This window comes from Flavobacterium dankookense (genome assembly GCF_004362665.1).
GTDB classification, from domain to species: domain Bacteria; phylum Bacteroidota; class Bacteroidia; order Flavobacteriales; family Flavobacteriaceae; genus Flavobacterium; species Flavobacterium dankookense.
Window position 1 is genome coordinate 1 of the sequence record NZ_SNXR01000018.1, and the last position, 57,671, is coordinate 57,671.

Genomic DNA, 57,671 nt, shown 5'->3' on the forward strand with positions numbered 1-57,671 from the left:
ATTCTATATCGCTATTCTTTCGTTTAGCGGGTGCAAAAGTAAGCATTTCTTTTTACCAAACAAGCTTTTTTGAAAATATTTTTTAAAATTATTTTTAATAATCTCCTGTCAGTAAAAATATCAATGAACTCCCTATTGCGGGGTGCAAATATAAAAACTATTTATCCCCTAATCCAAATATTTTTTAACCTTTTTTTTGCCTTTTTCTTAAGTGGTTGATATACCATCAAATATATGCGCGATTTCTCCCAAACAGTAATAAAGAAACTCCATTAGCCCCGATGGAAATGTAAATCCTTTTTGTTTTTATTAACTAAAGACCTCTTTCTGGCATTCATTACCAAAAAAAAAAAAAAAAGATTGAAGTGGACAGCGGGAATGTTGTCAAATAATAATACCTAATGTTTCGCTCTTTATTTTACTATATTATTGGACGCATGTATTGTGAGTGTTTTGCTAATCTCCTATATTTGCAATCCATAAAAATTAAGGAATGATAAAGATTACTCTACCTGACGGTTCGGTTAAGGAGCTCGTAAATGGTTCGACTCCAATGGATGTTGCAAAAAGCATCAGTGAAGGATTAGCAAGAAACGTGATTTCGGCTGCTTTTAATAGTACAACTATAGAAACTTCGACGGAATTGACGACCGACGGTTCACTCATATTATATACATGGAATGATAAAGAGGGTAAAAAAGCTTTTTGGCATTCTACCTCTCACGTTATGGCTCAAGTTTTGGAAGAAAAATACAATGGTATTAAATTGACTCTTGGACCTGCAATTGATAATGGGTTTTATTATGATGTGGATTTTGGAGACAATAAAATAACTGATGCTGACTTTAAAGCTATCGAAGATAGAGTTTTGGAAATTTCTAGAGAGAAACATGAATTTAAGATGCGTGCTGTTTCAAAAGCAGAAGCATTAGCTACTTATAAAGATAACGAATACAAGACTGAATTAATATCAAATTTAGAAGATGGTACAATTACGTTTTGTGATCATGCTAACTTCTTTGACTTGTGTCGTGGTGGACATATACCTAATACAGGTATTATTAAAGCAATGAAAATCATGAGCGTTGCTGGTGCTTATTGGCGTGGTGACGAGAAAAACAAACAATTGACTCGTGTTTATGGAATTTCCTTTCCTAAACAAAAGGATTTGACTGATTATCTTGAACTATTAGAAGAAGCCAAACGAAGAGATCATAGAAAACTTGGAAAAGAATTAGATTTATTTGCTTTTTCACAAAAAGTTGGTCAAGGTTTGCCTTTATGGTTACCAAAAGGTGCTGCATTGCGCGACAGATTGGAGCAATTTTTGAAAAAAGCTCAAAAGAAAGCAGGTTACGAGCAAGTTGTTACACCACATATTGGACAGAAAGAACTTTATGTAACATCTGGACATTATGCAAAGTATGGTGCTGATAGTTTCCAGCCAATAACAACTCCAGCTGAAGGTGAAGAGTTTTTGTTGAAGCCGATGAATTGCCCGCATCACTGCGAAATTTACAACACAAAACCTTGGTCTTACAAAGATTTACCAAAACGTTATGCTGAATTTGGAACTGTTTACAGATACGAACAATCGGGAGAATTACACGGTTTAACTCGTGTTCGTGGATTTACTCAAGATGATGCTCATATTTTTTGTACGCCAGATCAATTAGACAGCGAATTCAAAAAAGTAATCGACCTTGTATTGTATGTATTCGGTTCGTTAGGATTTGAAAACTTTACCGCTCAAATTTCATTACGTGATCAAGAAAATAGAGATAAATATATAGGTAGCGACGAAAATTGGGAAAAAGCAGAAAATGCTATTATCAATGCTGCAGCGGATAAAGGCTTAAATACTGTTGTTGAATATGGTGAAGCTGCTTTTTATGGTCCGAAATTAGACTTTATGGTAAAAGATGCTTTGGGTAGAAGTTGGCAACTTGGAACAATTCAAGTGGATTACAACTTACCTGAACGTTTTGAATTGACTTATAAAGGTGCAGATGATAAGTTACACCGACCAGTTATGATTCATAGAGCACCTTTTGGCTCAATGGAAAGATTTATTGCAATTTTATTAGAACACACAGCAGGAAATTTCCCGCTTTGGTTAATGCCAGAGCAAGCTATAATCTTGTCTTTGAGTGAGAAATATGAAAATTATGCGAAAAAAGTTTTAGAATTGCTAGAAAATCACGAAATTCGCGCCCTAATTGACAACCGCAACGAGACAATTGGAAGAAAAATTCGTGAGGCAGAAGTGCAAAAAATGCCATTTATGCTTATAGTTGGTGAGGAAGAAGAAAAAAATGGAACTATTTCTGTTCGTCGTCACGGTCAAGAAGGAAAAGGAAATATAACGGTAACAATTGAAGAATTTGTAAAAATTGTTAACGAAGAAATTTCCAAAACATTGAAAACATTTGAAGTTTAACTAAAATAATTAAGCCATAGCAATTAGAAACAACAGAGGTTACCAACCTCGAGTAGAAAAAACAGCAGCCCACAGAATAAACAATTTAATTCGTGGAGTAAATGAAGTACGTCTGGTAGGAGAAAATATAGAACCTGGTGTTTTTAAATTTTCCGAAGCCTTACGATTAGCCGAAGAGCAAGAAGTAGATTTAGTTGAGATTTCTCCAAATGCTGATCCACCGGTATGTAAGCTTATGGATTATGGAAAATTTATCTATCAACAAAAGAAACGCGATAAAGAATTAAAAGCAAAATCTACGCAAATCACTGTGAAAGAGATTCGTTTTGGTCCTCAAACTGATGAGCATGACTATGAATTTAAAAGAAAAAACGCTGAAAAATTCTTGAAAGAAGGTTCTAAGTTAAAAGCTTTTGTCTTTTTTAAAGGTCGTTCAATTATATATAAAGAACAAGGACAAATCTTATTATTGCGTTTAGCTCAAGATTTGGAAGAATATGGGAAAGTTGAAGCAATGCCTGTGTTAGAAGGAAAGAGAATGATTATGTTCATTGCTCCTAAGAAAAAAAGTAAGTAAGTTAAATTTAAATAAATTTGGGAATTATGCCTAAAATGAAAACAAAATCCAGTGCTAAGAAGCGATTCAAAGTAACTGGCTCTGGAAAAATCAAGAGAAAACACGCTTTTAAAAGTCACATTTTGACAAAAAAATCTAAAAAGCGTAAATTAGCTTTAACACATTCTGCTTTGGTTCACAAAACAGATGAAAAAAGCATTAAACAACAATTAAGAATTATCTAATAGCCAAAAGCTTTTAGAATTCTTTAGGTTAAAAAATTATTTAATAACCTTGGAGTATGGCTGTAAGTTTCCTTGATTAAATTCGGAACGCCTGCTACAAAAACACAAGAAAATTATGCCAAGATCAGTAAATTCAGTTGCTAAAAGAGCAAGAAGAAAAAAGATAATGAAGCAAGCCAAAGGTTTCTTTGGTCGTCGTAAAAACGTTTGGACAGTTGCTAAAAACGCAGTTGAAAAAGCAATGGTTTATGCTTACAGAGATAGAAAGCAAAACAAGAGAAACTTCCGTTCATTATGGATTCAACGTATTAACGCTGGAGCTAGACTAGAAGGAATGAGTTACTCTCAATTCATCGGATTAGTTAAGAAAAACGGTATCGAATTGAACCGTAAAGTATTAGCTGATTTAGCTATGAATCATCCAGAAGCTTTTAAAGCTGTTGTGAAAAAAGTAAAATAAAACGTTTGTACAACCTTATTTAACTTACTTATAATAAAAAATCCTATCAATTTGATAGGATTTTTTTATTGTTTACTTTTAACCAAAACTATTGCAAACTAGCTAAACTTTGTTCTATAGTAGTAATTTTTGCAAGAGCATCAGCTTCTTTCTTACGCTCGTTATCTATAACTTGACCTGGCGCTCCAGAAACAAACTTTTCATTTGCTAATTTAACTTGAACACTTTTTAAGAATCCTTTTGTATATTTTAACTCTTCTGTGAGTTTAGCAATTTCTGCAGCCACATCGATTGTTCCTGAAACTGGAATAAAATATTCATTCGATTTTACACGATAAGTCAATGCTCCATCGATTTTATCGGTGCTATATTCTAAAGAAGTAATATTGCCTAATTTCATAATTACACTATCAAAATAAGTTGAAACGTTTTCGTTATTTACCACTTTTAAATCTATCGCCTCTTTCATGGCGATATTCTTTTCTTTTCGAATGGTACGAACACCAGCAATAACTTCGGCTGCAAAATCAAAATCAGCAATTAATTTTTCATCAAATGATTTCAAAACTGGATATTCCGCAATAATCAAGGCTTGTTCTGGAGTTCTTTCCGTGATATGTTGCCAAATTTCCTCCGTCAAGAACGGCATAAAAGGATGCAATAATTTCAAATTAGCTTCCAGCATTTCGATAGCTTTGTCAAATGTAGCGCGGTCAATTGGTTGTTGATATGCAGGTTTTATCATTTCTAAAAACCACGAACAGAAATCGTCCCAAACCAATTTATAAATTCCCATCAATGCATCAGACAAACGATATTTTTCGAAATTCTCTTCAATTTCAACTAAGGTTTTCTGCAATTTTGCTTCATACCATTCAATAGCAACCATTGAGCTTTCAGGCTGAGGAATATCGGCAACTTCCCAACCTTTAATCAATCGAAAAGCATTCCATATTTTATTTGCAAAAGCTTTACCGTTATTGCATAATTCTTCGTCAAACATAATATCGTTTCCTGCAGAAGCACTCAATAACAATCCAACACGAACTCCATCAGCACCGAATTTTTCAATTAATTCTAATGGCTCAGGCGAGTTTCCTAACGATTTAGACATCTTACGACGTTGTTTATCGCGAACCAAACCTGTTAAATATACATTAGTAAAAGGTTTTTCACCAGTATACTCATATCCAGCAATAATCATTCGAGCAACCCAAAAGAATAAAATATCTGGTCCAGTTACTAAATCATTCGTTGGATAATAGTATTTGAAATCTTCGTTTTCTGGTTCAAGAATTCCTCCAAAAACGGCTATTGGCCATAACCAAGAGGAAAACCAAGTGTCAAGTGCATCTGCATCTTGTTTTAAGTGTTCAGTAGTCAGATTTGAGTTGGCAGTTTTTACTTTTGCAAGTTCAAGTGCATCAACAATATTTTCAGCAACAACAAAATCTTCTTTTCCATCACCATAATAATAGGCAGGAATTTGTTGTCCCCACCAAAGTTGGCGCGAAATATTCCAATCACGGATATTTTCTAACCAATGACGATACGTATTATTAAAACGACTTGGATATAATTTAATTTCTTCGGTTTCTAAAACAGCTTTTATGGCTGGTTTTACCAATTCTTCCATGCTTAAAAACCATTGATCAGAAAGTCTTGGTTCGATTACGGCTTTGGTTCTTTCGGAAGTTCCAACTTTATTAAGATGTGTTTCTGTTTTTGATAAAGCACCGATGGTTTCTAATTCTTTTGCAATTTCTTCACGAACTACAAAACGGTCTTTTCCTTGATAATGCAATCCGTAAGTATTCAACGTAGCATCTTCATTGAAAATATCGATGATTTCTAGGTTATACTTCTCTCCTAGCGTTTTATCGTTCATGTCGTGAGCTGGCGTAACTTTTAAACAACCCGTTCCAAATTCTACATCTACATATTCGTCTTCAATAATTGGGATAACTCTGTTGCAAACAGGAACGATAGCTTTCTTTCCTTTTAAATGAGAAAAACGCTCGTCGTTTGGATTGATACAAATTGCGGTATCACCAAAAATAGTTTCTGGACGCGTTGTAGCTACGGTCAAGAAATCTTCAGAACCTTCTATTTTGTAATTGATGAAATATAGTTTTCCTTGTCTTTCTTCAAAGATTACTTCTTCGTCTGATAATGTTGTTTTTGCTTCTGGATCCCAATTTACCATTCGGTAGCCACGATAAATTTGTCCTTTGTTGTATAAATCTACGAATGATTTTATAACCGAAGCTGACATGTCTGCGTCCATCGTGAACTTGGTTCTATCCCAATCGCATGAACATCCTAACTGTTTTAGTTGTTCAAGGATTGTTCCTCCATATTTATCGGTCCAATCGTAGGCGTGTTTTAGAAATTCGTCGCGGGTTAAATCGCTTTTGTTAATTCCTTCGCTTTTTAGTTTGGCTACCACTTTGGCTTCGGTTGCAATGGATGCATGATCGGTTCCTGGAACCCAACAGGCGTTGAAACCTTTTAAACGTGCACGACGAATTAAAACATCTTGAATGGTGTTGTTCAACATATGTCCCATGTGAAGAACTCCAGTTACGTTTGGCGGTGGAATGGTTATGGTATATGGTTTTCTATGGTCGGGTTTTGAATGAAAATAGTTATTTTTCATCCAGTAGTCGTACCATTTTTTTTCTACTTCTTTGGCATTGAATTGTGCTGGTATCATATTTTTATTTTATATCTGGATTAGATATTTGATTTTTAATTTTACTTCAGATTACAAATACGCAATTCGTTTATCTTTTAGCCCCGATTGAAGTGGAAATCCTCGAAGAGATTGAAACGGAAAGCGGGAAAATGGATTACAAAAGTTCCCGAACGATACGCTCCAAAAAAAACATGGTATGCTTTTTGTAATTTGATTTGCAAAAGTAGTTAATATGTACTTTAGAAAAAATTAAGAATTAAATTTTTGTGTATTAATTTAAACGAAGTATTTTTACAGAAACCAAATATTAAAATTTTTAACCTATGAAAAAATATTTACTCTTAGCTTTTGTTGTCTTTGGTAGTGCAGTTTTTGCACAAAGTGGTGCTAAAATTGAGTTCAAAGATAAAGACAATACTATTGATTATGGTACTGTTAATAAGGAAGATGACAATGGTTTGCGTGTTTTTGAGTTTACTAATACTGGTGATGCGCCGTTAATTATTACTGACGTAAAAAGCAGTTGTGGTTGTACTGTGCCGAGTAAACCTACTGAACCTATTCAACCAGGAAAAACGGGTAAAATTGAAGTGAAATACAATATGAATCCTGGTCCGATTAGAAAAACGATTACGGTTGAATCTAACGCTGTCAATTATGATGAAGGTCGTGTTGCATTGAAAATTAAAGGTGAAGTGATTGTGAAACCAGTTGTCAATTTATTAGAAAAGAAGAATACCAGTCCGATGCTGATGCAATAAAAAATGAAAGCTCCGAAAATTTTCGGAGCTTTTTTTATAGAATATTTTTAAGTGGAAACCTAATTTTTAGATTTTTACCATTTCGCTCTACTTCAAAAATTATCGTTCTACCATCTTCTTCTTTGAGAAGTTTGTTTATTCTTTCAATACTTAAATTATGAGCGTGAGTTCCGTTAATTCGGATAATTTTATCTCCTTTTTTGAGACCAGCTTTTTCTGCTTCTGATTCTATCCTAACATTAAAAATCTTGAAAATTGGTTTTAAACTAAATTTAATTTTAAAATTTGGTTCATAACTTGTGTCCTTGTCTGTGTAAATTTTAATTCCAGAGCTTCTTTCTTGAACCGTTTCTGTTCCCCATTCTAATCCAGCGTGTTCAATATCAATTCCACTCATGTTGAAACTGAAAGGTTCATTTATTTTATGATTTGGTTGAGTGTAAATTACTTGTTCTTTATAATCAAAAAAAACATTAAATCTTGATATGACTTCACCTCCTATTGAACCCAATCTGTCAGGAACAAAACTGACACTTTTTAAAGATGTAGAATCGGGAAAAGTAACTATTGGGTTTTCAAATGTTTTGTTTCCAAATTTGAAGTTTTGAATTCTACCTCTTTTTCCATATACATTACCACTAAAACCTCTACCTAAATAATCATCTATGTTTTTGGTTGGTGGAGCAATTTTCTTTTGATTATTAGAAAACAACCAAACTGCATCACTGTTGCCTGTATCTATGAGCAATTTTGATTTAATTGTATTTTCATTATTCTTTATTTCAGTGACTAAGTAAGGTTTATTAAGTTCCATAGAAATACTGTCTTTGTGAAATTTTTTATTTAATTTCTTACATAATTTGACACTCTTTTCACGATAAATTATTACTTTTTTATGTTGATAATCGATTTCAACTAAATGATTTTTAAAGAAATGATAACCTAAAATTCCATTAACAGGTATTCCAATTTGAGCAGAAAAATTAAATTCTTGATCTAAAATTATGTATAATTCATGTTTAGTGTCCACAAAACCGTTAAGTTCAATTCTATTGTTTGAAGATTTATATCCATCAACAGATTCATTACTTCCAAGACCTCTCAATTTTATTGTTTCAACATTGTGAAGTTGCAAATCTTGAGTTTCATCTATACTAAGGATAACGGTTTGTTCAACTCCTGTGTCTAATAAAAAAGTTAATTCTTCACCATTTAGAGTTAATGGAACAAAAACAAGATTATTAATAAGTGTAAAAGGAATTACTATTTTCTTTTTATTGTTTTCAAATTTAAACTCTGATTGACCATAAGTTATCGCAGTTGAGAATAAAATAAAATATAGGAATGATTTAAACATTGATAATGATTTTAGCTAATTTAAGAAAAATAAAAATATCTTATCTATTTAACATTTTTTAAATTGAAGTTAATTATTGTTTAGCAAAAAAAAATATCGCAATTTTGTAAATTATAAAATAATAATCATGCCGAAAATTTCTCAAAAAGGGCAACAAATGCCTGAATCTCCAATAAGAAAATTAGTTCCTTATGCAGAAATAGCAAAGAAAAAAGGACATAAAGTTTATCATCTAAATATTGGTCAGCCAGATATTAAAACTCCAGAGGTTGCTTTGAATGCAATAAAAAACAATGATATTAAAATTTTAGAATATAGCCACTCAGCTGGTTTTGAGAGTTATAGAACAAAACTTTCAGCTTATTACAAAACTCACGGTTTACCAATTGAAGTTGCTGATATCATAATTACAACTGGTGGTTCAGAAGCATTGCTTTTTGCTATGGGAAGTACAATGGATACTGATGATGAAATCATTATTCCAGAACCATTTTATGCAAATTACAATGGCTTTTCTACAGCTTCAGGAGTTAAAGTTGTTCCTGTGATTTCTACAATTGATGAAGGATTTGCATTACCGCCAATTTCGGCATTTGAAAAATTGATTACTCCAAAAACAAAAGCAATTCTTATTTGTAATCCAGGAAATCCAACAGGATATTTATATTCAAAAGAAGAAATTTATCAATTGGCAGAAATAGTAAAAAAACATGATTTATTCTTAATTGCTGATGAAGTTTATCGAGAATTTATTTATGATGGCGATAAGCATTTCTCTGTTATGAATGTTCCTGGAATTGAAGAAAATGCTATTATGATTGATTCTGTTTCCAAAAGATATAGTATGTGTGGAGCAAGAATTGGATGTATTGTTTCAAAAAATAAAGAGGTAATGTCAACAGCAATGAAATTTGCTCAAGCAAGATTAAGTCCACCAACTTATGCGCAAATTGCCAGTGAAGCAGCATTAGATACTCCTCAAAGTTATTTTGACGATGTTATCAATGAATATAAAGAAAGGCGTGACACGCTTATTTCAGAGTTAAATAAAATTGAAGGTGTAAAAGTTGCTACCCCGAAAGGTGCTTTTTATTGCATAGCAAAACTTCCTGTAAAGAGTGCTGATGATTTTGCAAAATGGCTTCTTGAAACCTATGATAATAATGGAGAAACAGTTATGGTTGCTCCAGCTGCAGGTTTTTATTCAACTCCAAATGTTGGACTTGATGAAATTAGAATTGCTTATGTATTGAAAAAAGAAGATTTAATTCGTTCTGTTGCAATTTTGAAAGACGCATTAATCAAATATAAGGAAAAATAAAAAGTAAATAATATAAATAAAAAATGGGGTTAGAAAACCCCATTTTTTATTTATTAAAACAATTACTTTATTTAAAACCAACCACTTGTTCTTCATTAGCTAATACATCTTCAATATATTTTTTGAATTCTGGATATTCAGAAATACTAACATTATCCCAAGATACTTTTACCACTCGAGTTATTTTTAATGAGTTTGGTTTTACTAACTCAAATGAAATTGTATAATTGTGATTTTTGTATTGATACGTCTTGTTTTCCGGAACTTCTGTAAATTTTTTATCTTCTGGAATGTTTAATATAATTGTGGTGTTATAATCTAGATTGTTTTCATACGAAGCGTAATCTATGTCGTAGTTTCTAGTTTCTTGCGCAATTACATCTCTGGTGTAAACCTTATCAATAAAAGGAATATCGATTATTTTTAAACTTCCTACGCTTTTAATTTTTTCACTAATCTGCAATTGAGTTTCAAATTCAATAGAATCATCAAAAGTTTCATTTTTAATCAACTTAGCCGATAATAATTTTACTCCTTTTTTGAGTTTTGTGTTGTATTGTTCTTCTAAATCTTTTTTGCGAACATCTTCTGTTGTTGAACTTGAAAACAATTCATTGTAATAGGATTTGTTGGCACCAACTATTTTTCGATTGTTTACAAAATTAATTTCTTTATCCGTAACTGTTACTGTGCTTGTAGTATGTAATGAATTTACAGTAGCATTTTCAGGTGAAATTTCAATAATTGATGCTTTTTCGTTTTCAGTTTTATCAAAAGAAATCACTAAAGCATTTGCTTTATACAATGACATCGGCATTGATTTGAATGGTAAAAATTTATCGGTTAATTCTAGAAAAAATGCTTTGCCGTTAATAAAAGTTCTAACGATACAATGATTAAAATCTTTTGATGGCAACGACATCATGTGTGAACTATTTTCGTTGGTTGAAACTAGAACCAAATTTGATTTTAATCCTGCTAATTGAGAAAAAGCAACGAATAAAGTCGAAACATCTTTACAATCGCCCAATTTTGTTGTAATCGTTTTTGATGGTTTTTGTGGTACATAACCACTTTGCCTAAAATCTTGCGAGCTATATTTTATGTTTTCTTCAATATAGGAATAGATTTTTTTTGCAATTACTTCTTCAGATAAACCAGTTACACCATTTGGAAAAATTTGATCAAAAGTGTTTTTTGTGATTTTATCTAAAGTCAATGTTTTTTTAACCAAATCGGCATACCAGTTCGAAATTTCTTTCCATGATTTTATGGAACTAACATTGATTGTATTCGTTAAATCGGAAAAGTTTTTTGAATACGGTTCTAATAATGGCATCGCTGGAACATTAGTTCGTTTCCAAATAGTACAAGTTTTATTGTTTATTTTCTTTACAACTGGAGTAATATTTCCATTAAATATTTTAGTTGAATAACTAACATCTTCAGGATTTATAATCGCAAAAATGGCTTCAACTGTTGGATACGTGCTGTTAAAATAGCAATCTAAATTAAAGTCTTTATAAAATCGTCCTGTTGAATTACTATACGATTCATACTCAATATAGATAACATCACCAATAGCTAGATTTGAAAAAACCAATGTTCCTGAGCCTTCTTCCGCAGGAACAATACTTCCGTCTGGTTTTACAATTTCAGATTTTTGAAGTGTTAATGAATATGTATTCAAACTGTACTCTTTCATTTGCTCAATACCATTTTCATCAATAATTTCATAAACAAGAACCACTTTTGACTTTCTTCCACCTTCTGGAAGTATGTTGACAATGTATTGATCAATCAAGGTAACAACGCCATAATCACTTTTAAGTTTAGAATTTCTTCTTTCTTTGATTACTTTGTATTTATCTTTAATATCGATTTCTTCAATTTCATCTGGTGTTTTTGTAATATCATACAATTGTTTCCTCAACTGATTATTTTCAGAATTATGCGTTAAAGATTTGCGAATATATTTCTCCGCTTCTTTAACATTATTCATGTAATTATATACTTTTCCTTTTTGTTCTAAAAGTTGAAAAGAATAAGGATACAAGCCTAATGAATTATCAATTTCAACTAACGCATCAGGATACTTTTTCTCTTCAATTAACATGTTGATATAATCCGACGCAACACCTTTAAAATAAGGATAATTAGTTTTTCGTTCAATAAATAATTTCTTTACATCTTCTTTTCTATCTGCAGCTTGATAATAACCCACAAGTTGTGATAAAGCATTGAAATTGTCTTTTTTATTAACCAAATCTTCCAACATTTTTATTGCTTTCTCTTTATTTTTTTCAAGAGAATCATATAAAGGAGCAAATGTTGTAATATAAAATTCACTGTTGCTCGAAGTTCCAATGATTTCTTCTGCATTTTTCATCATTGCTTCAATGTTCGCATTTCTAGCATTGATTAAAAAATCATACAAATAACCTAAAACAGGAGTTGTCAATTTTTTTGCTTTATCTCTATACTTTTCTAGCTCAGCAATACTAGCGGTTTTTAACCAATCTGAATCTTGTGCTTTGGTTGCTATCGTGTAAAAATAATCCGCATCTTGAAGTTCTAAATTCTTAATAATCTCTTTCACTTTTGCATAATCTTCTTTGTAGGCATAATATTCCGTAAGCCGCGTTTTAACAATTGAACTATTTGGATACTTAACATCAAGTTCTTCCATAACATCAAATGCCCATTCAAGTTTTTTGTTGTGCATATAAGCATCATAAAGCATGAATTTATACAATAAGTTGGTTGGATTTTCTTTTACTTTTTGAACTAAATAGTTTTCAAAATCTGGATTTAACTCCTCAACTTCCAACGATTGAAGGCTAGATTTTAAGTAATCTTTATAAGTGTTATGATAAACTAAACTTTCAATTTTTTTGTTTTGAGTATCTGTTATCGAAAAGAAAAAATAATTATTACCAACTGAAATTGAGGATTTAACCACTACTCTATTCATTCCTTTTGGTAATTTAAGTTTAAGTTTAAATGCATTTAAGTCAGATAATTTATTTAAGCTATTAACATAAACTTCGGTATCATTAACAAATATTTTAAGCGAAGCACTCATTCCAAAATTAAAAACCACATCTTGCTCTGTTGGGTTTTCAACAAAAACTTGAGCATACATTATTCCGTTACCATATTCATCTTCATTCGAAAAAGTATGATAACCTTCATTTTGCATCACTTTTGGATTATACCAACCAATTTTTCCATTGCTATTAGCATCAAATAATTTATCGTTTTTAGGATAAATCTCTGGTTCATATTCGATGTCAATTCCACTGTCGTTTAGGTTTTCAAACGCACCACACAACTGCCAGTTCATCACCGAATTTAGTTGTTTGATGTAATTATTATAACCTTCATAGTTTTTACGATTTCTATCGGCTGTTGCTTTGTAATAAATAACAACAGGATCGTTTTTATACAAATCCGATTGTGCTAATGCGTCAATTTTTTTATACGTATTGTCATTAAAACCAACAGTTTGAATATCATCTAAAATAAATTGTTGCTTCAACAAAGACGTTAAGTAATATTTGCTTTCAGGAAATTTTGAGAATGTCGTCACAAATGCTTCGTCGTAATCTATTCTACCATTTTCAAGTTCAAGAATTTTTCCAAGGAGAAAATATTCAATTTTTGTCTCGGATGATTTTCCTAATTCTTTATCAAAAAGTTTTTTTGCTTCCGTTCTTTTATTGGCTAATAATAAATCCCAAACTTTATTTTCGGCTGTTTGTGCCAAAATAATTGTTGAGAATAACAAAAAGAAAATTTGGATTTTTTTCATGTTAAATGAAGTTTTAAAGGGATTTAATTTTTATTTTCTAGAAGTGGCACGAATTTAAAATCTCCAAATTCGTGTTTTTCAAACTGTGTTTCATTTTTGCGAATCAGCATTGTCATCACTTGCTCCTTTTCTCCTAGTGGAATTACAAGTCTTCCGCCAATTTTTAATTGTTCCATCAAAGGTTTCGGAATAATTGGCGCGCCAGCAGTAACAATAATACTGTCAAAAGGCGCATGATTTGGCAAACCTTTATAGCCATCACCAAAGGACAAATGCTTGGGACGAATATTTAATTTTGGTAATAAAGCAGAAGTTATTTTAAATAATTCGTTCTGTCTTTCAACTGAATAGACCTTCGCACCTAAAGTAACTAATACAGCTGTTTGATAACCTGAACCTGTGCCAATTTCGAGGATTTTATGATCTTTTTTTACTTCTAGTAATTGAGTTTGAAACGCAACAGTATAAGGTTGAGAAATCGTTTGCCCAGCAGCAATTGGAAATGCTTTATCTTGATAAGCAAAATCTTCAAAACTGGAATTCAAAAACAAATGTCTTGGAATTTTTTTAATAGCATCCAAAACATTTTTATCCGTTATTCCTTTTTCTTCTAATAGTTTAGCTAATTGATTTCGAAGTCCTTGGTGCTTGCTTGTATCTTTCATGAATTTCTTTGGAATGAGGCAATTTCCTTTTTAGATTAATTTTCGTAAAAATAGAAAACAAATTCACAATTATCAATTCGCAATTATGAATTAATTTCTATTTTTGATAAAATTAATTTTTATGCTCAAAGTTGGCGTTTTAGGTGCTGGACATCTCGGAAAAATACATTTACGATTATTAAATCAATCAGATAAATATGAATTAGTTGGTTTTTATGATGAAAACCACGAAAACGGTGCTAAAATTGCTGCCGAATTTGGGTATAAACAATTTGATACCATTGCTAAATTAATTCATGCTGTTGATGTTATAGATATTGTAACTCCTACTCTTTCGCATTACAAATGCGCTAAAGTTTCCATCAAAAGTGGCAAACATGTTTTTATTGAAAAACCAATTGCAACAACAGTTGAAGAAGCATTAGAAATCATTGCTTTGGCAAAAGAATACAACGTAAAAGGCCAAGTTGGTCATGTGGAACGTTTCAATCCAGCGTTTATTGCTGTAAAAGATCAAATTGAAAACCCGATGTTTATTGAAACGCATCGATTGGCAGAATTCAATCCGCGTGGAACTGATGTTCCTGTAGTTTTGGATTTGATGATACATGATATCGATGCAATTTTAAGCGTGGTAAAATCAAAAGTGAAAGCGGTTCACGCAAGTGGTGTTTCCGTTTTAAGTCAATCGCCAGATATTGCCAATGCTCGCATTGAATTTGAAAACGGTTGTGTTGCTAATATAACTTCGAGTAGAATTTCTATGAAAAACATGCGTAAATCACGATTTTTTCAAAAAGACGCTTACATCTCTGTTGACTATTTGGATAAAATCTGTGAAGTCGTAAAAATGAAAGAAGCTCCAGAATTTCCGGGCGATTTTGATATGATTTTGCAAAATGCCGAAGGCGAAAAGAAACAAATTTACTTCAACAATCCAGATGTTTCCCCAAATAATGCCATTTTGGACGAATTAGAAACTTTTGCCGATGCCATCAATAACAACACAACTCCAATTGTAACTTTGGAAGATGGAACGGAAGCTTTACGAGTGGCGTATATGATTATTGATAGTATGAATGAAAAGTAAATATTGAACCATTAAGAAATTTAGAAAAATAAAGACTTAATGAAACTTAATATCTTAATGTTTTAAAATATTTCAGTAAAAAATGAATTTATCCCAAAATCTAATACATGAAATAAAATCTTTAATTGCGAAAGCAAAAGAAGGTGCAATTCGTTCGGTTGACCACCATCGAACGGTTATGTATTGGCATATTGGCGAACGAATTTTTAACGAAGAACAGCAAGGAAAAAACCGAGCAGATTATGGTAATTATTTAATAAAGTACCTTTCCGAACAACTACAACCTGAATATGGAAGTGCGTTTTCATATCGTCAATTAGAATTAATGCGTCAATTTTATAGAACTTTCCCAATTGCGAACTCACTGCGTTCGCAATTGAGTTGGACACATTACAGATTACTACTACGTATTGATAATGAAGACAAAAGAGAATATTATATTGCAGAAACGGTAAAAAATAATTGGTCGGTTCGTCAAATGGAACGACAAATTAATAGCCAATTATTTGAACGACTATTGTTGAGTAATGACAAAGAAAGTATTTTGGCTGTTGCAAGAAATGAAGTAATTCCAACCAATCCAAATGAAATTATTAAAGATCCTTTAGTTTTAGAATTTTTAGGTTTAAAACGAGAAAGTGCTTACTATGAAAAAGATTTTGAGCAAGCCATAATTACTAATCTGCAAGACTTTCTTTTAGAATTAGGAAACGGGTTTTCATTTGTAGCAAGACAAAAACGAATTCATTTGGATGGCGATGAGTTTTTTATAGATTTAATCTTTTATAATCGCTTGCTACAATGTTTTGTCTTGTTTGAAATCAAAACACACAAGTTAACACACGAAGATTTAGGACAACTACAAATGTATGTAAACTATTATGACCGAGTTGAAAAAGTAGCACACGAAAAACCAACTATTGGAGTTTTACTTTGTGCCGATAAAAACGATGCTGTAGTAAAATATTCATTACCAGAAAACAACAATTCCATTTTAGCCAGTCAATACCAATTATATCTTCCAACAGAAGAACAACTATTGAAAGAAATTAGAAGAGAAATAGAGATACTTAATAAAAATGATGAATAGACTTTTGATTATACTAGTATTATTTTTTATTTCTTGCTCTGAAAGAAGAAATAAAGATTTTGATGAAATTGTGTTACACGAAAACATTCAAGAAGTTAATGGAATTTATTATAATGGAGACTGCGAAGAACATATTGGAAGTAAATTTTCAGGTTCAGCTAATTATTTTCATGACAATGGTAAAATTAAAGGTACATCTACTTTAAAAAATGGACTGCCTGATGGACATTGGGAACAGTTTAATGAAAATGGAACAAAAAAACTGGATTTATATTTCGAAAATGGAAATCTTATCAAAAAAATTAAAACAAACTAAACAAACATAATGAAAACAATAGCTGTAATAGGAGCAGGAACGATGGGTAACGGAATTGCTCACACTTTTGCACAAAGCGGTTTTAACGTAAAATTAATCGATATTTCAGAGAAATCTTTAGAAAAAGGAATGGCAACTATAGCTTCTAATCTTGATAGAATGGTTGCTAAAGGAACAATTTCCGAGGAAGACAAACACAAAACTATCGGAAATATAATCACATACACTGACATCAAAGATGGTGTTGTTGGTTGTGATTTAGTAGTTGAAGCTGCTACTGAAAATGTAACTTTGAAACTAAACATCTTCAAACAATTAAGTGAAGTTTGCGACCATAATGTGATTTTGGCAACCAATACTTCATCTATTTCTATCACGCAAATTGCGGCACAAGTTGTTCATCCAGAAAGAGTAATTGGAATGCATTTTATGAATCCGGTGCCAATTATGAAATTGGTTGAGATTATTCGTGGTTACAATACTTCGGATGAAGTGACTAAAATCATTATGGATTTATCTGTAAAATTAGGAAAAACGCCAACAGAAGTAAACGACTATCCTGGATTTGTAGCCAACAGAATTTTAATGCCAATGATTAACGAAAGTATTGAAACTTTATACAACGGTGTTGCTGGTGTTGAAGAAATTGATACCGTGATGAAACTCGGAATGGCACATCCAATGGGACCATTGCAATTGGCTGATTTTATTGGATTGGACGTTTGTCTTTCTATTTTAAACGTGATGTACGACGGTTTCAAAAATCCAAAATATGCTCCATGCCCACTTTTAGTAAATATGGTTATGGCAGGAAAATTGGGTGTAAAATCGGGAGAAGGTTTCTACGATTATTCCGAAAGCAAAAAAGCGGAAAAGGTTTCAAAACAATTTTTAAAGTAAAAAACCAACTAAATCAATAAAGTTGGATTTTTACTTTAATTTCCAACTTTATTTTCATTTTATCTTGAAAGAAAGCAATCATCCAGAAGATAATTTTATAACAGCCAAACCTACTTCAGAAAAAATCAGTAGGCATATTTCCTATTATTATTTCCACAAATCATTTGACGAAAAGTATCAAAAGAAATTTATATTTTATCCTAACTATAAACATGCTCTAACGGTTTATAGGAATTCAGAAGTTTTTTTATCTGATAATGAGTCAATGGTAAAACCTTCTAAATTATTCTTTTTGAAACCAATCTATTGTATTAATAAGGATAAAAATATTAAAGTAAGTATCGAAGGTGTTTTTGATAAAATCGGAATTGTATTTAATCCACTGGGAATAAACCATTTTATAAAAAAATCAATACAAGATGTATTTCCATATGAAATAAATGTCTTTCCGCATTTTGGCGAAGAATTTAATCTTGTGTTGAATCAAGTGTTTTTAGAAAATGAAATACACAAAAAAGTGGAACTTCTTGATGCTTTTTTTGAAAAAAAAATCCAACCTTTTGATGAATCAATTCTGAAAAAAGCCATTGGTGAAATTATTGTTTCTAATGGCGGAATTAAAGTTTCAGAACTATCGGAGAAGCTTAAAATAAACAGAAAATCATTGCTACGCCTTTTTAACAAACATACTTCTATGTCAGTTGAAGAATATAGAAAAATGGTGATGTTTAGACAAGCTTTCAATTATTTTCAAGAAAATAAAGACACAGTAAACCTTACCGAAGTGGCACTTTTTAGTATGTATTATGACCAAGCGCATTTCATAAAACACTTTAAATCAATCACTAAAGAAACACCGAATTCACTTTTGACAAAAATTCAACATCTCGGATTGGAAGATACTTATTGGTATTTTGAAGATTAATTTTTGACTGTCTCAATTTTACAATTTTAAGATTGTACTTAGCTTTAATATTGCATTGTAAATAAATCTGTAAATCATGGTAAAGTTGAATTTAAAATTGATGATTATTCAAACAGTCTTGCAAGGATTATTTTTTGCTGTTTTCATGGCTGTCTTCGGATATTTTATGGGTGAAAAGTTCAATATAAAGTTATTTGTTTTTCATGCCACTTTTTTTGGACTTTTCATGGGTATTCTTTTTCCTATCATTATTGAAATCCTAACAAAAAGAATTCTTAAAAAAAACATTATAAGTATAGAAAAAGATGAAAATCTTGTATATGAAAGTGGTTCAACTTTAAAATGTAAATCATTTTCAGCTGGAGGCAAACTTATACTTACCAACAAAAGAATAGCTTTTAAACCAAACAAACTGAATTCAAAAAAAGTATTTGTTGAAATTCCATTGAATGAAATTACTACTGTAGAACCAAAAAATACCTTAGGCTTCATTCATAATATTTTTATTATTAAAACAAAAAATGAAGAGTTAAAATTTTATGTTGGTGAAAACGATAGAGATACTTGGGTAACAAAAATTAAAAACTTTATTATCAGTTCAAAGAATTAAAAATTATTAAACAATTTAAAATTTTATTTAACCTTTAAAATCAAAAAAAATGAAAAAAGTTCAATTTACACTATTGTTTTTGTTATTTGCACTAAGCGTTAGCGCACAGGAAGCAACAACAAAAAAAGCGGAATTAGGTTTTAACATGAATGGTAAAATTGGTTTTGGTAAACTCATTCAAAACGGAATGGTCGATTTGAATGGAAGTGTTAACTCTGGAGATATTCTTTTCTTTTACAGACTTCCTTCAGGAACTACATTAAGTACAGGAGTTGGATTATTAGATTTTAATGCAAACGGTGTTACAAGCGGAGAAAGCTATGCTTTAAAACAATCGTATTTAAGAATTCCAATCAACTTAAATTATTCCATGTTTATTCTTGAAAACCAATTAGATAGTAAGCTTTCAGCTTATGGTGGAATTGGAGTTTATGCCAATACACTTTTAAAAGAAGAAATTCAAACTATCGATGAAACATTTAAAAATAAAAATCAAGGTTGGAATGCTGGTTTAGGCTTTAATGTTGGTCTACGATTTGGTGTCGCAAAAAATATGAACTTTGGATTAGGTTTTGAATCGCAGTCTGATATTACTAAAATGAAAAAAAATGGCGTTGAAAGAAAATTAGAGGAAATCAATACCGTTAATTTTTCTTTTGAATTCAAATTTTAATAAAAATAAAGAAATCAAGTCTTAGACAAAGCATAAATTTAAAATTAACCGTAATGTTGCATCTGTAAATTTGTAACTTTACGGTTATTTTTTAGATAGATGTCAAAAATTATCCCTTTTAAAGCCGTTCGACCAACTCCCGATAAAATTGGGTTGGTAACTTGTAGAAATTATGATGATTACAGTTCGGCGGAACTTGCTGCTTGGTTAAGTTTTAATCCATATTCGTTTTTACACGTCATTCATCCTGCGTATATGCATTCGCAAAAAATCACTTTGGACAAACGTTTTAAAGGTGTTGCGCACAAATACCAAGATTTCAAAGAGGATGGTGTTTTTATGGAAGAAGAAAAACCAGTTTTCTTTTTATACGAAATCAAAACCAAGACACAATCTTTTACTGGAATTGTTGCTGGAACTTCAATCGATGATTATAAAAACAATATTATCAAAAAACACGAAGACACGTTGCAATATCGTGTGGAATATTTCAAAGATTATTTGCATCAAACGGGTTTTAATACCGAACCAGTTTTAATCACTTATCCCGACAATGAAGTGTTGAATAATTGGATTTTTGAAAAGAAAAAAAGTGTACCGATATACAATTATTCCACCACAAATAAAGAAAAACACCAACTTTGGAAAATCGAAACCGATGAAGAAATTAATTGGTTAAGTAAACAATTTGAAAATATTCCAGAATTATATATCGCTGATGGACATCATCGTTCGGCTTCAGCAGAAATGCTTTATGATGAAGACAAACATTTAGGAAATGAAAATTTGAACTATTTCATGAGTTTCTTAATTGCTGAAAGTCAGGTCAAAATCTATGAATTCAACCGAATTATTCGTGATTTGAATGGCTATTCCAAAGAAGATTTTCTCGAAAAACTCTCAGAACATTTCATCATCAAAGACAAGGAACAAGAATTGTGGAAACCGCAAAGTAAGTTTGAATTTGGGATGTATCTCGACGGAAGTTTTTATGCTTTATTTTACAAACAACAAAGCACAATTGAAAACATTTTAGAAAATCTCGATGCTCAAATTTTATACGATAAAGTCTTGCAACCTCTTCTAGGTATTGAAGATTTACGAAACGACGAACGCATTGAATACATTCCTGGAAAACAATCCATCGCTACCATAAAAGAATTGGTTGACGAAGGCGAATTTGAAGTTGGCTTTATGCTTTACCCAAGTGATATTTCAGAAATTAAAGCATTGGCAGACAACGGATTGATTATGCCACCAAAAAGCACTTACATTGAACCGAAATTCAGAAGTGGATTGATGGTTTATGAACTTTAAGTCATTGCGAGGAACGAAGCAATCTCATAAAAAATTAGATTAATGATTATCGATTTTTGATTTCAGAAGTTTTACACACAAACTTGTCATTTCGACGAAGGAGAAATCACATGAAACAGTTCAATATGTTATCCTTCTTTTCAGAATGACAAAACCATAAAAATTATGTCAATACAACAAAATTTACTCCAAATAAAATCCCTACTTCCGTCAAACGTTACATTAGTTGCGGTTTCCAAAACCAAGCCTGTCGAAGATTTAATGGAAGCTTACAATGCTGGTCAACGCATTTTTGGTGAAAATAAAATCCAAGAAATGACCGAAAAATGGCAGCAAATGCCAAAAGACATTGAATGGCATATGATTGGTCACGTTCAGTCAAACAAAGTGAAATATATGGTTCCGTATGTGAAACTCATTCACGGAGTTGACAGTCTAAAATTGCTAAAAGAAATCAACCGTCAAGCTGCTCGTTGGCGAAAAAACATCAATTGTTTGCTTCAAATTCACATTGCCGAAGAAGAAACTAAATTCGGTTTAGATGAAAATGAATTGATTGAATTATTGAATTCTGATGAGTTTAAAGAAATGAGTAATGTTAAAGTAATTGGTTTAATGGGAATGGCTACATTTACTGAAAATCAAGAACAAATAAAAAAAGAATTTGATAATTTAAAATCAATTTTTGATAAATCAAAGAAACTGAAAACTGAAAACTGTCAACTGAACACTCTATCAATGGGAATGTCTGGCGATTATCAATTAGCCATTGATTGCGGCAGTACAATGGTTCGGATTGGAAGTAGTATATTTGGTTCAAGATAAAAGAGATTAAAAATAGACTGAATACTAATAACTGAACACTGAATACTAAATTTGTACGCAATACTCGACATAGAAACCACTGGAGGACAATTCAACGAAGAAGGAATTACAGAAATCGCCATCTATAAATTTGACGGTCACGAAATCGTTGATCAATTTATTAGTTTGGTCAATCCAGAAAAACCAATACAACCATTTGTTATAAAATTGACTGGAATTAACAATGCCATGTTACGTTCGGCTCCAAAATTCTATGAAATCGCTAAACGGATTATCGAAATCACTCAAGATTGCATTTTGGTTGCACACAACACTTCATTTGATTATCGAATACTTCGAACGGAATTCAATCGTTTAGGTTATGATTTTATAAAACCTACACTTTGCACTGTGGAATTATCCCAAAAATTAATTCCTGGTCAAGCTTCTTATAGTTTAGGGAAATTAGTTAGAGCACTTGGAATTCCTGTAACGGATAGACACAGAGCTAGTGGCGATGCTATGGCAACTGTAAAGTTGTTTAAAATGCTTCTCGCAAAAGATGTTGCAAAAGAAATTTTAATCAGTTCGATTAAAGCCGAAATCAAAAAAGGATTATCACCAAAATTACTAGATATTGTAGAGAGTTTGCCTAGCCGAACAGGAATTTACTATATCCACAATGAAAAAGCAGATTTGATTTATATTGGCAAAAGCAAAAACATCAAAAAACGTGTTAATCAGCATTTTACAGGAACATCTAGAAAATCAAAAAAAATCCAAGTAGAAGTTTTTGCTGTAACTTTTGAAGAAACCGGAAGCGAATTAATTGCTTTACTGAAAGAAAGTGAAGAAATAAAAATCAACAAACCAATTTATAATCGGGCACAAAGAAAAAGCATCTTTCAATATGCATTGTATGTTGAAAAAGATGAAAACGGTTATTTAGCGTTGAAAGTTCAAAAAGCAGATGGACGAAAAAAAGAAATCACTTCGTTCACATCCATGCAAGAAGGTAAAAATTTATTATTCAAAATTACTGCAGAACATCAACTTTGTCAAAAAATAAATGGTTTATATGAAACCCAAAACGGCTGTTTTCAACACAAAATAAACGAATGCAATGGTGCTTGTTTAGGAAAAGAACTGCCCGAAACCTATAATGAACGTGTCGAAGAATTCATCAACGACATGAAATTTGACAATGACAACATGGTCATTATCGATAAAGGAAGAAGTATTGACGAACGCAGTGCTGTTTTAATTGAAAACGGCATTTACAAAGGTTATTGTTTTTATGATTTGAATTATCAAATAAACAACATCGAAATATTGAAAAACATCATTATTCCGATGCAAAATAACCGCGACACTAGAACAATTATTCAAGGCTATTTGAGAAGAAATAAAGTAATGAAGATTGTTAAGTTTTAATTTTTTATTTGTAGCCAATCCAGCTTTCCGCTATATCTTTTATAAATTTGTATTTAGCAAATAGCTAAATACAAATTTATAAAAGGATGCCGCTTCAATCTGGGCTAAAAACATAGTAATTGAAAAAAAACTATCTCATCACCATCATCGGACCAACAGCAATCGGAAAAACTTCCTTGAGTATTGCTTTGGCACAACATTTCAATTGCGATATCATTTCTTGCGATAGCCGACAGTGTTTTAAGGAAATGAAAATCGGCACAGCAGTTCCTTCTGAAGAAGAATTAGCAAGTGCCACGCATCATTTTATTCAAAACAAATCGATTTTTGACAATTACTCAGTTGGCGATTTTGAAAAAGAAGCTCTTGCAAAATTAGATGAATTATTTTTAAAGAATAATGTTCAAATTATGGTTGGTGGAAGCGGATTGTATGTTGATGCGGTTTTAAAAGGATTTGATGATTTCCCAGATATTGATGAAAAAGTTCGAGTAAAAATAAATACTGATTTTGAACAATTTGGAATAGATTATCTACAGCAAAAGTTAAAAGAACTGGATGCTGATTATTTCCAAAAAATTTCGACCGAAAATCCGCAAACGTTACAAAATCCACAACGAATGAAACGTTTTGTAGAAGTTTGTATTGGAACGGGAAAACCGTATTCCAGTTTTATTGGACAAAAGAAAAACCAGCGCAACTTCATTCCTATCATCATTGGATTGGAAGCCGAAAGAGAAATGATGTACAACCGAATTAACCAACGAGTTGACATCATGATGAACGAAGGTTTATTGAAAGAAGTAGAAAATCTTATTCCTCATAAAAATTTAAATGCGCTACAAACGGTCGGTTATCGAGAATTATTTGACTTTTTTGAAGGAAAAACAACTTTGGAATTCGCCATTGAACAAATCAAAATGAATACACGTCGCTTTGCAAAACGCCAAATTACATGGTTTAAACGAACTGAAAATGTGCTTTGGTTTGATTATTTGACGGACAAAAAAGAGATTGTTAATTCGATTGAATTATCCATAAATTGATACAACCATTTTGGAATTTTAGCATCTTTGAAATAAACTTACATGAAAAAATACTTTTTACTAATTATATTTATCTCTTGTGTTTCTTGTACTATTCCTTATGATGCGGAAACAAGATTGGTATTTGAAACTAAATTGGTAGACTCGAATGATAATAGTTTGGAAGGAATTGACGTCGAAATTACCGTTAGTAATGGCAGCGGTTTTGGCTCTAGTAGTGAATTATTAAGCTTCGGGAAAACAAATAGTAATGGCGAGTTGCGATTAATTTTTCCTTCGCCAGAATTTGATCGTGGTTATGACCTTTCTGTAAACTCACCTTATAGTGATAATGAAAATTATGTTCCTTTAGAAATAAACAACATAGGTATCGAAAATTTTAATGATTATAAATTAACTATCCCCAAAATTTATAGATTAACCTATGATGAAAGTGTTCAAGTTTATTTAGAATTTAATTCTATAAATAATTCAAATAAAATAACAAATGTATTTATTGATGGAATTAACTCGCCTTATAGTTCCTCTTTTTTAGACGAAGAAGAAACATTTTATACATATAATTTTTTTGCAAAAAAAAATCAAACAATTCAAATAAACTATACTGTAAAAAATATATCAGGTCAGTTACAAAATGTATCTCAGGAATTGGTTATCAATGAGGAAAATATTAGTCAAATAATAAATTATTAAAATGGGAAATAAATTTTTAATTCTTTTGTTTTTATTTATTTTTCCTTTTTGTTTTTCGCAAGAAAAAAAAGATAATGAACTCAACTTAAAAACATCGTTTTCAATTGGTTTTATTTACCCTATTGAATTTGGTTCAACAGCATTAGCTAAAGGTCATTCATCAAATTTAGGAGTAACAAGTTCACTAGGAATTTTAAAATATTCAAATTTTTCAGGTGGAATTGGACTAGATTATATTTTCTACTCTGTTGAAGATAAACAGCTTATTGGAAACTATGGAAGTTCTAAACACAATTCTTATTTTTTTTACTTCAATTATGATTATCCTATTTCTAAAAAAATTTCATTAACTCCAAGTATTGGTTACGGATATTCTGAATTGGTTATTAAAAAAAGTGGAAAAAGACGTGGCGCACAAGATGGAAAAGAATTTAGATTAGGCACATCAATCAATTATAATTTTGATAAACATAACGCTTTGTGTTTTTCAATTCTTTATGTAAATAATAAATATGATGTAAAAACGGAAGAAACTTTAGAAGATTTTTTTGGAAAATCAAATAGTATTCAAATTGGAATTATTTATATAACTAAATAGATCAAAAATTATAATTCATGCCCATTTCAACCAACTTCACCTCTATTTTATACGAAGAAAAAGAAATCAACTTTCTTCAATGTTATCCAAACGGTTATTTGAAATACACTGATTTGTGCAATATTCTACAATTAACAGCAGCTAGACATGCTGAACTTGGTGGAATTAGTTTTAGCGATATGCAAGAATTTCATCAAGCTTGGGTTTTAAGTAGAATGCGAGTTGAGATAAAGCGTTTGCCAAAATGGCGAGATGTTATTACGATAAAAACGTGGATAAATTCTTTGGAAAATTCGCGCTCTACTCGTTGTCTAGAAATGTACATTGGTGATGAAAAAATTGTAGGTTGCGAAACATTTTGGGCAGTTTTCAACACTACAACTCGACGACCGAAGAATTTGGCTTTGCCTCATGAACATTTTCAAAAATTTCCAGAACGGGCAACTAACGAAACTTTTAGCAAAATTGATTTTCAACGAGAAATGAATTTAGCTGGAAAACATATTGTAAAACTTTCGGATTTAGATATTGTTAATCATGCTAATAGTGTTAAATATTTGGAATGGTGTTTGGACTGTATTGAAATGAATATTGTCAAAAATCAAACTATCATAAGTTTTGAAATGAATTATCTCAAAGAACTTTCTTTATATGATGTTGTTGATATTGTTTCACAAGAAAAAGACAATCAAGTAACTTTTGCCATACGCAAAGAAGAAAAAACTTGTTTCGCTCTTCAACTGAATTTAAAATAAAAATGGCCTCAATTTCTTGAAGCCATTTTGTTTAATTTATTTTTTCACAACCAATCTAAAACCTTCACCGTGAATGTTTAAAACTTCAACATTTGGATCTTCTTTAAGATATTTACGGATTTTTGCAATGTAAACATCCATACTTCTTGAAGTAAAATAATTGTCTTCTCTCCAAATTTTAGTCAACGCTAATTCTCTTGGCATTAAATCATTTTCATAAATAGCCATCATTTTCAATAACTCCGATTCTTTTGGAGATAGTTTAATTGGCTCTTGTCCTTCAACTGTTAGAAAACGTAGTTTAGAGTTCAAATTAAACTTTCCTATTTGGAATTCAAATTTAGCTGGTTCATTTTTATTTTCGCTAGCTTTTCTTTGAATAATTGCTTTAATTTTCATTAATAAAACGTCTGAATCGAAAGGCTTATTCAAATAATCATCAGCACCAACCTTATAACCTTTCATAACGTCTTCTTTCATTGATTTTGCAGTTAAGAAAATCAATGGCACTTCCTTATTTTTTTCTCTAATTTCTTTTGCCAATGTGTAACCATCTTTATAAGGCATCATGACATCAAGAATGCATAAATCAAAATTATCTCTTTTAAATTTTTCAAAACCTTCCATTCCGTTTTTGGCAAGCGTTACGTCGAAATCATTTAATGATAAATAATCTCTTAGAATTACTCCAAAATTCTGATCGTCTTCTACTAGTAATATTTTTTTATTTGTTTCCATATATGTTAATTTATGAGTGGGACTTTTATGATAAATGTACTTCCTTTTCCTTTTTCTCCTTCCACAAAAATCTGGCAATTGTGGTCGTCTATGATTCTTTTTACATAGGCTAGACCCAAGCCATGACCTTTGACATTGTGAATATCGCCAGTATGTTCTCTATAAAATTTTTCAAAAATTCTTTTTTGAACCGCTTTGCTCATTCCTGCTCCTTCGTCTTTTATTTTAATGATAACGTAATCTTTTACGTTTTCTGTATAAATGTTAATAACTGGTTTATCTGGCGAATACTTGATCGCATTATCTAAAATATTTACAATAACATTTGTAAAATGAACATCGTTAATCAAAACTGTTCCTCGTTCTGCATGGAAATGTTTAGTTATTGTTCCTTCTCTGTCTTGAATAATTAGATTTATATGTTCAATCGCATCTTCAATTATGTTATGTATATCGTTGTTTTCTTTTGTAATATCTAATTCTTTCTTTTCAAGTTTAGAAATTCTTAAAACGTTTTCAACTTGTGAATGCATTCGTTTGTTTTCATCTTTAATCATTTGCAGATAGCGCAAGACTTTTTCTTTATCATCAATAATCTTAGGATTTTTAATGGCATCCAAGGCTAAGTTGATTGTTGCAATAGGTGTTTTGAACTCATGTGTCATATTATTTATGAAATCGGTTTTGATTTCGGAAATCTGACGTTGTTTAATCAATTGGCTTAATGCGTTTGAATAAGCAATAATAATTATTAAAGTGAATGTTATTGATAGCAATCCAATACCTATTAGTTCTGAGAATATAAATTTCTTTTTCTGAGGAAATGTTAAAAGTAATTCATACTTGGTTTTTCCTTCATTATCATAAAGAACAGGAATCGAATAGGTTGAATTTTTATCGTATCTAAAATGTTCTGACTTTATTTTTGTTGCCAAATCATTGCTGTAAACGACATATTCAAAAGGCGTTTTAATTCCATATTTTTTTAATTCTTCCGTCAACAATTTATTCAATAAATCTCTAGAAATTCTATCTTGAATAGCTCTTTGAGAGGCAATATCTCTGAACGAAATTTCAAAATAGGCATTTTCTAATATTTGATTACTTCCACTTTTTTCAATAACTAAATCAGGAGTTACATTTTGTTTGATTCCTGAATTATCAACTTTTTCAGTGTAAACTTGAGTTTTTCTTTTAGACGATAAACTTTTAATGCTCGTTGTATCACCAGTTTTTTCAAAGAACGAAGAATTTATTCCAAAATCTTCGGAATACATATTGTTTGAATAAATTATTGTTTCATTCGTTCTTTTATCTTTTTGATAATATACAAACTCCAGTAATTCTTCTTTTTTCGGATCTTTTCCTGTACTATCTTTTATTTGATTGTAAGTTTCATAAAAATTATATTTTTCAGTATCATCCAGTTTTTGAGCAACATTACCTAAAACTTGTTTTACTTGAAACTTAAATTGTTCCTCATTGTTTTCCATCGAGGTATTGAACCAATAGATTTGTACTAATATTATTCCAATTAGTGACAAACTCATGAGAATAACGAGAAGACGAAAAAAGAATTTATTCATTAAACAAATTTAACATTTTAACATTTAAGCCATCAATACATTAACCAAACATTAACATCTAGGTGATAAATTATTGATTTTTCAATATTTTGAGAATGCTATTTGCCTGTTTTTTAGCAATTTCGAGATCAGAATTGTAAATTATATAATCACTTTTTGACATTCTTTGTTCATCTGTCCATTGATTATTAATTCTTCTCATCACGTTTTCGTATGAAGTAGTATCGCGATGAATTACACGTTGTATTCTTTCGTCTAAAGGAACTACAATAGTAATAATCTTATCGCATAATTTATAACTTCCACTTTCAAAAAGTATTGCCGCTTCTTTAATTACAAAAGGGAAGTTTTGTTGTTTTTCAACCCAATTATCAAAATGATTTTTAACTTTTGGATGTATAATTGAATTTAATATTTTTAGTTTTTCGGGATTAGAAAATACAAATTCAGCAAGTTTATTTTTATCAACTTTATCATCAGAAAAAACAGTATTACCAAAAACAGTTCTTATTTCCAATTGAACTTCTTTAGTTTGCAGTATGTTTTTTGCTTCATCATCTGCAATATAAACAGGTATTCCTTTTGATTTAAAGTAATTAGCTATAGTGGTTTTGCCACTTCCAATTCCGCCAGTTAAGCCAATTATCTTTGTCATGGTTTTAATTTAAAAAACAATTCAGGAAAAGCTACTTGAGGATTTTGCTTAAGAATTTTAATTTTTATGAAAGATTTCAAGAAACCACTTCCATAACCAAAAAATTGCTTAGTAACAGCTAAGACAGAGAGGAAACCTATTTTTAAACTTCTATTTTGAATACTTGAGAATAGTAAAATTAATAAATAATATACAGAATAAAATAGAATCGGGAAAAAGTATCCCATCAAAGCTAAAAATATTGAACCTAAAAAACCAAGAATAAATAGTGTTGGAAAGAAAAAAGTGAGTTTACTATATTCTGGATACCAACTATCTAAAATAGGTCTTGCTTTCCCAAATTTATTTACTTGAGTTGAAAATTTATCCCAATCTATTCGTCTTTTATGATAAACAAAAGCCTTAGTAAACAACCTTGTTTGAAAACCTAATTTCCATAATCGAATTGACAAATCGGGATCTTCGCCAGGATGAATATTTCCAAAACCATTTGATTTTTCAAAAGCATTTTTAGAAATTCCCATATTAAAACTTCTGGGTTGAAACTTACTTAATTTTTCAGAACCACCACGAATTCCACCTGTTGTTAAAAAAGAAGTCATAGCGAAGTTTATTGCTTTTTGTATGTCTGAAAAACTATCTAAAGCTGCGTCTGAACCTCCAAAACAATCAACATAGTTGGTGAGAAGTTCTTTTTCAACTTCTGTTAAATAGTGTGAAGGAATTATACAATCAGAATCAAAAATTAAAAAATAATTACCTTTAGCCGCTTTCATCCCAAAGTTACGAGAATCTCCTGGTCCAGAATTTTCTTTGAAGAAGTATGAAATTTTTAGATTTTGTTCAAATTCTTTAACAATTTCATCACTCTTTATCGTTGAACCATCTTCAATAATTACAATTTCAAATTCCTTTTTAAAATCAGATTTAACAAGGCTCTCAAGAAGCTCTTTTAATTCGTCAGGTCTATTATAAACTGGAATAATTATTGAAAAATACATGTCATCTTTTTTTACAAAGATACAGATATATAAAAAAGAAACCATCTATTTCTAGATGGTTTCAATTAGATTTTATAGAGAAATTATTCTTTAATTACTTTCAAAGTTTTAACTTGATCATTTGAAGTAACTCTAACAGTATATGCACCGCTAGTTAAATTAGACATGTCAACTTCTCCTTGATTAGCATTCATTAATTTAGAACTTACTTTTTGACCTAATAAATTAAAAATTTCCACAGTTGAAATTTCTTGATTGAAAGAAACATTCAATACATTTTTTACTGGGTTAGGATGTACTTTTAAACTAGTAAAATTAATTTCTTCATTAGATAATGCAGATGAAATTTGAATTCTAAATAATCCTTCTGGATTGTTTGTAAATTGAGAAAAGTTTGCAACGTTTATATAATATGTTGTTCCATCCACAGAACCTGCAATTACAAATTCTTCTCCTTCTCCTTCAAATGTGTCATCAACATTTCCTTCACAAACAAATGAAGTACAACTACCAGTATAAACTCCAATTTCTGGATCAAAAGCAGCACTAACTTCAGATAAAGTAATGGTAATATCACCACCATCGCCTTCAAATGAATACCAAACACCATCATTCATACCTCCACAATCAGTTACAATAACGAAACCTGCATTATTTGTAGCACTTAAAGCATTTACAGTTTCATCATAAGGCAAAGTTACTGCGGTTGCACTAGCACAATCATCATTAGCAGGTGTTGGAGCAGCTTCTACTGTTAATACACCACTAATAAATCCAGTTCCATCCCAGAAATTCCCACCTGATTCAGGATTAGTTGCATTAATACCACCATAAACATATGTGCCACCATTTAATTGAAATCTTGTTGCATAATAATATGTACCAGGATCAAGATCACTACCAATAGAAGTTTGATATTCATCATCATTTCCTACTTCTCCTAAGAAAGATGCAGGAACCCAAGTTGTCCAAGTATTTGGATTAGAATTTTCTCCTTCTGGACTAATACCAACCCATACAGAAATACCAGGTGCTTGCCCTGAAGTTGTATCCGTAAGTCCAGCTTCATATATTCTACCGTATACAATATCAGATTCTGTTTGAGAAATGGTTAAATCTGGTGGCCATTGCAAATTAACAAAATCTGGCATTGGCAAAGGTTCACTAAAAGAAACTATCGTCGGTGAGTCGAAACAAAAACCGTAATTGAAACCAACTTCACTTGGATCATCATTGTAATATATTCTATATCTAAAACCAGAAAGTTGCGAAGCAGTAAAATTTGAGATATTTAAATCAGGAGATGTATATAATGTCTTAACAGGAGTACAAAAATTATTATTAACTATTTCATTATTACCAGCTAAATTATCACTCCAAGGAGTCCAAGTTGAAGTAGCTGAATTCCAATATTCAAATCGTAAAATTTCCTCCACTACATATCGTCTAAAAGTGTGTTGAACACTAACTCTAATATTTTTCTCACTAGCATTAAAAGCAGCTGTTAAATCAATGACAGGAGATTCTGCTGCGATTTCATCATCTGTTGGATTAAATTCAGCATCTATTGCATCATCCTCATCAAAAGCAAAATTTGTAGAAGTTAATGGGTTTGCTTCAAATGCAGCAGGAATATTATTATAAGTTCCTGTTACTGTCCAAGCCGCATTAGGCCATCCAGCACTTTGGTTTAACACTTGCGATTTACCTTGCCAGGCAAAAAACAAAGCGAAAAAAAATAAGTAAATTTTTTTCATAATTAATTAGTTTAAAGTTAATTTGCTTTAAAGGTATTAATAAAATAAAAAACTCACAAACTAAATTTGTGAGTTTTTGATAAAAATGCAATATTGTTAATAATATTTTATGAATTTATACTTTTTACCATTACCATTTCGTTGGTATCCGCATCGTAATCTACACCTTCAAAACCAAATCCAAAAAGATTTAAAAAATCATTTTTATACCCAGCTAAATCGCCAATTTCAGATAAATTTTCAGTTTCAGCAATTTTCCATAACTCGGCTACTTTTTCTTGAACATCCTCTTGCATTTCCCAATCGTCAATTCTTATTCTTCCTTTATCATCAAGAGGAATATCGTTTCCATTATAAATTCTTTTTTCAAATAAACGTTGAATTTGCTCTATACAACCTTCATGCAGTCCTTTAGCTTTCATTATTTTATACAACAATGAAATATATAACGGAATTACAGGAATAGCAGAACTAGCCTGTGTTACCAATGCTTTATTTACTGAAACATAAGCTTTACAATTTATCGACTCTAATTGCTTTGTTATTTCAAAAGCAGTTGATTCTAAATGATCTTTTGCTCTTCCAATAGTTCCTTTTCTATAAACGGCTTCCGTAACTTCTGGTCCGATGTAGGAGTAAGCAATTGTCATAGCATCATTTGCTAAAACACCAGCATCATTGAGTGCTTTCATCCATATTGACCAATCTTCTCCGCCCATAACGACAACTGTGTTATCTATATCGTCTTGATGAGCTGGCTCAATAGATACTTGAGATACATTTCCTGTATGAAAATCTACTGTTTTATTGGTAAAAGTACTTCCAATAGGTTTTAGAACTGAACGGTGTAAAACTCCAGTTGTTGGATGCATTCTAACTGGTGATGCTAAACTATAAATTACCAAATCAACTTGACCTAAATCTTTTTTAATTAAATCAATAGTTTGTTGTTTTATTTCGTTTGAAAACGCATCACCATTAATACTTTTTGCATAAATACCCGCTTGAGTTGCTTCATTTTCAAATGCGGCAGAATTATACCAACCTGGAGTTGCTGTTTTTCCTGCTGCTGGTTCTTTTTCAAAGAAAACACCAATAGTTGCAGCATCGCATCCAAATGCACTGGTAATTCTAGATGCTAATCCAAAACCTGTTGAAGCTCCAACAACTAAAACTTTTTTTGCGCCGTCAACTTTTCCTTTTGATTTTACATAAGCAATTTGATTTTTTACGTTTTGTGCACAACCTTCTGGATGAGCTGTTAAACATATAAATCCACGCATTCTTGGCTCTATTATCATAATTCTATATTTATTGAAATTTATAAATCTAATTTGTTAGTTTTCTAATTTAATAATGCTTTCGCATGATTTACTGCCGACTCTGACATATCTTTTCCTGATAACATCTCGGCAATTTCCAAAACTCTGTCGTTTGAATTGAGTAATTTTATTTCTGAAATTGTTGTATTTTCTTTTATTGTTTTAAAAACTTTATAATGAAACTTTCCTTTTGCTGCAATTTGTGGTAAATGAGTTATGGCTAAAATTTGCATTTCTTTACTCATAACTTTCATTATTTCAGCCATTTTATTAGCTATTTCACCTGAAATTCCAGTGTCAATTTCATCAAAAATTATTGTTGGAAGCTTAGTATCAGAACTCAAAACCGATTTGACAGCTAGCATAATTCTTGACATTTCGCCACCTGAAGCTACTTTTTTTAGCAAGCCAAAATCAGATCCTTTATTGGCAGAAAATAGTAATTGAATTTCATCTTTTCCTGTGGAAAAATAATTTTCTTGATATTTTATATCAAACTTAAATTGAGCATTTGGCATTCCTAGTTGGGCCAAAATGTCAGTCAATCGACCGACCAATCTTGGCGCTACTTCTACTCTACTTTTAGATATTTGTAATGCTAATTCATTTAAATAATTTCTCTTTTCCCTGATTTCATTCTCTAATTTATTTAATTGATTATCAATATCATTTGATAAAAACACTTTAGCATCCAAATCCTCTTTTATTTCCAATAATTCTTCAACCGTTTCTACTTGATGCTTTTTTTGTAAAGCATAAAGCAATTGTAACTTTTGGTTATACAATTCAATTTTTTCAGGATTCAATTCTAAGTTTTCAGCTTCTTTCTTTAACTCTTGATTAATGTCTTCAAATTCAATTATTACACTATTAATCCTATCGTTTATTTCTTTATAATTGTCTGATAGATTTGAAATTTTTTGAAGTGAAAGTTTTATTTCTTTTAAGTTTTGAATAACACCAAACTGCTCATCATCAGCGATTGCTATTGTTTTTTCAATATTTTCCTTGATGAATTCAACATTATTTAATTTTTCTAACTCTGTTTCTAACATTTCTTGCTCTCCAACTTTCAAATCGGCGGCAATTAATTCTTCTAATAAAAAAGTAGTATAATCTTGCTCCTTCGAAAGTGCATTTTTGCTAGCAAGTAACTCATTAAACTTCAGTTCAACTTTTTTAAATTGGGATAAAGTAGCTGAATAGTCTTTAATTATGTCTTGATTCTTAGCAACCAAATCCAATAATTCAATTTGAAAATTTTGATTTGATAATTCTAGGGTTTGATGTTGCGAGTGAATATCTATCAAGTAAAAACCTAAGTCCTGAAGCTGTTGAAGATTTGTTGGTGAATCGTTTATAAAAGCTCTTGATTTTCCACTAGGAAGAATTTCGCGTCTAATAATTGTTTCTTCTTCGAAATCAATATCATTTTCATCAAAAAAAGAATGGAGATTGTATTTTTTTATATTGAAAGTTGCTTCAATAATACATTTTTCTTCTTTATTTTTTAAAGATGTTAAATCCGCTCTTTTCCCAAGAAGTAGTCCTAAAGCTCCAAGTAGTATTGATTTTCCAGCACCAGTTTCACCAGTAATAACTGAAAAACCTTCTGAAAAATTGATATTTAATTTTTCAATTAAAGCAAAATTCTCAATTGAAAGCGATATAATCATGTCTTAAAAATAGTAAATCAGTTTAAGTGTAAATTTAGTAATTTATAACTTAATTGATGCCCATTTACTGGAATTGATTGGAGAAATTTTATTTAACTTATCAACAACTTCTGATATTGAAACAATTGGTCCACCTGACAAGATTGAAACAATTTCGTCTGATTTAGCATCAAAAAAGGTTCTTGTCAGAAAGGCATTTGGTCTAACTGAATAAATTTCTGCTATTTTATCTATAGATTGGAAAATTTTATTTTTTCCTCCTTTTAAGTCAGTTGCCATAGTGTCAAGTCCTTCTCTGTGATATAAATAAAGTGTTTCTCTGTAAGCATCGAATGTTCCTGATAAAATATCTGTAACAAGAAAAAATCTGTTTTGATTTCCATCTGCTTGACTCCAACCTTTGTAACCACCTTGTTGAGCAACAGATAGAATTTGTTGAGCAACTTCAAACCAACTTGTACCTGATTTGAGAGCAAAAGTATCCGCATCAAAACCTAAAATCATGTAGCTATAAAAGGATAAAACCGAAACTAAATTTGAATCAAAAGTTGCTGGATTGAACAACAAGTTCTCAAATTCAGTATATTTAAAATTAAAGTCATTATCATTGAAATTAAAGACTGGTGAAGCATAGGTTGACTTGAAAACTGGTCTAGTAGATTGCACTTGAATTGAAGCTGAAAAATTAGTTTCAGAATAACTATTGATAATAATTACCATCGAACAGTTGATTTTTTCGTGTTGCTTCAATGTCTCGCCTGTCCAATCTGTTTTGTTTACAAATTCAGTAATTGCTATTTCAAGATTTCTAAATAATTGAGCATTAGTTGTTGCGACTTTATCAGAATTTATCTGAACAGTACAATTTAGTTGTTGTGCATTACTAATACCAACAACGAAAAGAAGTAAAAAACTAACTATTTTTTTCATAATGTAAAATTACTTTATTCAGAATATCATTGGCTACAGCTTCTTTAGATTTTAGGTCTTGTGGCTCAACTACAAAGTTTTTATCTATAAAAGTCACTTTATTAGTTGGTTTGCCAAAACCTGCTCCTTCATCTTGTAGCGAATTTAAAACTATCAAATCTAAGTTTTTTTTCTGAATTTTCAGCATAGCATTTTCAATTTCATTTTCAGTTTCTAAAGCAAAGCCAATCAAAAATTGTGATTTCTTTATTTTTCCCAACGATGCTAGTATATCTTTAGTTTTTTCAAGCTCAATTGTAAACTCAGTATCTGACTTTTTTATCTTTTGTTCTGCAACATTTTTAGGTTTATAATCAGCAACAGCAGCTGCGCAAATAGCAACATCAATTGTTTCAAAATAATTATGACAGGCATCATACATCTCTTGAGCTGACGTTACTCTAATTAAAGTAACGTTAGAATCGTCAATATGTAAATGTGTTGGTCCAGAAATTAAAATTACTTGAGCGCCATGTTTTGCTGCACTTTTAGCAATATCAAAACCCATTCTTCCAGAGGAATGATTGCCTATAAATCGAACAGGATCAATTGCTTCGTATGTTGGACCAGCAGTAATGAGTATTTTTTTTCCTTTTAAAGGTAATTTGCTTTCTAAATCATTTTCTAAAAACAAGATAATATTTTCTGGTTCTGCCATTCTTCCTTCTCCAGACAAACCACTTGCTAGTTCACCAGATTCAGCTGGAATTATAGTATTCCCAAATTGTTTTAACGTTTCAAAACTAGAAATCGTTGAAGGATGTTTGTACATGTCCAAATCCATTGCAGGTGCAAAATAGATAGGGCATTTTGCAGATAAATAGGTTGCAATTAATAAGTTATCGCAATTTCCATTTGCCATTTTGGATAATGTATTGGCAGTTGCAGGAGCAATAACCATCAAATCTGCCCAAAGTCCTAATTCAACATGATTATTCCATTGCGTATTTTGCTTCGCCCGTTCGCCATTATGGCTCGGGTCATCATCTTCATTATAAAAAGTGGAATAGACAGGATTTTTTGAAAGTGTAGATAAAGTAAGCGGTGTTACAAAATCCTTAGAAGCAGGTGTCATTATCACTTGGACATGTGCACCTGCTTTTATAAATAATCTAACTAATGTTGCGGTTTTATATGCGGCAATTCCACCAGAAACTCCTAGTACTATTTTTTTTCCGCTTAAAACTGACATCGATAATTAGTCTTGAGTTGTATCTCTATAGTAAATTTTGTCATCAAGCCATTCTTGAACAGCTAAAGCGTGTGGCTTTGGTAATTTTTCATAAAATTTTGAAACTTCTATTTGCTCTTTGTTTTCAAAAATTTCTTCTAAACTATCATTATAAGTAGCAAATTCCTCTAGTTTCTCAATCAATTCTTTTTTAATTTCAGAATTAATTTGATTAGCTCTTTTTGCCATGATAGTGATTGCTTCATAGACATTTCCAGTACGTTCTTCTATTTGACTTTTGTTGTAAGTGATAGTGTTTACTGGTGCATTCGTCTTTTTTAAATCCATCTCTTTGTTTATTTAGAAAATTGTTTTAAATCGTTTTCAATTCTTGCTAACATTTCGTCAGCTGTTTTTTTATATTCTGTATCTGCTTTAAATTTTGTCAAATTTGAATAAGCTACTTTAGCATTTTCTAAACGTTCTTGCATCTTAGATGGTACGCTATTGATAGCTAAATTGTATGCTGAATCTAATTTATAATACAAAGCTTTTTCTTTGAAAGGAGTTCCTGGATAATTAATTACAAAATTATCCAAAGCAACAATAGCTGATTTGTGATCAGAAATTGTGTTGTATTGTTTCGCAATTTCAAATGCTTTCTTTTCAAGTTTTTCTCTCAATTCCTTGACTAATAAATTAGCTTCTGCCAAGTTTGGAGATTCAGGATACTCATCAATGTAACTCTGCAACTTATCTATTGCTTTGAAGGTATCAACTTGATCTAAACTATAAACAGGAGATAATTTCGAGAAACATTTTGCTCCGAGAAATGCGCATTCTTCAATTTTTTGACTTTTTGGATAACTAGCTGCAAAACTTTCAAATTGATAACCCGCTAAATAATATTGTTTTGTTTTGTATAATGATTGTGAATACATATAAAACATCTTTTCTGCTGAAGGTTTTCCTTTGTAAGCTGGCGCAATTTGTTCAAAAAGACGAATGGCTTTACCATATTTTCCAGCTTCATACATTTTTGTTGCTACATCGAATTTAACCGAAACGTCCTCAGATTTCATTGCTTTTTGATATTCGTTACATGACGAAAAAAAGACAACTAAGGCAATAATTACAAAAAATTTCTTCATTTAATTTAATATTTCAGCCTATTTTAAAGACATTTTGAACTTTAAAAAGCAACTGCAAATTTAGTCATTAATTATGGAATACAAAATATTTTTTTTAGCTACTTGCTACTACATTTTTGTAATTGTTGTAACAAATGATTTTATGCGTCCTGAAAGCTCATCGTCAACAGGAATTAGTGGCAATCGGACTGTATTTTCAGAAAGTCCTAATGTTTTAAAAATCTCCTTTATTCCTGCTGGATTTCCTTGTTCGAATATCATATTTATTGAGTCAGCTAATAAATAATGTAATTTATATGCTTCCTCAACTTTTTTATTTAATCCAAGATGAACCATTTCTGAAAATTCTTTTGGAAAACCTTCCGCAATAACCGAAATCACACCTGAACCACCAGCTAAAACCATCGGTAAAGTAATCATATCATCACCAGAAATAACCAAGAAATCGGCTGGTTTATCTTTAATCAAAGTCATCGCTTGAACAATATCTCCAGCAGCTTCTTTGATAGCTACAATATTTTTAAAATCGTTAGCTAATCGCAAAACTGTTTTTGGCAACATATTACTAGATGTTCTTCCGGGAACATTGTATAAAATTATTGGCAGAGGCGAAACTTCTGCAATTGCTTTAAAATGCTGATAAATTCCTTCTTGAGTTGGTTTGTTGTAATATGGTGAAACAGAAAGAATTGCTACGAAATCAGAAAGATTTTTCGATTTCAATTCGTCAATCACATGTTGTGTGTTATTTCCGCCAACACCAAGCACTAATGGCAATCTACCGTTATTTGCTTCAACAATTGTTTTAATTACTAATTCCTTTTCAGCTTCATTGAGTGTTGCACTTTCTGCAGTTGTTCCGAGAATTACAAGATAGTCAATTCCATTATCAATTTGAAAATTCACAATTCGTTTTAATGCTTCAACATCAACAGAAAAGTCTTTTTTAAAAGGTGTTACCAGCGCAACGCCAGTACCAATTAGTGATTGCATATTATATTTTATTAAGTATTTTTAAATATTTGAAAAGTTCTTCTATAAAAACTTTATAATTTTCAGCGTTGGTATTAATCATAAAGTGGTTAATTCTCTTATCAATAGTACTAAAACCAACTTTAAAACTAGCTTTTGATAGATGAGATGCTAAAATTAATGCTGCTTTTTCAGTATCATAATAATTCAGTAATAAATCAAATGGTTCGTTCATAAATTCTTGAACTCCTTTTTGCTCAATACTTCCACTCCAACTTAAATCTTTATAACTAAATGCAGGATAATCAAAGGTTTCATTTTTTTTAATTACATTTTTGAAAACCAAGACTTTAATATCACTTTCAAAAATTCCATTTTGAATTAATTCATTCACTAAATCTTGTTTTTCATAAAAATAACTTTCGTCGAAAATTATCCCAACCGTTTTTATCTTATCATCAGAGGCAGAAAGTTTTACATTTGATAAACTATTGGTAATAATTTTTTTTGTTAGTAGTTCCTTGATTTGATTTAAAAACATTGTACTTTTACTTGATTTACAAATTTACTAAAATTAGTAGTATTTACGATGGTAAAACTAAAAAACTATAACGTTGTATTAAAACAATTTGTTTTAATATTAACATTTGCTTTGCTTCTTTCTTGTGGTGAAAAAAAGTATTTCGTCACAAAAATTGAAGGCAAAAAAATAAGTATTGAAAATTCAGTAACAGAAAGCACTGAAATTGAAAACTTTGTAAAACCCTATCGCGAAAGTATAGACAAAGACTTAAGTCAGGTTTTATCATTTGCTCCAGAAACTTTAGATAAAACGGGTACTTGGCAAACACCAATTGGAAATTTTTTATCCGATATTACCCTTGAAAAAACACAACCTATTTTCGAGAAAAGAGAAAATAAGTCAATCGATATTTGTTTACTAAATCACGGTGGAATTCGCTCCATAATTCCTAGTGGAAATGTAACTTCAAGAACAGCTTATGAGATTATGCCATTTGAAAACACTACAATAGTTGTTGGACTTAAAGCGGAACAAATTGAAGAAATTGTCTCCTATATTATTTCGGAAAAAAAACCACATCCTTTGTCGGGAATGAGTTTTACTATTGACAAAAATAACAACCCAACATCGATTTTGGTTAATAACAAACCGCTTGAAAAAAATAAAATCTACTATGTAGTCACTTCGGATTATCTTGTCAATGGCGGCGACAACATGACTTTTTTTCAAAAAGGAGTTGAAAAATACAATCTAGATTATAAGTTACGAAATGTTTTGATTGATTATTTCAAAACAAACAAAGAAATAAAAGCCAACACTAACATTAGAATCAACAAAGAGTAATACAATGAAAAGAAGAGAATTTATAGAAAAAACAGCTTTAAGCTCAGCTCTAATTGGTCTTGGTGGCATTTCATTACCAAGTTTTACTACTTTAGAAAAAAAGCAAATTACTATACTTCACACTAACGATGTTCACAGTTATATCGATCCTTTTCCAACTAATCATCCAAAAAATCCAAATTTAGGTGGTGTTGCACGTAGAGCAGCAATTATTGAAAACATTCGAAAAGAAAATCAAAATGTTTTATTGCTTGATGCTGGAGATATTTTTCAAGGAACACCTTATTTCAATTATTATGGTGGCGAATTGGAATTTAAGCTAATGAGCATGATGAAATATGATATTGCTACCATTGGAAACCATGATTTTGATAATGGTATTGATGGTCTTTTTGCTCAATTACCAAATGCTAGTTTTGAATTTGTAAATGCTAATTATGATTTTAAAAACACTATTTTAAATGGTATAATTAAACCTTACAAAATAATCAATAAAGGTGGAATTAAAGTTGGTGTTTTTGGTCTTGGTATACAACTTGAAGGTTTAGTTGATAAAAATAATTACAAAGAAACAATTTATAACAATCCTCTCGAAATTGCACAAGATTTGTCAAGGATTTTAAAAGAAGAAAAAAAGTGCGATTTAATAATTTGTCTTTCGCATTTGGGTTATCAATATAAAAATGATGAGCAAAAAATTAGCGATTTAAAATTAGCTTCGCTCACTAAAAATATTGACTTAATAATTGGCGGACATACTCATACTTTTTTAGACAAACCCACCGTTGTGAAAAATAGTGAAGGAAAAGATGTTATCGTTAATCAGGTTGGTTGTTATGGATTAAATCTAGGTAAAATTGATTTCTTTTTTGACAATGACAAATCAAAAATTGCAGAAGGAAAATCAATTGTCATTTAATTTTTCTGCTTCAATAACATACTTGTAAAAAGAAAAAAATGCCAAAGCGTTTAATGTCATCGCTAACGGTCGTAACACTTCTTGGTACTCATTCTTGAGATAATATTTTTCGATAAATATCACAAACTGCAACATTACAAAAAGTAATGCGCTAATCAATAAAATTGAATTTTGTTTGTTGTCATTCATTACATAACTTGAAAGTGAAATTCCTGCAAAAAGAGAAATGAGCAAATTTTGAAGAATTAATAATGCAAAATTATTGTCTGGAATAAAAGGTGTTTCAAAAAAAAGATAGAAAAAAACAATTAAAAAAGGTGCTGTTGCAATAACAATTGGCACAGTGTCTTTAATTTTATTAAGTTTAAAAATTAGATAAACTATTAATATCCTGTGAATTGTAAAGACTATTAGAGCATAAAAAAGACATACTGTAGTATCGGGAATAAACAACAAATTAGTCAATAAAGACAATGACATTATAATAACAAAAAGCAAATCTCTTTTCTTACTTTCAATTACATAGAGTAAAATTAAAGCCAATGGAATTAAAGGTTTGAATACTAAAATTAAAGGTTTGTAGATGTAAAACTCGCTTATTACTTCGATTAATGCTAATCCAAAAAAAAGAAAAGTTACAATTCTGACAATGCTATTATTTTTTGTAGATTTCATCATATTAAGTAGCACTATCTTTTAAATCATTGATTATTTCATACTTGTTGTATCTGTTTTTCTCAGTTAAAAAGATAAACTTTGTCAAGAAAAATTGTCCAAAAACAAACATTACCATTGCTAAAGCGTGAAACAAGTTTCCATTTGAATAAAATAATTTTAAAATGAAAACAAATTGTGTAATTGCAAATAGCATTGTACTTAAGAACAGATAAAAGTTTGATTTACTTGTAGATAAAATATAATTCCCCAAACTCAAACCACCAAGAATTGTAACAAAAACACCATGCAAAAGAAATATATAAATATCATTTCCTAACTCTTTAAAGGTGAAAAAGCACACACTAAAATATATAAACACAAATGGTAAACTTCCGATAACCGAAGGCAGTAAACCTGGTGTTTTTACTTTTTTTACAACAATATAAATAATTAAAAATCTATATATTAAAAAAAATACTGAACCATACAGTATCCATTGATAAGTATTTGCAATAAAAAACATATTTGCTATCCAGCTAAAAATCAATGCAATAATGAAGTAAATATTACTAGAGTGAGAACGTTTTAAATAATACAAAATTAGCAACGGCATCAAAAGTGGCTTTGTGAACCATATTAACGATTTATCTCCATTAATTTCAGCAATAATTTCAATAAAAGCGACAATAAAAAAGGCGGTCAACAAAGCATTTGCCAACTTATGTTTTATCATTTTATTAAAATATGTGCTATTACCCATTTTTAATATAAATTGAATTTATACTTAAACTACTTCTTGTGGTGAAGAACTTAACCATAAAGAAATAGGACAAAAACTGTGTTGCTAAATTAAATATGTCAAACAAAAATGAACTAAAAACAAACTTATCGAAACAATAAAACAAATCTGAAATTAAAAAACACAATGACATACTAAACAAATTTAATGAATTTATGTTTGGATTCACCAAATAATTAAAAATCGAAATTGTTGCGATTATGATAAGTAATATTCCATACACTAAAAAAGTTACATGATTTTTTATAATTGCTTCAACAGGTAAATCTAATATTTCATTTAATAAAAGTAACAAAAAAAAGGCAACAATTGATGTGTAAAAAATAATTATTTTCTTAAACTTTACAAACCTAAAGTCTTTGATTACAGTATAAAGCAAGAGCACATATCCAAAAGCAAACGACAATAAAACCCAATCTAATTTACCATTTGGAAACATCAAAATAATCATGTCTCCAATGAAAAAAAATAAAAATACTAACAATAATAAATAGTTGGTTTTTGAAGTTTTTGTTTGCAAATAATAATATAAAATAGCAGGAATAATAGTTGGTTTCAAAAGCCAATCTACTTTTTCAAAATCAAATATTCGTGCCAAAATAACAAGAATACTAGCTATAAAAAACAAGTATAAAGAAGGCTTACTGTCTTTCATTCTCTACAATTGTTTTATTGGTTATCATATTCATTTCTAAAATATTAGGTTCGAAGATAGCAAACTATTTTATTATTTCAATAAAATCATCTTCAGAAATAATAGAAACCTTCAATTGAGTTGCTTTTTCTAATTTTGCTGGTCCCATATTTTCACCTGCAATCACAAAATCGGTCTTCGCCGAAATAGAACTTCCAACTTTTCCACCATTATCTTCTATAGCTTTTTTTAAATCATCACGAGAGAATTTTGAGAAAACACCAGAAACCACGAATGTTTTTCCTGATAGTTTATCTGTAGTATTTGGATTGTATTTTTCAATTAGTTCAAACTGAACACCAAATTGTTTTAAACGCTCGATAATTACCACATTCTCTTCATTTTCGAAAAATTCAATAACACTTTGCGCAATCTTCTCTCCTATTTCATCAACTAAAATCAAATCCATCAAAGAAGCATTTTTTATAGCGTCAATAGATTTGTAATGTTTGGCTAATTTTTTTGCAACGGTTTCTCCAACATATCGAATTCCTATGGCATAAAGTACACGCTCAAAAGGTATTTCTTTTGATTTCTGAACACCATTCACCAAATTTTCTGCCGATTTCTGCGCCATACGTTCAAGTGGAAGAATATCTTCAACGGTTAATTGATATAAATTCGAATAATCTTTAACCAAATTATTATTGAATAACAAAGCGACAGTTTCTCCACCAAGACCTTCAATATCCATTGCTTTTCGTGAAATATAATGCTGAATTCTACCTATGATTTGTGGTGGACAACCATAAAAATTTGGACAATAATGATTAGCTTCGCCTTCTTTTCGTTCCAATTCCGAATGGCATTCCGGACAATGTGTAATGTATTTTGTTGGTTCTGAAATGGAATTTCTTTTTGTTAAATCAACGGCAATAATCTTTGGAATAATTTCACCTCCTTTTTCAACAAAAACTTCATCACCAATTCGAATGTCTAATTTTTCAATTTGATCTGCATTATGTAATGAAGCACGCTTTACAATTGTTCCAGCCAATTGCACAGGTTCTAAATTAGCTACAGGCGTTATTGAACCTGTTCGTCCAACTTGATATGAAATCGAATTTAATCGGGTAGTAACTTGCTCTGCTTTAAATTTATATGCCATTGCCCAACGAGGCGATTTTGCCGTATAACCTAATTCATCTTGATGCTGAAAACTATTTACTTTTACAACTACTCCATCCGTTTCGTATGGTAAATCGTGACGATGTTTATCCCAATAATCAATAAAATCAAAAACTTCATTCAAATTATTAGCCATTTTTGATTCCTTTGGCACTTTAAAACCCCAATCTCTCGCGGCTTCTAAACTTTCAAATTGAGACGAAATTCCAAGATTATTTCCAACTATAAAATAAAGTAAACATTCTAATGGTCGTTTTCCAACTTCACTACTGTCTTGCAACTTCAAACTTCCAGATGCTGTGTTTCTCGGATTTGAATAAGGCGTTTCCCCAATTTCAATCAATTCCTGGTTCATTTTCTCAAAACCTTCAAAAGGCAAAATAATTTCGCCACGAATGTCAAATCGTTCAGGAAAATTTCCTTTCAATTGCAAAGGAATAGATTTTATAGTTTTTATGTTTGTGGTAACATCATCGCCTTGAAAACCATCACCACGAGTAACCGCTCGCTTTAATTTGCCATTTTCATAAGTAATAGAAATTGAAGCGCCATCATATTTCAATTCACAAGTATATTGTAACGGAACGTTTCCTAAAACTTTTTGAATTCTATTTTCCCAATCAATTAAATCTTCTTTAGAATAAGAATTATCCAAAGAATACATTCTATAATCGTGGACAACAGTTTGGAAATTTTTGGTAATTGCTCCACCAACTCGCTGTGTTGGAGAATTTTCATCAAAAAATTCAGGATGTTGTTTTTCTAACTCTTGAAGTTGTTTTAGTTTTTGATCAAATTCAAAGTCAGATATTGAAGGATTGTCCAACACATAATAATTATGATTATGCTGATTGAGTTCGTTACGTAAATCCTGAATGATTTTTGGAATATCCATAAAAGAAATTGGCTATTATAGTTACAAAATGTGTGCACTAAAATAGCCAATATTTTTTTAAAAAGAGTATTTTTTACGACTGAATTATTCCATTTATTTGTAAATATAACTGTCCATCGCTAAGAATTGCTCCTTGGGAAATCAAGTCAAAAATTGCTGTATTTCGTTCTTGTTCATATTCTTTTTTGCCTAAATGTATTTCGACTGTGTCTGTAAATAATTTATCGCTCAACCATTGCAATCCCTCTTTTTGCAAAAAATCAACATCAGAAACTAATGATTTTAAAACAATCGATTGGATTAATTTTTCTTGACAATGGAAAAGAAAAATATAATTTTTAGAGAAATGTTCCAGATAATTTGCGTTCTTCAAAACGCCTTCCCAAATCAAATCGGAGAAAACATCTAATTCCTGCTCGGCAACTTCGGGTTTATCTGTTTTGATTTTATCCCATTCTGCTTTATCTATTGATTGTGTTGCTAGGAAATTACTAAATTCCTGGTGCAATGCTTCAAACTGTTCTTTTGTTAGTCTTTTGTATTTCATGCTAATTAATTATATAAAAAAATCCCGACTTACATCGGGACTTTTAATTTTGTATGTTGAAATATTAAACTTCAGCAACGATTTCATAAGGTAATTCAACAACTACTTCTCTGTGTAATCTCACAGTAGCAGTATATTTACCTGTACGTTTTACAACACCGCTTGTGATGAATTTTCTATCAATTGGTTGACCAGCAGTTTCTAAAGCCGAAGCGATATCGATGTTAGTAATTGAACCAAATAATTTTTCTCCACCAGCTTTTGCAGTGATTTTAATATCTAAAGCTTTTAAAGCTTCAGCTATTTTTTTAGCATCATCAACAATTTTTGCTTCTTTGTGTGCTTTTTGTTTTAAATTTTCAGCTAAAACTTTTTTAGCAGAAGGCGTTGCTAAAGTAGCAAAACCTTGTGGAATTAAATAATTACGACCGTAACCGTTTTTTACTGTTACTACATCGTCTTTAAATCCTAAATTCTGAACGTCTTGTTTTAAGATAAGTTCCATGTTGTTGTCCTTTATTAGAGAAGTTAGCCCGCCAATGGCGAGGCAACAACTATATGTTTATATTATTTTAATAAATCAGCCACGTAAGGCATTAATGCTAAGTGACGAGCTCTTTTAACAGCTACTGACACTTTTCTTTGGTACTTCAATGAAGTTCCTGTTAAACGACGAGGTAAAATTTTACCTTGTTCGTTAACAAATTTTAAAAGGAAATCAGCATCTTTATAATCGATGTATTTGATTCCTGATTTTTTGAAACGACAATATTTTTTAGTTTTGTTCGTGTCAATATTTAAAGGAGTAAGATATCTAATATCTCCGTCTTTTTTTCCTGAAGCCGATTGTTGCAAATTTGCCATGATGATTAAGCTTTAGATTCTTTTAATTTTGTTCTTCTTCTTTCTGCCCAAGAGATAGCGTGTTTATCTAAACTTACAGTTAAGAAACGCATAACTCTTTCGTCACGTCTAAATTCAGTTTCAAAAGCAATAAGTACTTCTGGACTCACTTGGAATTCAAATAAATGGTAAAAACCACTTTTTTTGTTTTGGATTTCGTAAGCTAATTTTTTTAAGCCCCAATCCTCTTTCGATACCATCTTTGCTCCTCTAGAAGTAAGAAAATCTTCAAACTTGCTTACTGTTTCCTTTACCTGAACTTCAGATAAAACGGGATTTAAGATGAAAACAGTTTCGTAATGATTCATAATAAATGTGTGTTAATTTTAAATTGGGCGCGAAGATAAAAAATCTTTTTGGAATATTAATGCGATATAGTGATAAATCGTCTAAAAGTAAAAAAAATCGTTTAAAAGCAAAAATAATCGATAAAATGTTAGGTGGATTGAAATAAAGTATATACTTTTACCGAACCAAATCTATAATAATAAAAAATTATGAAACTAAATTGTGTAGTCGTAGATGATAGTTCGATACAAAGAATGATCATTGCAAAGTTAGTAAATAATCATCCAAATTTACATTTAGTGGGTGATTTTTCTAATGCAATTGAAGCAAAAAATTGCATGTCGGTTCATACTGTTGACTTAATATTTCTAGATATTGAAATGCCAGTCATCAGCGGATTTGATTTTCTTGATGGATTAAAAGTAAAACCGCAAATTATTTTTATCACGTCAAAGGCGGAATATGCTATGAAAGCATTCGATTATGATGCAACAGATTATCTTCAAAAACCAATTGCATTAGATCGTTTTAACGCATCTGTTAGAAGAGCGATGGATTTTCATATGCTTAAAAAAGAAAATCAAGAAGAAGAAGGCGAACATATCTTTATTAAGAGTAATCTTAAAAAACTTAAAGTTTACACTAATAAAATTAAATGGATTGAAGCCTATGGTGACTATGTAAAAGTAGTTACTGAAGAAGATAGTAATTTGGTTCTCTCTACAATGAAATCTTTTGAGAAAGATTTATCAAGTGAAAAGTTTATTAGAGTTCACAAATCCTATATCATTAATATTGATAAAGTAGAACGTTTCAACAGTAAATTCGCAGAAATTGGTGTAACAAAAATACCTTTAAGTCGCAATAAAAAGGAAGATTTGATAAAAGCCCTAGCTATTGCTTAATAAAAATCCACATTTACAGTAACTTTTATAGCTCTGTATTGCGCAACCATATCAAAACTATTCAGAACTTTCTGGATAGTTTTTTTTGTGCTTTGCAAATTCGTTTCGCTAGGTATTTTCACCATTATCGTTCTAATGTATTCATTTCGAATTCGGCTGATGGCTGGTTCTTCTGGGCCAAGAACAGGAACAGTTAGGTTTTGTTGCAAAACCTGATACAACCACATCGAACCTTCTTTAAGTTTTTCAAAATCTCGATGCTTCAATGTCAGCTTGATTAATCTGAAAAATGGTGGATATTTATAAATCTGCCTTTCATAAAGTTGTTCTTTGTACATTCCTTCATAATCAGTAGTTGTTACTTGCTGAATGATATTATGCAATGGATTATAGGTTTGGATAACAACTTTTCCTCTTTTCTCACTTCGACCAGAACGACCAGAAACTTGAGTTAGCATTTGATAACTTCTTTCAAAAGCACGGAAATCAGGATGATACAACATATTGTCGGCATTCATAATCCCAACGAGTGAAACATTATCAAAGTCTAAACCTTTGGCGAGCATTTGAGTTCCAACCAAAACATCAATTTCTCGATTTTTAAATCCATCGATAATTTTTTCAAAACTATATTTTCCACGAGTTGTATCCTGGTCCATTCGTTTTATATTTTTCTCTGGAAACAATTCTGCTAATTCCATTTCAATTTGTTCCGTACCAAAACCTTTGGTTTCCAAATCCACACTAGAACAAACATGGCAATTTGTTGGCTTAGCCATACTGTATCCACAATAATGGCAACGCAGTTGGTTTTTGAATTTATGATAGGTCAAACTCACGTCACATTGTTGACATTGCGGAACATGACCACAAGTTAAACACTCTAAAACTGGAGAAAATCCTCTTCGATTTTGAAATAAAATAACTTGTTCTCCGTTAGAAAAGGCTTCTGTAATTTGTTCAATTAAAGTCAAACTGAAATGACCTTTCATTTTCTTTCTGAAATAACTATCTTTTAAATCAACAAGTTCAATTTCTGGCATTTGTACATTACCAAAACGCTCCGTTAAAGTAACTAAACCAAACTTTCCTGAAGTTGTATTGTAAAAGGTTTCAATACTTGGTGTAGCCGAACCTAATAAAACTTTTGATTGATGCGCATTTGCTAAAACAATCGCAGCATCACGAGCATGATATCTTGGGGCTGGATCTTGTTGCTTGAAAGTTGTTTCATGTTCTTCGTCAACAATAATCAACCCTAGATTTGAAAAAGGTAAAAACAAAGCCGATCTTGCTCCAATTACTATTTGCGCAGTTGAAGATTGGTTTAAAACATTTTGCCACACTTCTACCCTTTCATTATTGCTGTATTTTGAATGAAAAACAGCTACTTTATTACCAAAATATTGTGTCAAGCGAGAAACTAGTTGTGTTGTCAGGGCAATTTCGGGTAAAAGATATAAAACCTGTTTTCCTTCCTTAATATAGTATTCAATAAGTTTAGTGTAGATTTCAGTTTTTCCGCTGGAAGTTACACCATGAAGAAGACAAACGTCTTTTTCTAAAAATGATTTTTCAATTTCATCAAAAGCCAATTGTTGAGCTTTGCTTAACAGTAATTTATTATCATTTTTATTTTTATCAAAATTTACTCGGTCTTCCTGAATGTGATATTCCTCAAAAATATTTTTTTCAACTAATCCTTTTATAATTGAAACAGTAACATTAGCTTTTTCAGTCAATTTTTTTACAGAAATAGGATTACTTTGTTGTGCTTGTAATTGAAAATATTGCAAAACTAAATTTTTCCTTTTATCTGATTTCAAACTATCTAAAAGTGCAATTAATTTACTTTCATCTTTAAAATCAGAATGCAAACGAATATATTTTACCAATTTAGGTTTGTATTCTTCTTGAATTTCTTCTTGAAGAGAAATTATTTTTTTATCAATTAGCTTCTTGATGATTGGCAAAACCGTTTTTTTATTGAGAATGTCAATAATGTTTTGAATTTTCAAAGAACTTTGACGTTGCAAGGCTTCATAGATCAAGAACTCATCATCGGACAATTCAGCTTCATCAACAAAAGTTGTGGTTTCTTGCGAAATAATAGTTTCACTTTCTAACAATAATGCGGACGGTAAAGCACCACGATAAACATCGCCAATAGAACACATATAGTAGGAAGCAATCCAAAACCAATGATTGATTTGAAGCTCATTAACAATTGGCTTTTCATCCAGAATTTGATGAATTTCTTTTGCATCGTATAGTGTTGGTGGTGTTTGATGTAAATCAATTACTAAGGCAGTATAGATTTTATTTTTAATCGGAATTGCCACTCTCATTCCTTTCTTTATATAATTATATTCAGCTTCCGAAACACAATAAGTCAGTGTTTTAGATAACGAAAGTGGAACAATAACTTCAATAAAAAAATTCATGTATTATGTTTGATTATTTGTCTCTAACCCAAGTTTGTGAGCGACCAAAAAGCGATATTCCAATGTAACCTCTTACGATTAATTTATTATTTCCGTCAAAAGAAATTTTACAATTATACGTTTTTCCATTTTTAGGATCTGTAATTTTTCCTCCATCAAAAATTGCTCCATTCTTTTGTATTGATTTTATGATTACTAATCCTAGTATTGGTTTATTTTTATCTTCTCCTTGACAAAGTTCACACTTTCTGAACCTATGTTCTTGTTCAAGGATTTCAATAATTTTTCCATAATACTTCCCGTTTTTTTCAAAAATTTCAATAATCGCTTTTTCTTTTCCTGTTTCATCATCGATAGTTTTCCATTTTCCTATTATGGTTTGAGAAAAACTTATTTGTACAAAAAAAAGAAGTAGTATAACTATTTTATTCGCTTTCATATTGTCTCTTTTTCTTGTTGTTTCTGACGTTTTATCTGATTGATAGATGCGTTTAAATCAAAACCTAAAAGCAATATCATACAGTTTATCCATATGTAAAACATAACTACTAAAAGCGTTCCAATAGAACCATAAAGTTCATTGTATTTTGAAAATTTAACCACCCAAATTCCGAAAAAGTAAGATGATAAGATGATTAAAACTGTTGTAAAAACCGAACCTATAGATATAAATGCGCGGTTTTTTTCGCGTTTTACACCAAATTTAAACAACAAGGATGTTGAAAACAAAATCATTAACATGATAAAAATATATCGACCCGTTTCAAGAAGCGAAATCTTATCAGAAAGCACATCTTGAATAATTGTTTTTTGAATAATAACTTCCAAGATTACAATAGCTGCAACCGTAATTATCAAGAAAAATGACAATAATAATGACAATGCTAATGATACAAAATACTGACGAAAGAACTTTCTCTTTAATGAAAAATCAATATGATGTGAACTTTCAAATCCGCCAAGAATAGCATTTACTCCGTTGGTCATCAAGATGATAGCCATCAAAAAACCGGTAGAAATTAATCCTGTATTACTATTATTTAAAATATCATCAATGATGGATTGAATAGCGTCAAATGTTGTTGGCGGAACATTTTGTTGGACAAAACCTAGAAAATCTTCCTGAAAACCTTCAATTGGAATGTAGGGAATTAGATTGAAAATGAACAGCATAAAAGGAAATAACGCCATAAAAAAACTCCACGCAATAGCTGCGGCACGATAGGAAATTGCACCTTCTATAATACCAATGATATAAATATCGAGCAAATCGTATAATGAAAGCCCGTACAGCCAAGGTAATTTTATTTTTTGCAACAGCATGATAACCTGCTTAATAACAGGTAGTTTCATTAATTTATTTTCGATTGGTGAGGACATTTAGATGGCTTTTAAACTCAAATCCATGTTGTAAACCGAATGCGTCAACGCTCCAGAAGAGATATAATCAACACCACAATCGGCATATTGACGAATGGTTTTTTCGTTTATGTTTCCGGAACTTTCTGTTAGGCATTTGTCACCAATTAAAGCTACAGCTGTTTTGGTATCTTCAAAATTGAAATTGTCAATTAAAATTCGATAAACACCTTCATTTTCAAGGATTTCTTTGACTTCATCCAAATTTCTAGCTTCGACAATGATTTTCAAATCGAGATGATTTTCAGCTAAAAAAGCTTTGGTTTTATTGATGGCATGTGTAATTCCGCCAGCAAAATCGTTGTGATTGTCTTTCAACATAATCATATCATACAATGCAAAACGATGATTTTCGCCACCACCGATTTTTACAGCCCATTTTTCGCAAGCACGAAATCCTGGAGTTGTTTTTCGTGTATCTAAAATTTTAGTTTTTGTTCCTTCCAAAAGCTGAACAAAATGATTGGTTTTTGTTGCAATTGCTGACATTCTTTGCATAGAATTCAAAACTAATCGTTCTGCTCTCAAAATCGATTGTGAACTGCCAGAAACATGAAAAACGACATCGCCATACTTCACTTTTTCACCATCATTAATAAAAACTTCCATCTCTAAAGTTGGATCAACGTTTTCAAAAATCATTTTTGCAAAAGAAACACCAGCAATTATTCCAGTATCTTTCACTAATAATTTGGCTTTCCCATTAGCATTAGAAGGAATGCAAGCAAGCGAACTGTAATCGCCTGAACCAATGTCTTCTCTAATACCATTTTGGATAATTAAATCAAGTTCTCTTTGGAATTGTTCTTTTGAAATCATTACTATTTAAATTGATTGGCTAAAGTAACATTTAATTTACTGATTAAAAAATGAAAATTGAAATTGAATTTCTATTTTTGCACCACAACACAACAACACATGTACAAACTAATTATTCGTCCGATACTTTTTTGGTTTGATCCCGAAAAAGTACATTATTTCAGTTTTACGGCTATTCGATTTTTTTCTAAAATTCCTTTTTTTTCAAGTATTTGTAATTCATTATTTGAAGTAAAAGATAAACGTTTAGAAACAGAAGTTTTTGGTTTAAAATTCAAAAATCCAGTTGGATTAGCAGCAGGTTTTGACAAAGATGCCAAGCTGTATAAAGAACTTTCAAATTTTGGATTTGGCTTTATCGAAATTGGAACTTTAACACCAAAACCACAAGAAGGAAATCCTAAAAAGCGCTTGTTTCGATTAAAAAAAAATAATGCAATCATCAACCGAATGGGTTTTAACAACGGTGGTGTTTTTGAAGCTGTCGAACGTTTGAAAAAAAACAAAAACGTTTTAATCGGCGGAAATATTGGTAAAAATAAAATTACGCCAAACGATGAAGCAGTAAATGATTATCTGATTTGTTTTGACGCATTATTCAACTATGTAGATTATTTTGTGGTGAATGTGAGTTCGCCAAACACTCCAAATCTTCGCGAATTGCAGGATAAAAAACCTCTAACTGATTTATTAACAAAACTCGAAACCCGAAACTCTGAACGCGAAACTAAAAAACCAATCTTACTAAAAATCGCTCCAGATTTGACTGATGAACATCTTTTGGACATTATTGATATTGTAAACGAAACCAAAATTGCTGGAGTAATTGCTACCAATACAACTATTTCAAGAGAAAATTTAATGACTGAAAATAATCCTGAAGTTATGGCAGAAATTGGCGGATTATCAGGAAAACCATTAACAAAACGTTCCACTGAAGTTATTCGTTTTCTTTCGGAAAAAAGTAATAAATCCTTCCCAATTATAGGTGTTGGCGGAATTCACACTGCCGAAGATGCCATTGAAAAACTAGAAGCTGGAGCAAGTTTGGTGCAACTTTATACAGGATTTATTTATGAAGGACCGAAATTGGTAAAAGAAATTAATAAAGCAATTTTAAAATCCAAAAGTTAATTTTAATTAACGAAATCGATTTCTTTAGTATATTTGGCAACCAATGAAAAAAGTCAAAATCATAGAATGTCCACGCGATGCCATGCAAGGCATCAAAACGTTTATTCCTACCGATACTAAAGTGCAATACATTCAGTCATTACTTCGAGTTGGTTTTGACACGATTGATTTTGGGAGTTTCGTTTCGCCCAAAGCCATTCCACAAATGCAAGATACGGCAGAAGTTTTGGCACAATTGGATTTGACTAAAACCGAAAGTAAACTACTAGCGATTATTGCTAATACTAAAGGTGCAGAAATGGCTTCGGTTCACAAGGAAATTCAATATTTAGGTTTTCCATTCTCGATTTCGGAGAATTTTCAAATGCGGAATACACATAAAACCATAGCGGAAAGTTTAGTGACTTTGCAAGAGATTTTAGATATTGCAAATACGACAAACAAAGAAGTCGTTGCCTATCTTTCTATGGGATTTGGAAATCCGTATGGCGATGTTTGGAATGTAGAAATCGTCGGCGAATGGACAGAAAAATTGGCGAAAATGGGCGTAAAAATCCTTTCGCTTTCTGATACTATTGGAAGTTCTACACCTGAAGTTATTGACTATTTATTCTCCAATTTAATTCCAAAATATCCTGAAATTGAATTTGGCGCACATCTTCATACAACGCCGGATAAATGGCACGAAAAAGTAGATGCCGCTTTCAAAGCAGGTTGTACACGATTTGATGGTGCAATTCAAGGTTTTGGCGGTTGTCCAATGGCAAAAGATGATTTGACTGGAAACATGCCTACCGAGAAACTTCTCTCCTATTTTACTGCTCAAAAAGCTGAAACTAATTTAAGTGCCATGAGTTTTGAAAGTGCTTATAATGAAGCTTCTAAAGTATTTAAATCTTATCACTAATTGCTCTTTTTCTTTTGAAAATTTTATAAATCTCTATCCAAATTACAGAAATAAATCCTACCAAAATACTACAGCCAATTTGAAAGAAGGTTACTTTTTCAAATAGAAAGAATTTTGAAAAAATGGGAACAAATAATAGCAAAGTTGTAATCAATATTGTAATTCCAATTATAACCAAAACCAAATTGTTTTTGTATCGAATTGTTGTAAAAATAGAATAGTAAAACGACCTGTTTTCTAAAGTTAAAAAAACATTAGAGGAGATTAATGTCAAGAAAATGCATGTTCTAGTTACACCTTCTGTAAAATCGTATTGTATGCAATATTGATACATAAAAAGTAATCCTAATGCGATTATTAATCCTTGAATTATACTAATTGTTATTTCTTTTAAATTAAAAAAAGTAGTCGTAAAAGGTCTTGGTTTTTGTAGCATCAAATTTCTTTCCATTGGTTCATTTTCATAAATAATTGAACATGTTGGTCCCATAATTATTTCTAAAAAAATAATATGTACTGGTGTAAAAATGTTAGGATAAACCCAACCTAAAACCAAAGGAATGAACACAATAAGAATAATTGGAATATGAATAGAAATAATGTACTGAATGGCTTTTTTTAGGTTAACGTAAATTTTTCTTCCCATAGCAATGGCATCAACCATTTTATCAAAATTATCATCAATTAAGATTAAATTAGCGGCTTGTTTTGCTATTTCGGAACCTTTCTTACCCATTGCAATTCCTATGTGAGCCGATTTTAATGCTGGTCCATCATTGACACCATCGCCAGTCATTGCTACAATTTGATTATTATCTTTTAATGCTTGAATAATTCTCAACTTAGCTTCTGGAAACATTCGAGTAAAAATAGTTGTTTCCATAACTTTTTCTTTTAAAATGGTTTCATCCATTGCCATTAAATCGTCTCCATTGAGCACATTATCTGGATTTTTAAAACCTATTTGTCTCGCAATCGTAGATGTTGTTGCAGCATTGTCGCCTGTTATTATTTTGACTTGAATTCCTGCTTTATAAAATTTTTCAAAAACGTCTTGAATATTTGCTTTTGGTGGATCATAAAAAGCAATTAATCCAACGAAATCAAAGTTGAATTCTTGCTGTATTTTTGGATAATTTTGATTTACATCAATAACTTTTCCAACACCAAGAACACGATAACCTTTACTTGCCATTGTGTTCATTGCTGATAATATACTTTCTTCCTCATTTTTAGTCAAATCACAAACGGCAATCAAAGCTTCGGTTGCACCTTTAGCGGCTATAATTTTTTCACCCTTTGAATTTTCAAAAATATGCGTCATCATTGGTGGTTTTCCTTTTAAAGGATATTCATGGACTAATTTGAAATTAGGTCGTTCATCATTTGAAATTATTTTAGTGTATGAATCGTGAATGGCTACTTCCATTGCATCATAAGGAATTGGTTCACTTGACCACATCGCATAGTTTAAAACCTCTTGAGATTCTTCATTAAACTTTTCGTCACTATTAATAATCGTGTTAGATTTAAAAATATACAATTGCGCCAAACTCATTTTGTTTTCGGTTATCGTTCCAGTTTTGTCTGTACAAATAACCGTCGCGCTTCCGAGTGTTTCCACCGTTTTTGTTTGTTTAGCAATAATTCCAATTTTCATTAATCGCCAAGCTCCAAGTGCCATAAAAGTGGTAAAAGCAACGGGTATTTCTTCGGGAATAACACTCATTGCTATAGTTAATGCCTTCAATAAACTATCTAATACATTTTGCGAATGATAGTAATTAATAGCCCAAACAATGCCAAAAATAAGCAATCCGATGACCGACATCTTCTTAACAAAATTGTTGATTTGAATTTGAAGTGGTGTTTTTTCAACTTCAACTTGTTCTAAACTCTTGCCTATTTTTCCTAAATTAGTTTGATTGCCAATTCGAATGACTTCACAAATTGCCATTCCTGTAGCTACAATTGTTCCTTGAAAAACTTCATTATCATCTGAAGTTTCATTTTTGGCAACCGCTAATGATTCTCCAGTTAATATTGACTCATTAACCATAAAATCACTCGACTGAATTATTTTTGCATCGGCAGGAATAAAAGAACCTTACTCGATTTGAATAAAATCACCTAAAACAATTTCTTCACTAAAAATTTCAATAACACTTCCGTTTCTAATTACTTTATTTTTGGGTTGAGATAATTTTTTCAAATCATCAATTGCATTTCTACTTCTTGCTTCTTGAAATAATGAAATAGCAACAACTAATAAAATTGCAAC

General features: G+C 30.8%; 56 protein-coding genes (1 of these 56 running past the window's edge). 25 read left to right on the forward strand and 31 right to left on the reverse strand.

Going from position 1 to position 57,671, the window contains the following annotated elements; translation table 11 throughout:
• Window positions 1-493 precede the first annotated feature (493 nt).
• From thrS to rplT, 4 genes are all read left to right on the forward strand, one after another.
• Window positions 494-2,440 carry a threonine--tRNA ligase gene (gene thrS, locus BC748_RS12915; protein ID WP_133533912.1) on the forward strand — a complete coding sequence of 649 codons (1,947 nt, stop codon included), beginning with the start codon at window positions 494-496 and terminating at the stop codon, window positions 2,438-2,440.
• Window positions 2,441-2,516: 76 nt separating this feature from the next.
• A complete protein-coding gene (gene infC / locus BC748_RS12920) occupies window positions 2,517-3,017 on the forward strand; it encodes a translation initiation factor IF-3 (protein ID WP_211338563.1) in 501 nt (166 codons plus the stop codon).
• 26 nt (window positions 3,018-3,043) lie between these two features.
• The gene (rpmI, locus tag BC748_RS12925; RefSeq protein WP_011921545.1) at window positions 3,044-3,241 is read left to right on the forward strand and encodes a 50S ribosomal protein L35; all 198 of its coding nucleotides are present in this window, start codon (window positions 3,044-3,046) and stop codon (window positions 3,239-3,241) included.
• 115 nt (window positions 3,242-3,356) lie between these two features.
• Entirely contained in the window at window positions 3,357-3,701 is a 345-nt protein-coding gene (gene rplT, locus BC748_RS12930) for a 50S ribosomal protein L20 (protein WP_133533914.1), read from the forward strand.
• Window positions 3,702-3,789: 88 nt separating this feature from the next.
• On the opposite strand, the gene BC748_RS12935 is transcribed toward rplT, so the two are convergent.
• Entirely contained in the window at window positions 3,790-6,417 is a 2,628-nt protein-coding gene (locus tag BC748_RS12935; protein ID WP_162846474.1) for a valine--tRNA ligase, read from the reverse strand.
• Between the two features lie 305 nt (window positions 6,418-6,722).
• Between BC748_RS12935 and BC748_RS12940 the strand changes: the two genes are divergently transcribed.
• Window positions 6,723-7,160 (forward strand): DUF1573 domain-containing protein, encoded by a 438-nt coding sequence (locus BC748_RS12940; protein ID WP_133533915.1) that lies wholly within the window; start codon window positions 6,723-6,725, stop codon window positions 7,158-7,160.
• Between the two features lie 34 nt (window positions 7,161-7,194).
• Here BC748_RS12940 and BC748_RS12945 read toward each other — a convergent pair whose 3' ends face one another.
• Window positions 7,195-8,517, reverse strand: coding sequence for a pepsin/retropepsin-like aspartic protease family protein (locus BC748_RS12945; protein WP_133533916.1), 1,323 nt, complete (start codon window positions 8,515-8,517; stop codon window positions 7,195-7,197).
• A gap of 127 nt (window positions 8,518-8,644) precedes the next feature.
• Here BC748_RS12945 and BC748_RS12950 point away from each other — a divergent pair, with 127 nt between their 5' ends.
• The gene (locus BC748_RS12950; RefSeq protein ID WP_133533917.1) at window positions 8,645-9,838 is read left to right on the forward strand and encodes a pyridoxal phosphate-dependent aminotransferase; all 1,194 of its coding nucleotides are present in this window, start codon (window positions 8,645-8,647) and stop codon (window positions 9,836-9,838) included.
• 67 nt (window positions 9,839-9,905) lie between these two features.
• Here the strand turns inward: BC748_RS12950 and BC748_RS12955 are convergent, their stop codons facing one another.
• Window positions 9,906-13,652, reverse strand: a complete 3,747-nt coding sequence (locus tag BC748_RS12955; protein ID WP_133533918.1) for a transglutaminase domain-containing protein — start codon at window positions 13,650-13,652, stop codon at window positions 9,906-9,908.
• A 23-nt stretch (window positions 13,653-13,675) separates the two neighbouring features.
• Window positions 13,676-14,317: a protein-L-isoaspartate(D-aspartate) O-methyltransferase gene (locus BC748_RS12960; protein ID WP_133533919.1), complete on the reverse strand. Its 642-nt coding sequence runs from the start codon at window positions 14,315-14,317 to the stop codon at window positions 13,676-13,678.
• A gap of 121 nt (window positions 14,318-14,438) precedes the next feature.
• Between BC748_RS12960 and BC748_RS12965 the strand changes: the two genes are divergently transcribed.
• The 14 genes from BC748_RS12965 to BC748_RS13030 all read left to right on the forward strand — a co-directional run bounded on the left by BC748_RS12965 (window position 14,439) and on the right by BC748_RS13030 (window position 26,568).
• Entirely contained in the window at window positions 14,439-15,407 is a 969-nt protein-coding gene (locus tag BC748_RS12965; RefSeq protein WP_133533920.1) for a Gfo/Idh/MocA family protein, read from the forward strand.
• Window positions 15,408-15,489: 82 nt separating this feature from the next.
• Window positions 15,490-16,497, forward strand: a complete 1,008-nt coding sequence (locus BC748_RS12970) for a PDDEXK nuclease domain-containing protein (RefSeq protein ID WP_133533921.1) — start codon at window positions 15,490-15,492, stop codon at window positions 16,495-16,497.
• Window positions 16,487-16,813: a toxin-antitoxin system YwqK family antitoxin gene (locus BC748_RS12975; RefSeq protein ID WP_133533922.1), complete on the forward strand. Its 327-nt coding sequence runs from the start codon at window positions 16,487-16,489 to the stop codon at window positions 16,811-16,813. Before BC748_RS12970 ends, BC748_RS12975 begins: the two co-directional genes overlap by 11 nt.
• A gap of 9 nt (window positions 16,814-16,822) precedes the next feature.
• A complete protein-coding gene (locus BC748_RS12980) occupies window positions 16,823-17,713 on the forward strand; it encodes a 3-hydroxyacyl-CoA dehydrogenase family protein (protein WP_133533923.1) in 891 nt (296 codons plus the stop codon).
• A gap of 22 nt (window positions 17,714-17,735) precedes the next feature.
• Window positions 17,736-18,638, forward strand: a complete 903-nt coding sequence (locus tag BC748_RS12985; protein WP_133533924.1) for a helix-turn-helix domain-containing protein — start codon at window positions 17,736-17,738, stop codon at window positions 18,636-18,638.
• Between the two features lie 76 nt (window positions 18,639-18,714).
• On the forward strand, window positions 18,715-19,248 hold the full coding sequence (locus BC748_RS12990) for a GRAM domain-containing protein (protein WP_133533925.1): 534 nt from the start codon (window positions 18,715-18,717) through the stop codon (window positions 19,246-19,248).
• A gap of 49 nt (window positions 19,249-19,297) precedes the next feature.
• Complete coding sequence (locus tag BC748_RS12995; RefSeq protein ID WP_133533926.1) at window positions 19,298-19,921, forward strand: outer membrane beta-barrel protein; 624 nt, start codon at window positions 19,298-19,300, stop codon at window positions 19,919-19,921.
• Between the two features lie 99 nt (window positions 19,922-20,020).
• Window positions 20,021-21,238: a DUF1015 domain-containing protein gene (locus tag BC748_RS13000; RefSeq protein WP_133533927.1), complete on the forward strand. Its 1,218-nt coding sequence runs from the start codon at window positions 20,021-20,023 to the stop codon at window positions 21,236-21,238.
• Between the two features lie 165 nt (window positions 21,239-21,403).
• Window positions 21,404-22,063, forward strand: a complete 660-nt coding sequence (locus BC748_RS13005; RefSeq protein WP_133533928.1) for a YggS family pyridoxal phosphate-dependent enzyme — start codon at window positions 21,404-21,406, stop codon at window positions 22,061-22,063.
• A 51-nt stretch (window positions 22,064-22,114) separates the two neighbouring features.
• Entirely contained in the window at window positions 22,115-23,476 is a 1,362-nt protein-coding gene (locus tag BC748_RS13010) for an exonuclease domain-containing protein (RefSeq protein ID WP_133533929.1), read from the forward strand.
• 119 nt (window positions 23,477-23,595) lie between these two features.
• Window positions 23,596-24,522, forward strand: a complete 927-nt coding sequence (miaA, locus tag BC748_RS13015) for a tRNA (adenosine(37)-N6)-dimethylallyltransferase MiaA (RefSeq protein WP_133533930.1) — start codon at window positions 23,596-23,598, stop codon at window positions 24,520-24,522.
• A 42-nt stretch (window positions 24,523-24,564) separates the two neighbouring features.
• Entirely contained in the window at window positions 24,565-25,215 is a 651-nt protein-coding gene (locus tag BC748_RS13020) for a hypothetical protein (RefSeq protein WP_133533931.1), read from the forward strand.
• A gap of 1 nt (window position 25,216) precedes the next feature.
• Complete coding sequence (locus tag BC748_RS13025) at window positions 25,217-25,813, forward strand: porin family protein (RefSeq protein ID WP_133533932.1); 597 nt, start codon at window positions 25,217-25,219, stop codon at window positions 25,811-25,813.
• A 17-nt stretch (window positions 25,814-25,830) separates the two neighbouring features.
• Window positions 25,831-26,568, forward strand: a complete 738-nt coding sequence (locus tag BC748_RS13030; RefSeq protein ID WP_133533933.1) for an acyl-[acyl-carrier-protein] thioesterase — start codon at window positions 25,831-25,833, stop codon at window positions 26,566-26,568.
• Between the two features lie 36 nt (window positions 26,569-26,604).
• Here BC748_RS13030 and BC748_RS13035 read toward each other — a convergent pair whose 3' ends face one another.
• The 13 genes from BC748_RS13035 to BC748_RS13095 form a co-directional block, all read right to left on the reverse strand.
• Window positions 26,605-27,306 (reverse strand): response regulator transcription factor, encoded by a 702-nt coding sequence (locus BC748_RS13035; RefSeq protein ID WP_133533934.1) that lies wholly within the window; start codon window positions 27,304-27,306, stop codon window positions 26,605-26,607.
• 5 nt (window positions 27,307-27,311) lie between these two features.
• Complete coding sequence (locus BC748_RS13040) at window positions 27,312-28,892, reverse strand: sensor histidine kinase (RefSeq protein WP_133533935.1); 1,581 nt, start codon at window positions 28,890-28,892, stop codon at window positions 27,312-27,314.
• Window positions 28,893-28,962: 70 nt separating this feature from the next.
• Window positions 28,963-29,547: a dephospho-CoA kinase gene (gene coaE, locus BC748_RS13045; protein WP_133533936.1), complete on the reverse strand. Its 585-nt coding sequence runs from the start codon at window positions 29,545-29,547 to the stop codon at window positions 28,963-28,965.
• Window positions 29,544-30,548, reverse strand: coding sequence for a glycosyltransferase family 2 protein (locus BC748_RS13050; protein ID WP_133533937.1), 1,005 nt, complete (start codon window positions 30,546-30,548; stop codon window positions 29,544-29,546). The genes coaE and BC748_RS13050 overlap by 4 nt, the downstream gene beginning before the upstream one ends.
• Before the next feature lie 83 nt (window positions 30,549-30,631).
• Window positions 30,632-32,305 (reverse strand): T9SS type A sorting domain-containing protein, encoded by a 1,674-nt coding sequence (locus BC748_RS13055; RefSeq protein WP_133533938.1) that lies wholly within the window; start codon window positions 32,303-32,305, stop codon window positions 30,632-30,634.
• 107 nt (window positions 32,306-32,412) lie between these two features.
• Window positions 32,413-33,606 carry an enoyl-ACP reductase FabV gene (fabV, locus tag BC748_RS13060; RefSeq protein WP_133533939.1) on the reverse strand — a complete coding sequence of 398 codons (1,194 nt, stop codon included), beginning with the start codon at window positions 33,604-33,606 and terminating at the stop codon, window positions 32,413-32,415.
• Between the two features lie 44 nt (window positions 33,607-33,650).
• The gene (recN, locus tag BC748_RS13065) at window positions 33,651-35,303 is read right to left on the reverse strand and encodes a DNA repair protein RecN (protein ID WP_133533940.1); all 1,653 of its coding nucleotides are present in this window, start codon (window positions 35,301-35,303) and stop codon (window positions 33,651-33,653) included.
• Between the two features lie 42 nt (window positions 35,304-35,345).
• Entirely contained in the window at window positions 35,346-36,233 is an 888-nt protein-coding gene (gene porD / locus BC748_RS13070) for a type IX secretion system protein PorD (RefSeq protein WP_133533941.1), read from the reverse strand.
• Window positions 36,217-37,464, reverse strand: a complete 1,248-nt coding sequence (coaBC, locus tag BC748_RS13075; protein ID WP_133533942.1) for a bifunctional phosphopantothenoylcysteine decarboxylase/phosphopantothenate--cysteine ligase CoaBC — start codon at window positions 37,462-37,464, stop codon at window positions 36,217-36,219. The genes porD and coaBC overlap by 17 nt, the downstream gene beginning before the upstream one ends.
• 6 nt (window positions 37,465-37,470) lie before the next feature.
• Window positions 37,471-37,791: a DNA-directed RNA polymerase subunit omega gene (locus BC748_RS13080; RefSeq protein WP_133533943.1), complete on the reverse strand. Its 321-nt coding sequence runs from the start codon at window positions 37,789-37,791 to the stop codon at window positions 37,471-37,473.
• Window positions 37,792-37,799: 8 nt separating this feature from the next.
• Window positions 37,800-38,594: an outer membrane protein assembly factor BamD gene (locus BC748_RS13085; RefSeq protein ID WP_133533944.1), complete on the reverse strand. Its 795-nt coding sequence runs from the start codon at window positions 38,592-38,594 to the stop codon at window positions 37,800-37,802.
• A 108-nt stretch (window positions 38,595-38,702) separates the two neighbouring features.
• Complete coding sequence (gene dapA / locus BC748_RS13090; protein WP_133533945.1) at window positions 38,703-39,587, reverse strand: 4-hydroxy-tetrahydrodipicolinate synthase; 885 nt, start codon at window positions 39,585-39,587, stop codon at window positions 38,703-38,705.
• A gap of 1 nt (window position 39,588) precedes the next feature.
• Window positions 39,589-40,107 carry a DUF6913 domain-containing protein gene (locus BC748_RS13095; protein WP_133533946.1) on the reverse strand — a complete coding sequence of 173 codons (519 nt, stop codon included), beginning with the start codon at window positions 40,105-40,107 and terminating at the stop codon, window positions 39,589-39,591.
• 48 nt (window positions 40,108-40,155) lie between these two features.
• Between BC748_RS13095 and BC748_RS13100 the strand changes: the two genes are divergently transcribed.
• Both BC748_RS13100 and BC748_RS13105 read left to right on the forward strand, forming a co-directional pair.
• The gene (locus BC748_RS13100; protein WP_133533947.1) at window positions 40,156-40,932 is read left to right on the forward strand and encodes a 5'-nucleotidase C-terminal domain-containing protein; all 777 of its coding nucleotides are present in this window, start codon (window positions 40,156-40,158) and stop codon (window positions 40,930-40,932) included.
• Window positions 40,933-40,936: 4 nt separating this feature from the next.
• Window positions 40,937-41,851 (forward strand): bifunctional metallophosphatase/5'-nucleotidase, encoded by a 915-nt coding sequence (locus BC748_RS13105; RefSeq protein ID WP_133533948.1) that lies wholly within the window; start codon window positions 40,937-40,939, stop codon window positions 41,849-41,851.
• Here BC748_RS13105 and BC748_RS13110 read toward each other — a convergent pair.
• From BC748_RS13110 to rpsF, 8 genes are all read right to left on the reverse strand, one after another.
• Window positions 41,837-42,526, reverse strand: coding sequence for a hypothetical protein (locus tag BC748_RS13110; RefSeq protein ID WP_162846475.1), 690 nt, complete (start codon window positions 42,524-42,526; stop codon window positions 41,837-41,839). The genes BC748_RS13105 and BC748_RS13110 overlap by 15 nt on opposite strands.
• 4 nt (window positions 42,527-42,530) lie before the next feature.
• Window positions 42,531-43,241, reverse strand: a complete 711-nt coding sequence (locus BC748_RS13115; protein WP_162846476.1) for a lysoplasmalogenase family protein — start codon at window positions 43,239-43,241, stop codon at window positions 42,531-42,533.
• 19 nt (window positions 43,242-43,260) lie between these two features.
• Window positions 43,261-43,962: a lysoplasmalogenase family protein gene (locus BC748_RS13120; RefSeq protein WP_133533951.1), complete on the reverse strand. Its 702-nt coding sequence runs from the start codon at window positions 43,960-43,962 to the stop codon at window positions 43,261-43,263.
• 64 nt (window positions 43,963-44,026) lie between these two features.
• Window positions 44,027-46,024 carry an NAD-dependent DNA ligase LigA gene (ligA, locus tag BC748_RS13125; protein WP_133533952.1) on the reverse strand — a complete coding sequence of 666 codons (1,998 nt, stop codon included), beginning with the start codon at window positions 46,022-46,024 and terminating at the stop codon, window positions 44,027-44,029.
• A gap of 73 nt (window positions 46,025-46,097) precedes the next feature.
• Window positions 46,098-46,571: a DUF6495 family protein gene (locus tag BC748_RS13130; protein ID WP_133533953.1), complete on the reverse strand. Its 474-nt coding sequence runs from the start codon at window positions 46,569-46,571 to the stop codon at window positions 46,098-46,100.
• A 64-nt stretch (window positions 46,572-46,635) separates the two neighbouring features.
• Entirely contained in the window at window positions 46,636-47,076 is a 441-nt protein-coding gene (rplI, locus tag BC748_RS13135) for a 50S ribosomal protein L9 (protein ID WP_133533954.1), read from the reverse strand.
• Window positions 47,077-47,138: 62 nt separating this feature from the next.
• Window positions 47,139-47,435 carry a 30S ribosomal protein S18 gene (gene rpsR, locus BC748_RS13140; RefSeq protein WP_133533955.1) on the reverse strand — a complete coding sequence of 99 codons (297 nt, stop codon included), beginning with the start codon at window positions 47,433-47,435 and terminating at the stop codon, window positions 47,139-47,141.
• Between the two features lie 5 nt (window positions 47,436-47,440).
• Window positions 47,441-47,782: a 30S ribosomal protein S6 gene (gene rpsF, locus BC748_RS13145; RefSeq protein WP_133533956.1), complete on the reverse strand. Its 342-nt coding sequence runs from the start codon at window positions 47,780-47,782 to the stop codon at window positions 47,441-47,443.
• 189 nt (window positions 47,783-47,971) lie between these two features.
• Between rpsF and BC748_RS13150 the strand changes: the two genes are divergently transcribed.
• Window positions 47,972-48,667 carry a LytR/AlgR family response regulator transcription factor gene (locus tag BC748_RS13150; protein WP_133533957.1) on the forward strand — a complete coding sequence of 232 codons (696 nt, stop codon included), beginning with the start codon at window positions 47,972-47,974 and terminating at the stop codon, window positions 48,665-48,667.
• Here BC748_RS13150 and priA read toward each other — a convergent pair.
• From priA to nadC, 4 genes are read right to left on the reverse strand one after another with little or no spacing between them, the layout of a single operon-like run.
• On the reverse strand, window positions 48,664-51,111 hold the full coding sequence (gene priA / locus BC748_RS13155) for a replication restart helicase PriA (RefSeq protein WP_133533958.1): 2,448 nt from the start codon (window positions 51,109-51,111) through the stop codon (window positions 48,664-48,666). The genes BC748_RS13150 and priA overlap by 4 nt on opposite strands.
• A 13-nt stretch (window positions 51,112-51,124) precedes the next feature.
• The gene (locus BC748_RS13160; protein WP_133533959.1) at window positions 51,125-51,550 is read right to left on the reverse strand and encodes a DUF2147 domain-containing protein; all 426 of its coding nucleotides are present in this window, start codon (window positions 51,548-51,550) and stop codon (window positions 51,125-51,127) included.
• On the reverse strand, window positions 51,547-52,491 hold the full coding sequence (locus tag BC748_RS13165; protein ID WP_133533960.1) for a YihY/virulence factor BrkB family protein: 945 nt from the start codon (window positions 52,489-52,491) through the stop codon (window positions 51,547-51,549). Before BC748_RS13165 ends, BC748_RS13160 begins: the two co-directional genes overlap by 4 nt.
• A complete protein-coding gene (gene nadC / locus BC748_RS13170; RefSeq protein WP_133533961.1) occupies window positions 52,492-53,349 on the reverse strand; it encodes a carboxylating nicotinate-nucleotide diphosphorylase in 858 nt (285 codons plus the stop codon).
• 99 nt (window positions 53,350-53,448) lie between these two features.
• On the opposite strand from nadC, the gene BC748_RS13175 reads away from it, so the two are divergent.
• Both BC748_RS13175 and BC748_RS13180 read left to right on the forward strand, forming a co-directional pair.
• Window positions 53,449-54,483 (forward strand): quinone-dependent dihydroorotate dehydrogenase, encoded by a 1,035-nt coding sequence (locus BC748_RS13175; RefSeq protein WP_133533962.1) that lies wholly within the window; start codon window positions 53,449-53,451, stop codon window positions 54,481-54,483.
• 43 nt (window positions 54,484-54,526) lie between these two features.
• On the forward strand, window positions 54,527-55,390 hold the full coding sequence (locus tag BC748_RS13180; RefSeq protein WP_133533963.1) for a hydroxymethylglutaryl-CoA lyase: 864 nt from the start codon (window positions 54,527-54,529) through the stop codon (window positions 55,388-55,390).
• On the opposite strand, the gene BC748_RS13185 is transcribed toward BC748_RS13180, so the two are convergent.
• Both BC748_RS13185 and BC748_RS14370 read right to left on the reverse strand, forming a co-directional pair.
• On the reverse strand, window positions 55,374-57,488 hold the full coding sequence (locus BC748_RS13185; protein ID WP_342772722.1) for a cation-translocating P-type ATPase: 2,115 nt from the start codon (window positions 57,486-57,488) through the stop codon (window positions 55,374-55,376). The genes BC748_RS13180 and BC748_RS13185 overlap by 17 nt on opposite strands.
• Window positions 57,489-57,497: 9 nt before the next feature.
• A protein-coding gene (locus BC748_RS14370) for a cation-transporting P-type ATPase (protein WP_342772721.1) crosses the window boundary here: on the reverse strand, window positions 57,498-57,671 show its end. It continues 210 nt past the right edge of the window; the window shows 174 of its 384 coding nt (coding positions 211-384); its start codon lies beyond the right edge, outside the window; it ends in the stop codon at window positions 57,498-57,500.

Coding starts and splice junctions, on each gene's coding strand:
- BC748_RS12965 (WP_133533920.1), top strand. CDS start 14,439: ATGCTCAAAGTTGGCGTTTTAGGTGCTGGACATCTCGGAAAAATACAT.
- ligA (WP_133533952.1), bottom strand. CDS start 46,024: ATGGATATTCCAAAAATCATTCAGGATTTACGTAACGAACTCAATCAG.
- BC748_RS12935 (WP_162846474.1), bottom strand. CDS start 6,417: ATGATACCAGCACAATTCAATGCCAAAGAAGTAGAAAAAAAATGGTAC.
- recN (WP_133533940.1), bottom strand. CDS start 35,303: ATGATTATATCGCTTTCAATTGAGAATTTTGCTTTAATTGAAAAATTA.
- BC748_RS13120 (WP_133533951.1), bottom strand. CDS start 43,962: ATGAAAGACAGTAAGCCTTCTTTATACTTGTTTTTTATAGCTAGTATT.
- BC748_RS13180 (WP_133533963.1), top strand. CDS start 54,527: ATGAAAAAAGTCAAAATCATAGAATGTCCACGCGATGCCATGCAAGGC.
- fabV (WP_133533939.1), bottom strand. CDS start 33,606: ATGATAATAGAGCCAAGAATGCGTGGATTTATATGTTTAACAGCTCAT.
- coaBC (WP_133533942.1), bottom strand. CDS start 37,464: ATGTCAGTTTTAAGCGGAAAAAAAATAGTACTAGGAGTTTCTGGTGGA.
- BC748_RS13030 (WP_133533933.1), top strand. CDS start 25,831: ATGCCCATTTCAACCAACTTCACCTCTATTTTATACGAAGAAAAAGAA.
- BC748_RS12995 (WP_133533926.1), top strand. CDS start 19,298: ATGAAAAAAGTTCAATTTACACTATTGTTTTTGTTATTTGCACTAAGC.
- BC748_RS13160 (WP_133533959.1), bottom strand. CDS start 51,550: ATGAAAGCGAATAAAATAGTTATACTACTTCTTTTTTTTGTACAAATA.
- BC748_RS12960 (WP_133533919.1), bottom strand. CDS start 14,317: ATGAAAGATACAAGCAAGCACCAAGGACTTCGAAATCAATTAGCTAAA.
- BC748_RS13175 (WP_133533962.1), top strand. CDS start 53,449: ATGTACAAACTAATTATTCGTCCGATACTTTTTTGGTTTGATCCCGAA.
- BC748_RS13020 (WP_133533931.1), top strand. CDS start 24,565: ATGAAAAAATACTTTTTACTAATTATATTTATCTCTTGTGTTTCTTGT.
- rpmI (WP_011921545.1), top strand. CDS start 3,044: ATGCCTAAAATGAAAACAAAATCCAGTGCTAAGAAGCGATTCAAAGTA.
- BC748_RS13150 (WP_133533957.1), top strand. CDS start 47,972: ATGAAACTAAATTGTGTAGTCGTAGATGATAGTTCGATACAAAGAATG.
- BC748_RS13115 (WP_162846476.1), bottom strand. CDS start 43,241: ATGATAAAACATAAGTTGGCAAATGCTTTGTTGACCGCCTTTTTTATT.
- rplT (WP_133533914.1), top strand. CDS start 3,357: ATGCCAAGATCAGTAAATTCAGTTGCTAAAAGAGCAAGAAGAAAAAAG.
- BC748_RS13035 (WP_133533934.1), bottom strand. CDS start 27,306: ATGGAAACAAATAAAAAAATATTACTAGTAGAAGACGATCAGAATTTT.
- nadC (WP_133533961.1), bottom strand. CDS start 53,349: ATGATTTCAAAAGAACAATTCCAAAGAGAACTTGATTTAATTATCCAA.
- BC748_RS12945 (WP_133533916.1), bottom strand. CDS start 8,517: ATGTTTAAATCATTCCTATATTTTATTTTATTCTCAACTGCGATAACT.
- dapA (WP_133533945.1), bottom strand. CDS start 39,587: ATGCAATCACTAATTGGTACTGGCGTTGCGCTGGTAACACCTTTTAAA.
- BC748_RS12950 (WP_133533917.1), top strand. CDS start 8,645: ATGCCGAAAATTTCTCAAAAAGGGCAACAAATGCCTGAATCTCCAATA.
- thrS (WP_133533912.1), top strand. CDS start 494: ATGATAAAGATTACTCTACCTGACGGTTCGGTTAAGGAGCTCGTAAAT.
- BC748_RS13100 (WP_133533947.1), top strand. CDS start 40,156: ATGGTAAAACTAAAAAACTATAACGTTGTATTAAAACAATTTGTTTTA.
- BC748_RS13080 (WP_133533943.1), bottom strand. CDS start 37,791: ATGGATTTAAAAAAGACGAATGCACCAGTAAACACTATCACTTACAAC.
- BC748_RS13000 (WP_133533927.1), top strand. CDS start 20,021: ATGTCAAAAATTATCCCTTTTAAAGCCGTTCGACCAACTCCCGATAAA.
- BC748_RS13165 (WP_133533960.1), bottom strand. CDS start 52,491: ATGTCCTCACCAATCGAAAATAAATTAATGAAACTACCTGTTATTAAG.
- BC748_RS12990 (WP_133533925.1), top strand. CDS start 18,715: ATGGTAAAGTTGAATTTAAAATTGATGATTATTCAAACAGTCTTGCAA.
- BC748_RS13095 (WP_133533946.1), bottom strand. CDS start 40,107: ATGTTTTTAAATCAAATCAAGGAACTACTAACAAAAAAAATTATTACC.
- BC748_RS13040 (WP_133533935.1), bottom strand. CDS start 28,892: ATGAATAAATTCTTTTTTCGTCTTCTCGTTATTCTCATGAGTTTGTCA.
- coaE (WP_133533936.1), bottom strand. CDS start 29,547: ATGACAAAGATAATTGGCTTAACTGGCGGAATTGGAAGTGGCAAAACC.
- BC748_RS13005 (WP_133533928.1), top strand. CDS start 21,404: ATGTCAATACAACAAAATTTACTCCAAATAAAATCCCTACTTCCGTCA.
- rpsF (WP_133533956.1), bottom strand. CDS start 47,782: ATGAATCATTACGAAACTGTTTTCATCTTAAATCCCGTTTTATCTGAA.
- BC748_RS13025 (WP_133533932.1), top strand. CDS start 25,217: ATGGGAAATAAATTTTTAATTCTTTTGTTTTTATTTATTTTTCCTTTT.
- rpsR (WP_133533955.1), bottom strand. CDS start 47,435: ATGGCAAATTTGCAACAATCGGCTTCAGGAAAAAAAGACGGAGATATT.
- BC748_RS13050 (WP_133533937.1), bottom strand. CDS start 30,548: ATGTATTTTTCAATAATTATTCCAGTTTATAATAGACCTGACGAATTA.
- BC748_RS12970 (WP_133533921.1), top strand. CDS start 15,490: ATGAATTTATCCCAAAATCTAATACATGAAATAAAATCTTTAATTGCG.
- porD (WP_133533941.1), bottom strand. CDS start 36,233: ATGAAAAAAATAGTTAGTTTTTTACTTCTTTTCGTTGTTGGTATTAGT.
- BC748_RS13105 (WP_133533948.1), top strand. CDS start 40,937: ATGAAAAGAAGAGAATTTATAGAAAAAACAGCTTTAAGCTCAGCTCTA.
- rplI (WP_133533954.1), bottom strand. CDS start 47,076: ATGGAACTTATCTTAAAACAAGACGTTCAGAATTTAGGATTTAAAGAC.
- BC748_RS12955 (WP_133533918.1), bottom strand. CDS start 13,652: ATGAAAAAAATCCAAATTTTCTTTTTGTTATTCTCAACAATTATTTTG.
- BC748_RS13055 (WP_133533938.1), bottom strand. CDS start 32,305: ATGAAAAAAATTTACTTATTTTTTTTCGCTTTGTTTTTTGCCTGGCAA.
- BC748_RS13130 (WP_133533953.1), bottom strand. CDS start 46,571: ATGAAATACAAAAGACTAACAAAAGAACAGTTTGAAGCATTGCACCAG.
- BC748_RS12940 (WP_133533915.1), top strand. CDS start 6,723: ATGAAAAAATATTTACTCTTAGCTTTTGTTGTCTTTGGTAGTGCAGTT.
- priA (WP_133533958.1), bottom strand. CDS start 51,111: ATGAATTTTTTTATTGAAGTTATTGTTCCACTTTCGTTATCTAAAACA.
- BC748_RS12975 (WP_133533922.1), top strand. CDS start 16,487: ATGATGAATAGACTTTTGATTATACTAGTATTATTTTTTATTTCTTGC.
- BC748_RS12980 (WP_133533923.1), top strand. CDS start 16,823: ATGAAAACAATAGCTGTAATAGGAGCAGGAACGATGGGTAACGGAATT.
- BC748_RS13085 (WP_133533944.1), bottom strand. CDS start 38,594: ATGAAGAAATTTTTTGTAATTATTGCCTTAGTTGTCTTTTTTTCGTCA.
- BC748_RS13110 (WP_162846475.1), bottom strand. CDS start 42,526: ATGAAATCTACAAAAAATAATAGCATTGTCAGAATTGTAACTTTTCTT.